54 protein-coding genes and 1 riboswitch (1 of these 55 running past the window's edge) are annotated in these 57,671 nt (G+C 49.3%); of the genes, 21 read left to right on the forward strand and 33 right to left on the reverse strand.

Features of this window, described 5'->3' with window-relative positions; all coding sequences use genetic code 11:
• Positions 1-142: 142 nt before the first annotated feature.
• Positions 143-763 (reverse strand): hypothetical protein, encoded by a 621-nt coding sequence (locus CBE68_RS00005; RefSeq protein WP_143824441.1) that lies wholly within the window; start codon positions 761-763, stop codon positions 143-145.
• Positions 764-988: 225 nt separating this feature from the next.
• On the opposite strand from CBE68_RS00005, the gene CBE68_RS00010 reads away from it, so the two are divergent.
• On the forward strand, positions 989-1,228 hold the full coding sequence (locus tag CBE68_RS00010) for a hypothetical protein (protein WP_087504017.1): 240 nt from the start codon (positions 989-991) through the stop codon (positions 1,226-1,228).
• A gap of 4 nt (positions 1,229-1,232) precedes the next feature.
• Here CBE68_RS00010 and epmA read toward each other — a convergent pair whose 3' ends face one another.
• The 4 genes from epmA to efp all read right to left on the reverse strand — a co-directional run bounded on the left by epmA (position 1,233) and on the right by efp (position 4,927).
• A complete protein-coding gene (gene epmA, locus CBE68_RS00015) occupies positions 1,233-2,213 on the reverse strand; it encodes an elongation factor P--(R)-beta-lysine ligase (protein ID WP_087504018.1) in 981 nt (326 codons plus the stop codon).
• 16 nt (positions 2,214-2,229) lie between these two features.
• Positions 2,230-3,702 carry a glycoside hydrolase family 13 protein gene (locus CBE68_RS00020; RefSeq protein WP_087504019.1) on the reverse strand — a complete coding sequence of 491 codons (1,473 nt, stop codon included), beginning with the start codon at positions 3,700-3,702 and terminating at the stop codon, positions 2,230-2,232.
• A gap of 74 nt (positions 3,703-3,776) precedes the next feature.
• Positions 3,777-4,295 (reverse strand): hypothetical protein, encoded by a 519-nt coding sequence (locus CBE68_RS00025; protein WP_087504020.1) that lies wholly within the window; start codon positions 4,293-4,295, stop codon positions 3,777-3,779.
• Between the two features lie 65 nt (positions 4,296-4,360).
• Entirely contained in the window at positions 4,361-4,927 is a 567-nt protein-coding gene (efp, locus tag CBE68_RS00030) for an elongation factor P (protein WP_087504021.1), read from the reverse strand.
• A gap of 110 nt (positions 4,928-5,037) precedes the next feature.
• On the opposite strand from efp, the gene epmB reads away from it, so the two are divergent.
• Together epmB and CBE68_RS00040 are read left to right on the forward strand one after the other, a co-directional pair.
• Positions 5,038-6,057: an EF-P beta-lysylation protein EpmB gene (gene epmB / locus CBE68_RS00035; protein ID WP_087504022.1), complete on the forward strand. Its 1,020-nt coding sequence runs from the start codon at positions 5,038-5,040 to the stop codon at positions 6,055-6,057.
• Positions 6,054-6,380 carry a hypothetical protein gene (locus CBE68_RS00040; protein ID WP_087504023.1) on the forward strand — a complete coding sequence of 109 codons (327 nt, stop codon included), beginning with the start codon at positions 6,054-6,056 and terminating at the stop codon, positions 6,378-6,380. The genes epmB and CBE68_RS00040 overlap by 4 nt, the downstream gene beginning before the upstream one ends.
• A gap of 15 nt (positions 6,381-6,395) precedes the next feature.
• On the opposite strand, the gene CBE68_RS00045 is transcribed toward CBE68_RS00040, so the two are convergent.
• Positions 6,396-6,818, reverse strand: a complete 423-nt coding sequence (locus CBE68_RS00045; RefSeq protein ID WP_087504024.1) for a hypothetical protein — start codon at positions 6,816-6,818, stop codon at positions 6,396-6,398.
• A gap of 235 nt (positions 6,819-7,053) precedes the next feature.
• Between CBE68_RS00045 and CBE68_RS00050 the strand changes: the two genes are divergently transcribed.
• Genes CBE68_RS00050 through CBE68_RS00060 form a run of 3 tightly spaced genes read left to right on the forward strand, consistent with a single transcriptional unit; the run spans position 7,054 to position 10,254 of the window.
• Positions 7,054-8,241, forward strand: coding sequence for a glycosyl hydrolase (locus CBE68_RS00050; protein ID WP_087504025.1), 1,188 nt, complete (start codon positions 7,054-7,056; stop codon positions 8,239-8,241).
• Between the two features lie 18 nt (positions 8,242-8,259).
• Complete coding sequence (locus CBE68_RS00055; protein ID WP_087504026.1) at positions 8,260-9,246, forward strand: aldose epimerase family protein; 987 nt, start codon at positions 8,260-8,262, stop codon at positions 9,244-9,246.
• 30 nt (positions 9,247-9,276) lie between these two features.
• Positions 9,277-10,254, forward strand: coding sequence for a Gfo/Idh/MocA family protein (locus CBE68_RS00060; protein WP_087504027.1), 978 nt, complete (start codon positions 9,277-9,279; stop codon positions 10,252-10,254).
• Between the two features lie 58 nt (positions 10,255-10,312).
• Here the strand turns inward: CBE68_RS00060 and CBE68_RS00065 are convergent, their stop codons facing one another.
• Both CBE68_RS00065 and CBE68_RS00070 read right to left on the reverse strand, forming a co-directional pair.
• Positions 10,313-11,656 carry an MFS transporter gene (locus tag CBE68_RS00065; protein ID WP_087504364.1) on the reverse strand — a complete coding sequence of 448 codons (1,344 nt, stop codon included), beginning with the start codon at positions 11,654-11,656 and terminating at the stop codon, positions 10,313-10,315.
• A gap of 156 nt (positions 11,657-11,812) precedes the next feature.
• A complete protein-coding gene (locus CBE68_RS00070) occupies positions 11,813-12,877 on the reverse strand; it encodes a LacI family DNA-binding transcriptional regulator (protein WP_087504028.1) in 1,065 nt (354 codons plus the stop codon).
• A gap of 394 nt (positions 12,878-13,271) precedes the next feature.
• Between CBE68_RS00070 and CBE68_RS00075 the strand changes: the two genes are divergently transcribed.
• Positions 13,272-14,138: a substrate-binding periplasmic protein gene (locus CBE68_RS00075; RefSeq protein ID WP_087504029.1), complete on the forward strand. Its 867-nt coding sequence runs from the start codon at positions 13,272-13,274 to the stop codon at positions 14,136-14,138.
• Positions 14,139-14,230: 92 nt separating this feature from the next.
• On the opposite strand, the gene CBE68_RS00080 is transcribed toward CBE68_RS00075, so the two are convergent.
• From CBE68_RS00080 to xylB, 3 genes are all read right to left on the reverse strand, one after another.
• Positions 14,231-16,426, reverse strand: a complete 2,196-nt coding sequence (locus CBE68_RS00080; RefSeq protein ID WP_087504030.1) for a right-handed parallel beta-helix repeat-containing protein — start codon at positions 16,424-16,426, stop codon at positions 14,231-14,233.
• Positions 16,427-16,787: 361 nt separating this feature from the next.
• Positions 16,788-18,107 carry a xylose isomerase gene (xylA, locus tag CBE68_RS00085; RefSeq protein WP_087504031.1) on the reverse strand — a complete coding sequence of 440 codons (1,320 nt, stop codon included), beginning with the start codon at positions 18,105-18,107 and terminating at the stop codon, positions 16,788-16,790.
• Between the two features lie 542 nt (positions 18,108-18,649).
• On the reverse strand, positions 18,650-20,101 hold the full coding sequence (xylB, locus tag CBE68_RS00090) for a xylulokinase (protein ID WP_087504365.1): 1,452 nt from the start codon (positions 20,099-20,101) through the stop codon (positions 18,650-18,652).
• 269 nt (positions 20,102-20,370) lie between these two features.
• Here xylB and CBE68_RS00095 point away from each other — a divergent pair, with 269 nt between their 5' ends.
• Positions 20,371-21,594: a XylR family transcriptional regulator gene (locus CBE68_RS00095; protein WP_087504032.1), complete on the forward strand. Its 1,224-nt coding sequence runs from the start codon at positions 20,371-20,373 to the stop codon at positions 21,592-21,594.
• A gap of 102 nt (positions 21,595-21,696) precedes the next feature.
• Positions 21,697-22,473 (forward strand): hypothetical protein, encoded by a 777-nt coding sequence (locus CBE68_RS00100; protein WP_087504033.1) that lies wholly within the window; start codon positions 21,697-21,699, stop codon positions 22,471-22,473.
• 4 nt (positions 22,474-22,477) lie between these two features.
• Here CBE68_RS00100 and CBE68_RS00105 read toward each other — a convergent pair whose 3' ends face one another.
• Genes CBE68_RS00105 through CBE68_RS00120 form a run of 4 tightly spaced genes read right to left on the reverse strand, consistent with a single transcriptional unit; the run spans position 22,478 to position 26,429 of the window.
• A complete protein-coding gene (locus tag CBE68_RS00105) occupies positions 22,478-23,335 on the reverse strand; it encodes a protein kinase family protein (RefSeq protein WP_158100452.1) in 858 nt (285 codons plus the stop codon).
• Positions 23,319-23,942: a nicotinamide riboside transporter PnuC gene (pnuC, locus tag CBE68_RS00110; protein ID WP_087504035.1), complete on the reverse strand. Its 624-nt coding sequence runs from the start codon at positions 23,940-23,942 to the stop codon at positions 23,319-23,321. Before pnuC ends, CBE68_RS00105 begins: the two co-directional genes overlap by 17 nt.
• Positions 23,939-24,235: a hypothetical protein gene (locus tag CBE68_RS00115; RefSeq protein WP_087504036.1), complete on the reverse strand. Its 297-nt coding sequence runs from the start codon at positions 24,233-24,235 to the stop codon at positions 23,939-23,941. The genes pnuC and CBE68_RS00115 overlap by 4 nt, the downstream gene beginning before the upstream one ends.
• 13 nt (positions 24,236-24,248) lie before the next feature.
• Complete coding sequence (locus CBE68_RS00120) at positions 24,249-26,429, reverse strand: TonB-dependent receptor (protein ID WP_087504037.1); 2,181 nt, start codon at positions 26,427-26,429, stop codon at positions 24,249-24,251.
• A 78-nt stretch (positions 26,430-26,507) separates the two neighbouring features.
• Positions 26,508-26,617: riboswitch (TPP riboswitch) on the reverse strand.
• A gap of 770 nt (positions 26,618-27,387) precedes the next feature.
• Here CBE68_RS00120 and trhA point away from each other — a divergent pair.
• Positions 27,388-28,059, forward strand: coding sequence for a PAQR family membrane homeostasis protein TrhA (gene trhA / locus CBE68_RS00130; protein ID WP_229744585.1), 672 nt, complete (start codon positions 27,388-27,390; stop codon positions 28,057-28,059).
• 15 nt (positions 28,060-28,074) lie between these two features.
• Here trhA and CBE68_RS18830 read toward each other — a convergent pair whose 3' ends face one another.
• Together CBE68_RS18830 and CBE68_RS00135 are read right to left on the reverse strand one after the other, a co-directional pair.
• Entirely contained in the window at positions 28,075-28,251 is a 177-nt protein-coding gene (locus CBE68_RS18830; RefSeq protein ID WP_188708023.1) for a hypothetical protein, read from the reverse strand.
• Position 28,252: 1 nt separating this feature from the next.
• A complete protein-coding gene (locus CBE68_RS00135) occupies positions 28,253-28,510 on the reverse strand; it encodes a hypothetical protein (RefSeq protein WP_087504039.1) in 258 nt (85 codons plus the stop codon).
• A gap of 330 nt (positions 28,511-28,840) precedes the next feature.
• On the opposite strand from CBE68_RS00135, the gene CBE68_RS00140 reads away from it, so the two are divergent.
• The 6 genes from CBE68_RS00140 to CBE68_RS00165 all read left to right on the forward strand — a co-directional run bounded on the left by CBE68_RS00140 (position 28,841) and on the right by CBE68_RS00165 (position 34,715).
• The gene (locus tag CBE68_RS00140) at positions 28,841-30,901 is read left to right on the forward strand and encodes an FAD-dependent oxidoreductase (protein WP_087504040.1); all 2,061 of its coding nucleotides are present in this window, start codon (positions 28,841-28,843) and stop codon (positions 30,899-30,901) included.
• A complete protein-coding gene (locus CBE68_RS00145; RefSeq protein ID WP_229744586.1) occupies positions 30,901-32,256 on the forward strand; it encodes a cytochrome c3 family protein in 1,356 nt (451 codons plus the stop codon). The genes CBE68_RS00140 and CBE68_RS00145 overlap by 1 nt, the downstream gene beginning before the upstream one ends.
• Positions 32,257-32,326: 70 nt before the next feature.
• Positions 32,327-32,899 carry a Tll0287-like domain-containing protein gene (locus CBE68_RS00150; protein WP_087504041.1) on the forward strand — a complete coding sequence of 191 codons (573 nt, stop codon included), beginning with the start codon at positions 32,327-32,329 and terminating at the stop codon, positions 32,897-32,899.
• Between the two features lie 37 nt (positions 32,900-32,936).
• The gene (locus CBE68_RS00155; RefSeq protein ID WP_087504368.1) at positions 32,937-33,281 is read left to right on the forward strand and encodes a c-type cytochrome; all 345 of its coding nucleotides are present in this window, start codon (positions 32,937-32,939) and stop codon (positions 33,279-33,281) included.
• 29 nt (positions 33,282-33,310) lie between these two features.
• Positions 33,311-33,721, forward strand: a complete 411-nt coding sequence (locus CBE68_RS00160; protein ID WP_087504042.1) for a group I truncated hemoglobin — start codon at positions 33,311-33,313, stop codon at positions 33,719-33,721.
• Complete coding sequence (locus CBE68_RS00165; RefSeq protein ID WP_087504043.1) at positions 33,702-34,715, forward strand: 2Fe-2S iron-sulfur cluster-binding protein; 1,014 nt, start codon at positions 33,702-33,704, stop codon at positions 34,713-34,715. The genes CBE68_RS00160 and CBE68_RS00165 overlap by 20 nt, the downstream gene beginning before the upstream one ends.
• Before the next feature lie 25 nt (positions 34,716-34,740).
• On the opposite strand, the gene sseA is transcribed toward CBE68_RS00165, so the two are convergent.
• The 4 genes from sseA to CBE68_RS00185 all read right to left on the reverse strand — a co-directional run bounded on the left by sseA (position 34,741) and on the right by CBE68_RS00185 (position 37,452).
• Complete coding sequence (sseA, locus tag CBE68_RS00170; RefSeq protein WP_087504369.1) at positions 34,741-35,571, reverse strand: 3-mercaptopyruvate sulfurtransferase; 831 nt, start codon at positions 35,569-35,571, stop codon at positions 34,741-34,743.
• Between the two features lie 78 nt (positions 35,572-35,649).
• Entirely contained in the window at positions 35,650-36,474 is an 825-nt protein-coding gene (locus CBE68_RS00175) for a mechanosensitive ion channel family protein (RefSeq protein ID WP_087504044.1), read from the reverse strand.
• 145 nt (positions 36,475-36,619) lie between these two features.
• Complete coding sequence (locus CBE68_RS00180) at positions 36,620-36,946, reverse strand: hypothetical protein (protein WP_087504045.1); 327 nt, start codon at positions 36,944-36,946, stop codon at positions 36,620-36,622.
• A 5-nt stretch (positions 36,947-36,951) separates the two neighbouring features.
• On the reverse strand, positions 36,952-37,452 hold the full coding sequence (locus CBE68_RS00185) for a DUF2059 domain-containing protein (protein WP_158100453.1): 501 nt from the start codon (positions 37,450-37,452) through the stop codon (positions 36,952-36,954).
• Between the two features lie 294 nt (positions 37,453-37,746).
• Here CBE68_RS00185 and CBE68_RS00190 point away from each other — a divergent pair, with 294 nt between their 5' ends.
• The gene (locus CBE68_RS00190) at positions 37,747-38,799 is read left to right on the forward strand and encodes a metal-dependent hydrolase (RefSeq protein WP_087504047.1); all 1,053 of its coding nucleotides are present in this window, start codon (positions 37,747-37,749) and stop codon (positions 38,797-38,799) included.
• Positions 38,800-38,838: 39 nt separating this feature from the next.
• Here CBE68_RS00190 and CBE68_RS00195 read toward each other — a convergent pair whose 3' ends face one another.
• On the reverse strand, positions 38,839-39,657 hold the full coding sequence (locus CBE68_RS00195; RefSeq protein ID WP_087504048.1) for a DUF2145 domain-containing protein: 819 nt from the start codon (positions 39,655-39,657) through the stop codon (positions 38,839-38,841).
• A gap of 4 nt (positions 39,658-39,661) precedes the next feature.
• Positions 39,662-39,982: a hypothetical protein gene (locus CBE68_RS00200; protein ID WP_087504049.1), complete on the reverse strand. Its 321-nt coding sequence runs from the start codon at positions 39,980-39,982 to the stop codon at positions 39,662-39,664.
• Positions 39,983-40,127: 145 nt separating this feature from the next.
• Here CBE68_RS00200 and CBE68_RS00205 point away from each other — a divergent pair, with 145 nt between their 5' ends.
• Positions 40,128-40,862: a helix-turn-helix domain-containing protein gene (locus CBE68_RS00205; protein WP_233143568.1), complete on the forward strand. Its 735-nt coding sequence runs from the start codon at positions 40,128-40,130 to the stop codon at positions 40,860-40,862.
• Here CBE68_RS00205 and CBE68_RS00210 read toward each other — a convergent pair.
• From CBE68_RS00210 to CBE68_RS00225, 4 genes are all read right to left on the reverse strand, one after another.
• Positions 40,838-42,127 (reverse strand): metal-dependent hydrolase family protein, encoded by a 1,290-nt coding sequence (locus CBE68_RS00210; RefSeq protein ID WP_087504051.1) that lies wholly within the window; start codon positions 42,125-42,127, stop codon positions 40,838-40,840. The genes CBE68_RS00205 and CBE68_RS00210 overlap by 25 nt on opposite strands.
• 104 nt (positions 42,128-42,231) lie before the next feature.
• Complete coding sequence (dmeF, locus tag CBE68_RS00215; protein WP_087504052.1) at positions 42,232-43,212, reverse strand: CDF family Co(II)/Ni(II) efflux transporter DmeF; 981 nt, start codon at positions 43,210-43,212, stop codon at positions 42,232-42,234.
• A 106-nt stretch (positions 43,213-43,318) separates the two neighbouring features.
• Positions 43,319-43,567, reverse strand: coding sequence for a nitrate/nitrite transporter NrtS (nrtS, locus tag CBE68_RS00220; protein ID WP_087504370.1), 249 nt, complete (start codon positions 43,565-43,567; stop codon positions 43,319-43,321).
• A gap of 104 nt (positions 43,568-43,671) precedes the next feature.
• Positions 43,672-46,026 (reverse strand): beta-galactosidase, encoded by a 2,355-nt coding sequence (locus CBE68_RS00225; protein ID WP_087504053.1) that lies wholly within the window; start codon positions 46,024-46,026, stop codon positions 43,672-43,674.
• Between the two features lie 259 nt (positions 46,027-46,285).
• On the opposite strand from CBE68_RS00225, the gene CBE68_RS00230 reads away from it, so the two are divergent.
• Together CBE68_RS00230 and CBE68_RS00235 are read left to right on the forward strand one after the other, a co-directional pair.
• A complete protein-coding gene (locus CBE68_RS00230) occupies positions 46,286-47,209 on the forward strand; it encodes a TIGR01212 family radical SAM protein (RefSeq protein ID WP_087504054.1) in 924 nt (307 codons plus the stop codon).
• Between the two features lie 136 nt (positions 47,210-47,345).
• Positions 47,346-48,785: a DEAD/DEAH box helicase gene (locus CBE68_RS00235; RefSeq protein WP_087504055.1), complete on the forward strand. Its 1,440-nt coding sequence runs from the start codon at positions 47,346-47,348 to the stop codon at positions 48,783-48,785.
• Positions 48,786-48,798: 13 nt separating this feature from the next.
• On the opposite strand, the gene CBE68_RS00240 is transcribed toward CBE68_RS00235, so the two are convergent.
• The 5 genes from CBE68_RS00240 to CBE68_RS00260 all read right to left on the reverse strand — a co-directional run bounded on the left by CBE68_RS00240 (position 48,799) and on the right by CBE68_RS00260 (position 54,362).
• Positions 48,799-49,608 (reverse strand): hypothetical protein, encoded by an 810-nt coding sequence (locus CBE68_RS00240; RefSeq protein ID WP_087504056.1) that lies wholly within the window; start codon positions 49,606-49,608, stop codon positions 48,799-48,801.
• 70 nt (positions 49,609-49,678) lie between these two features.
• Entirely contained in the window at positions 49,679-50,398 is a 720-nt protein-coding gene (locus CBE68_RS00245; RefSeq protein ID WP_087504057.1) for a Cache 3/Cache 2 fusion domain-containing protein, read from the reverse strand.
• 126 nt (positions 50,399-50,524) lie between these two features.
• On the reverse strand, positions 50,525-52,549 hold the full coding sequence (locus CBE68_RS00250; RefSeq protein WP_087504058.1) for a methyl-accepting chemotaxis protein: 2,025 nt from the start codon (positions 52,547-52,549) through the stop codon (positions 50,525-50,527).
• 326 nt (positions 52,550-52,875) lie between these two features.
• Positions 52,876-53,829, reverse strand: coding sequence for a response regulator (locus CBE68_RS00255; protein ID WP_087504059.1), 954 nt, complete (start codon positions 53,827-53,829; stop codon positions 52,876-52,878).
• 239 nt (positions 53,830-54,068) lie between these two features.
• Positions 54,069-54,362 carry a hypothetical protein gene (locus tag CBE68_RS00260; RefSeq protein ID WP_087504060.1) on the reverse strand — a complete coding sequence of 98 codons (294 nt, stop codon included), beginning with the start codon at positions 54,360-54,362 and terminating at the stop codon, positions 54,069-54,071.
• A 192-nt stretch (positions 54,363-54,554) separates the two neighbouring features.
• Between CBE68_RS00260 and CBE68_RS00265 the strand changes: the two genes are divergently transcribed.
• Positions 54,555-56,312 (forward strand): sensor domain-containing diguanylate cyclase, encoded by a 1,758-nt coding sequence (locus tag CBE68_RS00265; RefSeq protein WP_087504061.1) that lies wholly within the window; start codon positions 54,555-54,557, stop codon positions 56,310-56,312.
• A 55-nt stretch (positions 56,313-56,367) separates the two neighbouring features.
• Here the strand turns inward: CBE68_RS00265 and groL are convergent, their stop codons facing one another.
• On the reverse strand, positions 56,368-57,671 hold the 3' portion of the coding sequence (groL, locus tag CBE68_RS00270; RefSeq protein WP_087504062.1) for a chaperonin GroEL. It continues 343 nt past the right edge of the window; the window shows 1,304 of its 1,647 coding nt (coding positions 344-1,647); its start codon lies beyond the right edge, outside the window; it ends in the stop codon at positions 56,368-56,370.

The following is a 57,671-nucleotide window of genomic DNA, read 5'->3' on the forward strand; positions in this document are numbered from 1 at the left end:
GCTTCAGTTAAAGTGCTGTGGCAAGGATGGCTCAAATTACAAGCCATCCTTGAAGGGTACGAGCTAGCCAAGTCTCTTGAACTCTAAGATGTGATCAAGAGACAGCCGCTATCTGGTGGCTTTTTTATCTATATTGTTGAAGCTACAAGTTGCTGGCGTGGCCCAGTTGATTCCATGCTTCTTGCAACTGCACGCTGGAATTGCGCAGCGCAGGGTCGCGATGTAAGCCCAGAATTTTTATTAACGAATGGTCAATGCCACCTTGCAGTTGCCCGCCAGTGAACCAAACTTCGGTTTGGCTACCAGTCAACACTCGCTGAGGCAGTCGCCGCATGTAGGTGTGCTTACCTTTTCGCAACCCAACAAATGGCGTGTAGGTATCGATACGACCGGTCGCAACTTCAACCCACTGCAACCGCCGCAACAGAGTTTCTTCGGCATTGATGTCTTTGGTGACATCATTTTGCAACAACGGCATATAACCTAAATTCTGTCGCATCGATTCCAACAGTGAGCAAACTTCCCGTTGCGGTAAAGCCGGAATACTCACCGGCGTCACCCCAAATCGCAGCTGCCAATCGGTTTTGGTGTGTAATTGGGCAATCCGCCCACAAAGCAAGAAAAAGGCGAGCACATCGCCATCGGTCACTGAAAAAGAAAAGCTTATTTGGGGAGAAGAAAGACCGTCCCACTCAACAACTCCGCCATTCCAACATTCAAACAATGTAATCATGGTGTCACCCATATTTCTTGTCAGCTCCATGACAAATTCTCCATCCATGCAAACCTGAAGTACGTCGGCCTTTTAAATGTAGTCAAGTTCTTGCCAAAGACTATAGCGCCCCTACATTTTGTAAGGCAAATGTTACGAAACATGGACAACTTCATATTCTGACAAAAGTCGTAGGAAAAATAGCCAATTTATGCTGTCGTAAAACCTTCACATCCATTTGTTAACGTTGGCCGAGAAAAGTCAGAGGGTAATTAGATGGATACAGCAACACAAGTGGATGTAGAGCGCCGGGGGAGTCATGCCGAGGTGCGCTTAACCAAAGCCCAAGAAGTTAGCTTTGAGGCCATGCATAAACTTGGTTGGGATATCTGGTTTGTCCGCATGACCCAGCGTGGCCCGCTAGCAGTACTGTGCCGCGGCGAAGCATTGTGCACGGTTGACCACTTAGGCAATGCCAGCTTCACACCAACCATCAATTTGCGCAGCAAAGGCTAGCCCGTCAGGCACGATCAACCGGGAAAGCGATGACCTCGGAAATATCGCTTACACCTAGTTTCAGCATTAGTAGTCGGTCAATACCCAAAGCAACACCGGCACATGCCGGCAGTCCAGCATCCAAAGCCGCCAGAAAGCGGTCATCTATTGGCGGTATTGGCAATCCCTGAGCTGCTCGCCAGGCACAGTCTTGCTCAAACCGACGTCGCTGCTCTGAGCCATCTTGCAGTTCTCGGAAACCATTGGCTAACTCAATACCTTTGAAATACAACTCAAAGCGATCTGCGATTCTCGGATCGTCATCATTTAATTGCGCCAAAGCTGCCTGAGAAGCCGGAAAACCAAACACAAAGATCGGTCGAAGCTGGCCAATTTGTGGCTCAATGACGATGCTGAATAGCAATTGCAACAGCGTGTCTTTGTTTGTTTCGCGAGCCGCTAACTCCTGACAACTGGCAGGTGCAACCTGCTGCAACTCAGCAACGCTGGCGGTCAGCGGGTCGATACCTAAGTAATCAATAAACGCCTGCTGATAGCTCATGCTGTCGCAACCATCACATGCCAAAACGAGTTGCATCAATTGACTAATTTCGGCCATCAAATCGCGATGATCAAAATCAGGGCGATACCACTCCAACATAGTAAATTCGGAGTTATGGAAGCGGCCTAGTTCCTCGTTGCGAAACGCTTTGCTGAGCTGATAGATAGCCCCCACGTCGGCACACAACAAACGTTTCATATGGAATTCGGGGGAAGTCGACAAAAACAGAGGCAACTCTGGCGTCTGTCCCGGTGCCACCAAATGAGTGACAAACGGTTGCAAATGAATATCGGTCACCGATGCCTGCGACATGGCCGGGGTATCGACTTCCAACACCTCTCGTTCAGCGAAGAACTGACGGATGGTGGTTAACATATTTGCCCGCGCGATCAGCGCCTCGCGACTGGCAGTCGGGCGCCAGTTTGGTGGTAATAGTGTGTTCATCGTTGATTACTAAGGTTTAGATTCCAGCTACCATGGCGACCGGAGCAGTCGAGCGACTCAGCACCGCATAACGCCGAGGTGGCAACATCACTTGTAAATACCGGCCATGGCTTTGCACTTGTCCTTTTCGCCCGAGAACCAAGTGCCAATTGAGATCGCCATCAATCTTCACAGCTTGCGGCACCTTGCCTCGGTTGATCAGTACTTGTACTTGCTGTTCGGGCAACTCTCGGCGAAAGCCGAGCACATCTTCGGGCAGATCACGATCGAAGCTTAAACGGCCCGTTCGAAGCGGTTGATATTTATGGCGCAGCTGTACCACTGAGCGGACAAAATCAAGCATTGCTTGATCGACGAGCTCAGGTTGGTGCCAAGGGTAAGCGCCGCGGCAGTATGGATCATCCTCGCCCGTCATCGCAATTTCATCACCATAGTAAATACAAGGTGCGCCAGGCATGGTCATCTGAAACAAGAAAGCTTGTTGCAGGGCGTAACGGTCTTCGCGCAATATCCACAGCGGCCGTGCCATGTCGTGACTACCCAGCAAATTGAATTGAACCTGAGTGACCTGCCAGTCTTGCGCCGCAACCATGTCTTCTATTGCTGCCATAAAGCTATTGGTATCAATTGATTGCAACGGCAAATTGTTCTTGTGGTAATCGTCTCGCAGGGCCTGATAGCCAAAATAACTCAGGGTTAAACTACAAAATTCATAGTTCATCGTGGCATCGAACATGTCACCTTGCAGCCAGTGGGTGGCACGTTGCCAAATTTCTCCGCAAATATAAGCGTTTGGGTTGATCGCTTTGACCCGTCGGCGAAACTCGCGCCAAAACTCATCATCGTCAATTTCGCCGGGCACATCCAGACGCCAGCCGTCGATACCAAACTTGAGCCAATATTCAGCAACATCATATATGTACTTGCGAACCCCAGGATTCTGAATATTGAACTTAGGCAATGCCGGAAGTCCCCACCATGATTGGTAGTTGGGTGGATTCGACTCATCCGCATGATAGGGCCGCAACGGCCAGTCATCGATCAAAAACCAATCTAAGTACGGCGAATCTTGGCCGTTTTCCAAGATGTGATGAAATGCCCAAAAGCCCCGACTGGCATGATTAAAGACACCATCGAGCACCACTTTTATGCCACGCACATGGGCTTGGTCGAGAAGTGCTCGCAATGCTTTATTGCCACCGAGCAAAGGGTCGACCTCAAAGTAGTCATAGGTATGGTAGCGATGATTGCTCGCTGAACTGAAAATGGGGTTCAGATAAATAGCATTAACGCCCAGTTCCACGAGGTAGTCTAGGCGGTCACAAATGCCATACAGATCGCCACCTTGATAACCCTGTTCGCCAGGACAAGAACCCCAAGGTTTTAGTTTGATTCCAGCGGGTAAGTGGTCGCCGCCAAAGCGAGCAAAGCGGTCGGGAAATATCTGATAAAAAACGGCGTGTTTAACCCACTCGGGCGTCTCGATCATGGCCTGCCTCGCAATCCGTTAACGGTTGGCACTAGCTTGGCTGGTATAACCAAAGGCAGATAGTTGATGGTGAGCTATCGACCCGCTAGTGCTGTGATTTGTTCAACATAGTCAGCGACGGCAAGTTTGTCAGCCTCGCTCACTGTTGCAAAACGTTCGGCCAGTTGTTGGGTGGTTTGTAAAAGTTGAAGCATGGCTTCTTTTTGTTCGGCGGTCATATTGGGATCGTTTTTTATGTCAGCAATCTCTTTGCTGAAATCCTCTTTGACCGATGCCTGTTGTATCGCCCCGTAAGCCAGCATAATTTGCTCGCCCACTTGCGACCATTGCGGCGCCGAATCAAAACCATACTTGGCTAGTACCGCCAACATGCTCTGATATAGCGCTGTATTGGTGACATCTTGATTGCTACCAGAAAAAAACGTTTGGGCATCCAGCGCAAGCAGTTCATCTTGGTGGTTTGCAGACCATTGTTGGATTGCTTGATAACTCGCCAGCCATTGGCCCACTTGATTTTTTGACAGATCAGCAGCAGACAGCTGAAAACTAACAATGAAAAACAAGGTAGCGACGAACTGAACAAATCTCGACATGCTGTTTCCTTCAATGGCCGGCACAGCGCTCTGGCTCAGAGCGCTGGTTCGATACGAGCTGGTAATTATTTAACCCGAGAAACGTACTCTGCGCTGCGGGTGTCAACTTTGATCACTTCACCAATTTGGATGAACAAAGGCACTCGAACAACAGCGCCAGTGCTCAATGTAGCAGGTTTACCACCTGTACCGGCGGTATCGCCTTTCAAGCCAGGATCGGTTTCAGTCACTTCTAGCTCGACAAAATTTGGTGGTGTCACCGAGATCGGCGAGCCGTTCCACAAGGTTAACGTGCAAACATCTTGCTCAACCAACCACTTTTCATTGTCGCCAATTGCTTTCTCATCGGCAGCCAATTGCTCGAAGGTGTCATTGTTCATAAAGTGCCAGAACTCACCGTCATTGTAGAGGTACGCTAGCTCCACATCCATCACATCGGCCGCTTCCACGGTTTCACCTGACTTAAAGGTTTTTTCCAGCACCTTGCCGGAAATAAGCTTACGAATCTTAACGCGGTTAAACGCCTGACCCTTTCCAGGTTTGACAAATTCATTCTCGATGATGGAGCAAGGTTCGCCATCTAACATTAACTTCATGCCAGAGCGAAACTCATTGGTGCTAAACGTAGCCATGGATACCTCAAATCAGGTTCAAAACGAAAACGCGCCAATCATACAAGAAATCTCGCCGCCTGGCAGCTATTGGCTTGCATTAGTCCCACATCAGTTTTAAGGTTCGCGTCATGAAATTGACCCAAGCCTCAGACATCGCCAATCAACCACCGTGGCAATGGCAATTAAAACACGCGATCAGCAGTCCTGAAGAATTGCTCCAACGGCTAAGTTTGACCGAATCTGAGGTCGGCAGCGGAGCCGCTAGACGACTGTTCCCACTGCGAGTACCGCAAGCATTTGTTGATAAAATGGCCATTGGCGATGGCAATGACCCTTTGTTCAAGCAGATCTGGCCTGCCGATGCCGAATTTCACCAGGTTGATGGCTACCTCACCGACCCGCTGCAAGAGCACGATGCCGCAGTTCCTGGCTTAATTCACAAATACCACAACCGTGTATTGCTGCTGGTCCGTGGCGGTTGTGCTGTTAACTGTCGCTATTGTTTCCGTCGTCACTTTCCTTACGGCGACAACAAACCAACCGAACACCACTGGCAAGACGCTTTGGACTACATCGCTCAGCGGCCAGAGATCAAAGAAGTGATTTTTAGCGGTGGCGATCCACTGATGGCCAATGATCAGCAGCTCAGTGAGTTGATTGGCAGAATTGAGCGCATACCTCACGTGACACGATTGCGCATTCACAGCCGGTTGCCGGTGATGATCCCAGAAAGACTGACAACGGAATTGCTCGCTCGACTCAGCAATTCACGGTTAAAGCCGGTGATCGTTCTGCACATCAATCATGCCAATGAAATCGACCAGCGTTTAACCGATGCCTTAGGGCCATACCAACAGGCAGGTATTTGGCTACTCAATCAGGCCGTGCTGCTGGCTGGGATCAATGACAATGTCGATACATTAACTGAATTGAGCGAAGCCTTGTTTCAGGCAGGTATTCAACCTTACTACCTGCATGCATTTGATCCTGTCGCCAATACCGCCCATTTTGATGTCGCCGATACCCAAGCCAAACAGTTAATGCAGCAACTATTAACACGATTACCCGGCTTCTTGGTCCCCACTCTTGTTCGTGAAATTGCCGGCCAACCGAGTAAAACCCCTCTCGATATTAGGAGCACCCAATGACCTCAACCAACCAACAACAAGTGATTGCTCGTTTGCAGGAGGAGTTAAAAGCTCTGTACCGGAAGTGTGTCGATGCCGACCAAAAGTTGAGCCAGTTTCGGACTCAGGGAATGGGTAAATTCAGCGCATTGTTTGGCACTGACTCACCGTTTGATGTGCAAGCAAAAACGTTCAGCGACTATTTGGCTGAAGCGGCTGCGGACTTAGATAAGTTAACTCAGTTACCTGAGCAACCGGCCCAGCAGTGGCAAGATCACCTCAACCAACTATTAATCAAGTTGCAAGCAATCCACCAACTGCTGGCGCGCTTTAAAGCCATCTAACTGAGTTAGGGGCTGTTAGTGCTGCCAGTTCGTCACATTAAAGGCGTCTGGTAGCCACTCGCGCAACTTACCGGACACATCACCAACAAAACAGACTCGGCTGCGATCTGCGACTTTCGCCAACGCTAACTTAATCTCATCGATCAAGGCTTCGCGGCTATTTGAACTCAACACAAACATCTCAATACCTTCTCGGGTATCGGCATCGATGCGGCTCAGAGCATCCAGCGCTCCAACTCCAACAGGAGTAAGTTCCACTTTATTGTCGACAACATTACCGCCAGACCAGCAGCAATAAAGTTGCTTGTTGTCGAATTTGGTTTCAAACACCATGTACGACACCTGACCTGATTCTGGGTTGTCCATGCCAAGTATGTCCAACACAGCTTCAGTACACTCGGTGCTGGCGGTGTTATCAATCAGCTCACTTGAAATCATAATTTTCTCCGATTGTTGAGGTGTCAAAAAATCACCACAAGCGGAGATAAACAAGATCCATACCAATCTAAATGGTCAATAGAACAGAGTAATAGGTTCTATGCGAATAGTCAGAATCTCGTAGAATAATCGGCTAAAGGCTTGTTAGCTGGCTCTCACTCTCGTTGAACAGCCATTGACAGCTCAAATGATAACGGTAACATTTCGCTGAAATTAGGTTACTTGGTGTCGAATAATGAAGTTTTTAAAAACCATTCTGCTAGCCACTACATCTGGCTTGCTATCGCTTTCAACAATGGCAACTCCTGTCATCGACGGCAAATATACGCCGAAAGATGGTAAAACCCTGATGATCATCGGTCAGGAGCTAAGTGCATTACGTGGCTACCAGCAGAGTAATTGCTGCCCCACCCCAGGCGGAGTCACCACCTATTTAGGAATCTACAAACTAAATGATGACAAGCAAACTTTTGGCGGCATTGGCTTTGACAACGACCTCAAAGAAGACAAGCGCGAAGCTGATTGGGGCGGCGGTCCTTCCAACGCGCTGACAACCATTAAAATGTTCCCTAATTCAGCGTTGGCAATTGGCCTTTCGATGACCGAAGCGGAGCAAGCCAATGGCTTATCCATGTTGGTCGAAGGTAAATTTGATGCCAGCATCAAGAAGCTGGCAACCCTGATCAAAATGCACCCACAACCTGTGTTCTTGCGCATCGGCTATGAGTTTGACGGCGCTTGGAATCAGGGGTACCACGACACCAAAAAGTACATCGCGGCATATCGCTACATTGCCGATATGGTAAGAGCAGAAGGCGCCGATAATGCAGTGATGACATGGCAAGCTTCATCATCGCCAGCAGACGACACGATTGACGGCGGCATCGAAGATATTCGCAACTGGTATCCAGGCGATGACTATGTTGACTGGATGGGCTTGTCTTGGTTCCTGCGCCCCGATCAGCAAGGCGGCAACAAAGACATCCCATCAACCCAAATTAGCTTAGCGGATGAGGTACTTGTGTTTGCCCGCGAGCGGAACAAACCGGTTTTGATTGCCGAAGCATCACCGCAGGGCTATCACATTGGCGATCTATACACAGCCAATATCGGTCCAGTTGTTGATGGTCCTGCAGGTGAGAATCGTCAGGCCATTACTGCGGCACAAATATGGCAACAGTGGTTCGAACCGTTTTTTGATTACGTCCGCAGCAATAATGATGTCATTCGTGGTGTTGCTTACATCAACACGCACTGGGATTCACAGCCAATGTGGGGCACGCCATATAATTCAGGTTTCTGGGGAGATTCTCGCATCGAAGCAAACCCTGAGATCATGAAAAACTGGCAACAAACGATGGCTGAGCCCATGTGGTTACATGGCGGAGAGGCGCTCAAACAACAACTACACTCTGCCAAATAGGTAATCGTCAAGGCGTCTATGGCAATGCAATCCGTGCTACTGGCCAACGAACATTTGCGCGTCATGGTATTGCCGTTAGGCGCCCGCATTCACGGCATCCAAGTCAATCGCGGCGAAGGTGACTGGCAACAAACGGTCGTCGGCTATGACAACCTTACTGATTATCAAGCCGATACCAGCTACCTCGGTTGCACTGCAGGGCGCTATGCCAATCGCATCGCTGGCGCTATGTTCGAGCTTGATGGCCAGAGTTACCAGCTCGAAGCCAATGAGGGTGCAAACCTACTTCATGGCGGTATCAATGGCTTTCACAATCAACAGTGGCGAATCATTCGGCAACATGACACCGAGCTAACGTTGGCGTATCACTCGGCCGATGGCGAAGCCGGATTTCCTGGCAATCTAGATGTCTTGCAAACCATTTCATTAGTCGATAGCGAAGTACATATTAAATACTGGGCTAGTGCTGATAAGCCCACTGTGGTGAACCTAACCAATCATTGCTACTTCAATCTTGCTAAGCACCAAGATACACGCCAACACTGGTTGCAACTGCGAGCCCAACGATTTGTTGAAGTAGCAGATACTGGCATCCCAACCGGCGCCCTGTTGAAGGTTGACGACACGCCATTCGATTTTTCGACATCGACAGAAATTGCTAAACAACTCAGCAGTCACCACCCACAGTTAGCTCAATTCGAAGGCTTCGATCATAATTTCGAAATACACAAAAACAAGCATTCAGCGTTGCAGGACGTTGCAGTGCTCTATGCGCCAGATACCGACTTGTCGCTCGTTGTCGCAACCACTCAACCCGGATTGCAGTTTTACAGCGGTCAGTATCTTAGTGCGCCATTCCAGGCTCACCAAGGGATCTGCTTGGAAGCACAGCAATTCCCCGACGCTCCCAATCAACCTAACTTCCCAATAACTCGAGTCGACCCGCACTCGCCATACCAACATAGCATCGTCTACCGCTTTGCGGTCGGACATGTCATGCTATAAATCGATTTCAACGCACAAGGAATTAATCGCATGACCACACCATTTCGCTGGGGCTTAATCGGCCCGGGCCGCATCGCCCATCGATTCGCCCAAGGATTGCAACATCAAGGCTGTGGTGTGTTGCAGGCTGTCGCTAGTCGCAATGTGCAGCGGGCAAGCGAATTTGCCGAGCAATATCAAGCGCCTCGCTACTATGACAACTACGCCGAATTACTGGCCGATGATGAAATCGATGGTATTTACATTGCTACGCCACATAACTTTCACTTCGATACTGCCAAGGCTTGTTTGGAGGCAGGTAAACCTGTGCTTTGTGAAAAGCCTCTCACGGTCTCTGCAGCCCAGACCGAAACACTGATTGAGCTGGCCCAACGTAACAATACTTTCTTGATGGAAGCATTGTGGACACGAATGCTACCTGTCTATCAGCAAGTGAGAAAATGGCTTAATGCCGAGCTAATCGGAGATGTCCGCTTGGTACAAAGCAATTTTGGCTTTTGCATCGATCGCGATCCAAATGACCGCCTGTTGAATCCAGATTTAGCCGGTGGCGTGCTCCTCGATATGGGCGTTTATAACTTGTCGATGAGCGACTGGGTGTTTGGTCGTGGGCCGGAAAATGCGCAGGCCACAGGTCTTGTAGGTAACACAGGTGTCGACGAGCTGATGGCAGTCAACCTCGACTTTGGCGATCAACAATACGGCCAGTTTGTGTGCAATTTCGTCAGCAAAACCGAAAACCACCTGACCATTTATGGTAGCAAGGGCCACATCAAAGTTGAGCAGATGTTTTGGGATACCACGCAGGCATCAGTAGTGGTGGGAGAACAACAAGTTGATCATTTCGACCAACCATTTGCCGCCAGTGGTTTTGAATATCAAACCATGGAAGCAGAGCGCTGTATTCGTCAGGGATTACTTGAGTCGCCGCAAATACCACATCAAACCACTTTGCGAACCATGAAAGTCATGGACCAACTCAGACAGCAACTCGGTTTGATCGACTAAGCTCAGCGACAGACACTTCTGCCGCGTCCTTGCCGCAGAAGTGTAAAACTCAGGCCTATTAACTAGCTTGCTCTGCCTCGTGCATTTGCTGATGCACTTCGGTCATGCGTTCATCGGTGAGCTGATAGAAACTCATGACTAAATACATCAACGCACCAACAATCACGCCTGAGCCAGCGAAAACAATCATGATGCCAAATAGTGCATCTTCGGTTTGTGCTTGATTAGCAACATAGCCATAGTATGACAGCAGCCAGCCTGTCAGTGCGCCACCTACCGCAAGACCAAGCTTAATCACCAACAGGTGAGCCGAGAACGACATCCCCATGATTTTCTTGCCAGTTTTCAGCGAACCGTAGTCGGCGGTGTCAGCCACCATAGAAAAGTTAACGGGCACCACAATCATCTGGCAGAAACTCGCGCCGACAAATGCGGCGTAAGCTACCCAAGCATATTTACCTGGAATCAAAAACAGTGCCGCATGAGTCAGTAAAATCAATACACAGCCAATGCGAAACAACTTGACCTTACACATCCGCTGGCTGACGAAGTTCGTTGCCAATGCGCCGACTAAGGCTGCGACCATTCCAGATGTCAGGAAGAAGCTGGTCAAATCCTCACGCTCAAGCACGTAGGTCAAGTAATAAGGTGCCGCAGCACTGCGCATCGCCGTCAGAATCAATAAGAAAAATGCCGCGCTAACAACCAACATGAATGGGCCATTGCCACGCAGAGACCAAAGATCTTGTAGCAGGTTGGTTTTACGCTCATTGACCGGTGGCGATACGCGTTCTTTGGTACTGAAGAAACACAACAAGAAGCAGGCCACAGCCAACACCGACAATGTGCCCATGGCATATTGATAACCAATTTCGCGGTTGCTTTCTGCGCCCCCAAAGAATTCAACCAACGGCATAAATGAAGCAGTGACAATCGCGCCACCAGCCATCGCCATGGCAAAGCGATAGGATTGGATCGAGGTACGCTCTTTGACGTTTTCAGTTAACACACCACCAAGTGCCGAGTACGGAATGTTGATGGCTGTGTAAATGGTCATCAACACGGCATAGGTCACATAGGCCCAAACCAGTTTGCCACTATCACCGAGGTCCGGCGTAGTAAATGCCAATACGGCTAACACTGCATAAGGAATACAGGTATATAGAAGGTATGGGCGATAGCGTCCCCAGCGGGTGTTGGTTCGGTCGGCGATACCACCCATGATTGGATCGGTCACCGCATCGAATAAACGAACCACCAACATCAAAGTACCGACCGCAGCAGCAGAAATACCGAACACGTCGGTATAGAAGATCATCATAAAATTGATGACGACCTGAAAAACAATGTTACTGGCGGTATCACCCAAGCCGTAACCGATTTTTTCCTTTAAGCGAATCATAATGAGCTCACCATCTCCTGCGACTAACACTGAAGCAGGAACAAGTATTACCAAATGTTAGCGGTAACACTAGCTGTAAAACGAAGAGCTGTCACCTGATTCCCAGTAAAACTGAGAGGCTTGTCAGAATTGACTAAGCCGATGACAGCTCAATGTTTAGCCAACCGAACGTTGACTGATGGCTTCATTTTTAGTTCGAAGTGACTCGCGGCGCACTAACTCAAAGTCAATTACGTGACGATAGTCCGAACGACGAAGCGTTCGCTCGTTGTTTAGCTTGCCAGAACGAATGAGTTCTATTGCCGCTTCAGCCATTTCAGCAATCGGCTGGCGAATCGTGGTTAGCGGCGGCCACAGGCTGGATGCCAATTCAACGTCATCAAAACCAACAACCGAGACATCCTCCGGAACACTCAAGCCATGGATGTGGGCGGCGGAAGTCACGGCAGCAGCCATATCATCATTACTAGCGAAAATCGCTGTTGGGCGGTTACCTAAGCCGAGCAATTTAGTGGCCGCTTGCAGCCCTGACTTATAGGTGAAGTAGCCCTGTTCGATATACTCAGGTGGACAATTAATGCGGTTGGAGCGCAATGCATCTAAGAAGCCTTGATAACGCAATCGGCTAGCACCCTGGTTGGGGTGACCAATGATAAAAGCAATATCCCGGTGGCCCGCTTGAATTAACTCATTGGTCATTTCGTAGGCCGCTTGATAGTCATCCATGCAAACGTATGGCGACGCTTCCAAATCAACGTCCGGCGCAATTCGAACAAACGGCGTACCGCTTTGCTTCAAGGTATCGAGCACTTCCGGAATGTCGCACAAAGGCGGTAACAGAATGACGCCATCAACGCGGGTAGTATTCACAAAATCACGGGTCATTCGGACCTTATCTTGCAAGCCGCCCTGACATTCATCAACCACCATGTGGTAGCCCGAAGCACGGCAACGCTTAAGTGCTCCCAATAAGAACTGGCTCACATAGCCTTGACTCGGATTGTCGTACAACAAGCCAATAAAGTAGCTTTTCGAGCCAGCCAATTGCCGAGCCGAAATGTTCGGTCGGTAGTTCAGCTCTTGGACGGCGTCCATTACCTTGGTCCGCGTCGAATCGCTCACCTTACTGTCGTGATTAAGAACTCGAGACACTGTCATCTTCGAGACCCCAGCACGCTCTGCAACATGCTGAATAGTAATGTTCTTCTGTTCTGACTTCATAACAACCGATGTCCTTTCGAAATTGCGATTCCGGATCACAGTAATGTTAAGGGTAACATTGGCAATCCTGTAAAATCGATTTCATAGCAAGTATGGGGGCTAGAATAACTCGAAACCCGACCGAATTAACACAACTTTTTAATGGTAAATCGCAATATTTTTACAAATAACCCCTATATTTCGTGCCATTCGAGAGTTTCATCATAATTTTGCATTGAAAAATCGAGCAATCGGTGGATCTGAGAAAGCTGTCGTCCTGAGTAATGTGACGGATTTGCTACACTGGCGCAGGATTGATGGCTTATCCATCAATAACCCGAGAAACCAACGGGCCGATGTTATTCGCTAACATCAATCAACAACATAAGTAACAGAATGAGGCGATGATCGAAGTATGAAGACGTTATCCGCATGGCTGTACAAAGGACTTGTTGTCACTTTAACCCTTGTTGTCGGTACTGCTTATGCCGCAGATACTATTCGCTATTTGCCGGTGAAGGAGCCAAAAGACAAATACCCGTTTGAATTGGTTCAATTTGTGCTCTCGAAACTCAACAAGACTTATGAGTACGAGCCTGTTGAATTCAAGCAAATGTCGGTTAACCGGCAAATCACTGAGCTTAATTCTGGTCAAATATCGTTCGTTAATTTCGCTACCAACGAAGAAATTGAGTCGCAGCTACGGCCGATTCGCATTCCCATACTGAAAGGGTTACTTGGTCACCGGGTGTTTATCATTCGTAACGGCGATCAGCACTTGTTTGCAGACATTGACTCCTTGGCAAAGTTAAAAGGTTTATCCGCCGGCCAAGGGCGATTTTGGTCTGACACCAATGTGCTTAAAAGTGCCGGGTTGCCGACCGTCGATCCGGTCAAGTATTTCAGTCTGTTTCATATGCTCGAAGGGGGCCGCTTTGATTATTTCCCAAGAGCAGTCCATGAGCCATTTTCTGAAATTGCATCGCGCCCCGAGCTCAATTTGGTGGTTGAACCTAAATTGATGCTGGTCTACCCATTGCCAATGTATATCTTTGTATCGAAAAACAATGAGCAACTTGCCCAGGATATAGAGAAAGGGTTTGAAATGGCTATTGCCGATGGTTCATTTGATCAGTGGTTTTTCAAGCACCCACTAATCCAAGACGTATTGGGCAAAGTCAATATTACCGAGCGCACCGTATTGCGCATCGACAATCCACATTTACCAGCCGCTACGCCCCTACATCGCAAAGAATTGTGGTTGGATACCGAGACTTTGTAGCGATAGAAAGAACAACTTCATGCTAGGTAAAGCCCTCTTATTAGAGGGCTTTTTCAGTGAAAGAACTATCAGTATCGTTGCAATGTCGACTATCAGGAGAGCCAAAATTCTGAAGTAACATAGCGCCCAGCGCTATTTTGATAGTTTCGGTCGTACACTCGGTTCGACGAACTTGATGTGAGGGTGAGTTCATTTTTGTAATCAAAGCTGAAGTCATCGGATAAGGAGTAGAGCTGAAACACTTTATCTTCGAAAGAGTCAAAATGGTTTGAATGAACTTGAATATTTCGATACCAAAGAGTCAAGCCAACAACTTTAGAAGCATCCGACAACCCTCTAAAAGTATTACCTTGCAGCAATAAACTGTCGTTGCTGAAGTTATTCGAATTCTGGGCCTCATAGTCATAGATGCTGATAGCGACGCCGCCGGTTATGACGTTGTCTATCAGTTGTGTTACCGCATGGCGCTCTTCTAAAGCATTGCTGGAGCGGATATACAAACTGTTGGCAGCGGATAACTGAATATGATTTCCTTCTAAGCGTAAAAGAGAAACATCTTGCCTTTGCATAACGCTAGAAGAGGAATCTCGCCCGCAGTAAAAGCGATTGTTTCGAACATGAACCTCTGAGGCCTTCAGGTAGTTCCAGTTAAATCCACCCCGAGAAAGCTCCCCATCGAACCCAAACTCATTGTCCTCAATGACGACAGTTTCAGTCATCGCGGGCGCCACTGGATCACCAACTACATATAAGCCGCCATGAAATTTGTTACCTGATATGGTTACACCACCACTTCGACTTCTTAAAGTATCGTCTGGATACCAAACGATCGAAGACCCCATAAGTGATGACGAAATAGGAGACGAGCTGCTACTTATTTCCATATTGTTCGCAACAACAGTGTTGAGAGATTTGTTTAACTTAATAGACGGATAAATGTCTGGTAAAACCGCGGCTTTGTTCGCATCAACTTCGTACTCGGAGATGTAGTAGCTTCTTGAAACCTCGAATACGTTGTTGCTAATTTGATTTCCGACCGGCAGTTCACTTGCTCTCTCGAATATATCAACTCCCTTGAAGTTTGGACTATCTGGTCGAGCGAAGCCTAAATCTTCGATTAGATCTTTCAGGTATACATCGGATTGGTGCAAGCCTTCCTGTTCTTGTATGGCAGCTTGAAAGATATACGGGTAGCTAGGTCCAAACGCTGTGGTCGGCTTCATTCCTGAGATAAAATTATAGCTTGCGGTATTACGGCTTGCTCCTTTGTCAAACTCCACCGCTGTTCCACTGCAGTTGTAAAAACCACAACTGGTAACGATGTTGTCGGTGTTGGATGGGCCAGCAAATTCTATGGCAGAGTAACCCGCATTGCGAAACTGACACCTAGAAATAAAGCAGCCTTTGTTAGCGACATCCTGCTCCCTGTTTTCGCCAAACAAAGAATTTACATAACGCTCGAGTGAGGCTGAATCCAACCAGCTACAGCGCTGACTACTCTCGTGATATGGGAATACAGGCTTACCCAACTGCTCACAACTATCTACATCTATATCATACTCAGTGTTGGTCCATAACACGCTAAACGGCGCTTCAAATCTTATGCAGAAAGGGTTTTGGCTACCATCTCTTCGAGCAGCATCAAAGTCACAGTTTTCAATAGTATGATTGACGTTACCAAAAACATCTCCAATCAACAGTTGTATTCCCAACAAACTACCTTCGAAACTACAGTTAGAAATTTTGCACCTTTGTGATTCTCTCAAAACAATCGCGTTATCAAAGTCGACGAATGAAATGCCTTCAATATGAATATCATAGCTTGCACCCAATACAGAACGATTGGATTCGACACATTGACTGGATAACGAGGGACATTGTTCAATCATATCTGCGCGTGTTTCAAAACGAGTCATCAACAGTCTGTACTGCGCACCTTTAGGCTGCTCGCAGACAAGGATCGACTTTCCTTTCCCTGCTCCACGAAGCTTAAAAGTAGGGGGTAACCTGAATGGGTATTGACCCCGAGAATTGTTTTCTATTTCTCCAATAGTGAGCGTTGCATCAGGCAGTTCAATAATTGGACGGCGTTGAGAAGGGTCAGCCTGCCAGAGTAAATAGGCTTCATCAAAAGCCCGTTGTAAATCCAAAGAATGGTTATTTGATGTAAGGGTCACTCTGATGATATCCGGATGGTCGGCCACTTCAGACGCCAAAGATGGCATGACACATAGCGTTGATGAAGCTGCAAGCAAGCCAGCATTCTTAATAAAATCTCGCCTTTTCATTTAGTTATAATTCCATTTAAGTATTTCAAAAGAACCTAACGGATGAGCAAAGATTATTCAATCCACGAACTTAGGTGTACATCTAAAATCTCTAATAAAGTCTGATTGGACGGGATATGAACTTTTATTCAAGACCTCCTGCTACATCCTTGTTTTGGTAACGTCATCGCAACATTTAACAGTCTCAAATAGGAAAAAAAAGGGGACATCAAAGATGTCCCCAAACTCATCGCGAAACCTAAGTTTCGTCACACAACACGGCTCAAAAAGGCCTCTAATGAAATGAGTCGCAGTGGCACAGCAATCATTTACTGAGGCAAATTTGAAACGCTATGCCGAAGCACAGCGTTGATTCTTCACCTTATTTGCAAAGAACTTTGTTCACTACGTTTTCTAGGTATTCTTGCTTACCAGAAACGTGTGCAGGATCGATTTCGTTGTCGATTGCATATTTAGCAATGCTTTCCAGTGATTGGTCACCAGCAAGGATGCTCTTGCCGAAATCTTGACTCCAACCAGCATAGCGATCCGCAACGTTTGCACCCAATACATCGTTGTCCAACAACTCAGCGGCTTTCTCTAACGAGTAAGCCAGAGTATCCATGGCACCAACGTGGCCGTGGAAGAAGTCTGCTTTATCAACAGATTGGCGACGCAGCTTAGTGTCGAACATACAGCCACCGGTGGTGAAACCACCTGCTTTCAAGATGTCGTACAGAACTGGTGTCCACTCTTCAACGCTGTTAGGGAACTGGTCAGTATCCCAACCCAACTGGTAGTCGCCGCGGTTGGCATCGATAGAGCCGAACAGACCCAAAGAAATTGCAGTGGCAATTTCATGCTGGAATGAATGTGTCGCCAGCGTCGCGTGGTTCACTTCGATGTTAACTTTGATTTCATTTTCCAAGCCAAACTGCTTCAAGAAACCATAGACAGTCGCAGTATCATAATCATACTGGTGCTTAGTTGGTTCAGCAGGCTTAGGCTCAATCAACAGTGTGCCGTCAAAGCCAATCTTGTGCTTGTGCTCAACAACCATCTGCATGAAGCGTCCCAGTTGCTCGCGCTCTTGACGCAAATCAGTATTCAGCAGCGTTTCGTAACCTTCACGACCGCCCCAAAGCACGTAGTTTTCACCGCCCAAATCTTTGGTGGCATTCATCGCAGTGAAGACTTGAGTCGCAGCATAGGCGAAGACTTCTGGATTCGGGTTAGACGCAGCACCGCTCATGTAACGTGGATGAGAGAAAGCATTAGCTGTACCCCACATCAACTTCATGCCAGTTTCTTCTTGTTTCTTGGCCAAGTAGTCCATCATCACGCCCATGTTGGCGATGTATTCTTTGATAGAGTTGCCAGCTGGCGTCACGTCGACATCGTGGAATGAGTAGTAAGGCACGCCCAGTTTAGTGAAGAATTCGAAAGCCACGTCTGCTTTTGCTTTGGCCATTTCCATTTCATCACCAGGTTGCAACCATGGGCGATCGAAAGTGCCAGCACCAAAAATATCGAAGCCGTTCCAGCAGAAGTTGTGCCAGTAACAAGCGGCAAAGCGCAGGTGCTCTTTCATTGTGCGGCCAGCAACGACTTTGTTCTCGTCGTAGAAGCGGAACGCTAGTGGGTTTTCAGTCTCAGGACCTTCGTATTGGATTTTGCCAATACCTTCAAAATATTCGCTCATGATTAACTCCAGGTGATTTGGGTCCAAAGTCTTTGGACGCGATTCGTGAGGCTATATTGGTTTGCCGGGCTGGTTCTCGCAATTACGTTATTTGAGCGTATTGTTGTGTAATTTTTTATTTCTGTGCTGAGTTCACAAAAATTCGCACAAAGCCACTTGTGGTGGGCGTTTCATGGCTGTTACCAATGATGAATATTCGTAAAAACCAGCCAAAAAAGTTGGTAAATAACATAAATCAACAAGCCGGAATAACGGATTTTGTTCGTCGCTTTGGCCACTCACCTGAAAAGCCCCGTGAACTGTTTGGAAGCTAGCTATCGGCGAGTATCGGTGCGTCAGCCAGCATGGAAGCTGGCTGCCGAGCGCCCCATGGATGGGCTTGCAGCGTCAGCGATAATTGCTGATGGCTGGCTTCTTCTAAAAGTAAGGCGAATTAGTTGGTTCTAGCTTAGATTCTTAACTCATTGTCGAGCGTTGGCTTCACTATCAAGATCAAAAAGCCCAGCGCAACGCTGGGCTTTGCAAGTGTTAGCAAACCGCAATTAGAACAAATCAGATGTGCGCTCGTAGAGCTTGCGGAATGTTTCACGACGTTCTTGATACACTGCCACTTGCTCCGCTTCTGGAGTATGGGTTTCCACCAACTCAGGCACCGGGCAAATCTCAGCCATATCCAACTCTGGGTTCATCGCCAAGCGAGCTAAGCGGGCTGCTCCCAGCGCGGGGCCCACATCACCACCTTGGCGATAGACCAGCGTTTGATTAAGAATATTGGCCAGCATTTGACGCCAGTTTTGGTTACGAGCACCACCACCAATCAAGCTGACTTCGTCAGGCTTCACACCAGAGGCATGCAAAGCATCAAAGCCATCAGCAAAGGCAAAACCTACGCCTTCCAACACGGCACGAGCCATCGCCGCGCGGTCAGTTTCATGGGTTAAACCGAAGAACATACCTTTGGCATTCGGATTGTTATGCGGAGTCCGTTCACCAGACAAATACGGTAAGAAGTACGGATCGTCTTTCTGTGGGGTGAAACGCGAAACTTCCTCAAACATTTCCGGCACACCAGTTTTACCAGTCACGCTGTCTAACCAAGCGTTACATGCGGCAGCACTCAAATGCACAGACATCAAGTGCCAGGTATCAGGCAATGCGTGACAGAAAGCATGCACCGCAGAGTCGGGGTTGGCGTTGAAGCCATCGCTAACGGCGAAGTACACACCGGAAGTACCTAACGACAACATGGCTTGACCTGGTTTGGTCAAACCGACGCCAACGGCACCAGCAGCATTATCACCACCACCAGCAATCACTGCGATCTTGCCCAAGCCCCAGCGTTCTGCAAGCTCTTCAGATAGGTAGCCGGTGACTTCACTGCCTTCGAACAACTGTGGCATTTGCTCGCGAGTCAAACCACAAGCGCTGAGCATTGGTTCACTCCAATCGCGCTTGCCAACATCCATCCAGCTAGTGCCAGCAGAGTCGGACATGTCAGAGGCGAAATCACCAGTCAGTTTGAAGCGCAGATAATCTTTCGGCAGCAAGACCTTGCTAATTTTTTCGAAAACATCAGCTTCGTGGCGCTTGACCCACAGTAGCTTCGGCGCAGTAAAGCCTGGCATGACAATGTTACCGGTGATATCGCGAGCTGCTGGAACTTGTTGTTCGATCAACTCACACTCTTCAGCACAACGGCCATCATTCCATAAAATCGCAGGGCGTAGCACTTCGCCATCTTTATCCAACAGCGTCGCACCATGCATTTGGCCACTCATGCCTATCGCGGTCACTTGGCTCAAATGGCCACCAGCTTTGAGCGAATCAACGGCTTGCACCGTGGCATCCCACCAATCTTTTGGATCTTGTTCGGACCACAATGGATAAGGGCGAGAGATCGGCAACGCCACGGTTTCGGACGCCACCACCTGATCTTGGTCGCTCAGAACGACCACTTTTACCCCGGACGTACCGAGGTCAATACCAATGTACATGCTGTTCTCCTTTGAGAAATCTGTTCGCTCAGTTAGTTCGCAGCGCATTAGTATTGGCAGACCACCAACCTAAGACCCAACTGCGGTTTTATGGTTGGCAATCGTGGTCGGCAATAGCTTTTTAATCAATGATGAAATTTATTAGTCCCTATTCTCGTTTTTGGTCATTGTGAATTGTCTCACATTGATTTCGAGGCTAGCGTAAAGGTATATGTGCCCGTTAACATCAGGGCTGTTACCTTGCCTGTAGTAACTCGAAGAGGTTTGAAGTGTTCTCCAAGCGATATGGCATTACGTTGCTTTTCAACGCCAACAAAGTCTATGACCGCCAAGTCATTGAAGGCATTGGTGAGTATTTGCAAGCATCACAAGTCGACTGGGACATCTTTTTTGAAGATGACTTTCGTTGTCGAATCGATCGTATTCGCGACTGGATGGGGGACGGCATCATTGCTGACTACGATGATCCAGAAATCGTTGCCGCCACCAAGGACTTGGATATTCCGGTTATTGGTGTTGGCGGTTCTTATCATGATCCCAACAAGTACCCTGATGTTCCCTATGTCGCCACTGACAATGCCGGTTTGGTGAAAGCAGCCTACGAGCACTTGCGTGAAAAAGGTATTGAGCAGTTTGCTTTTTATGGCTTGCCCGAATCACCTCAGATGCGCTGGGCTCACGAGCGTGAGCTAGCATTCAAAGACTTGGTAAAGGCAGATGGCTATAAAGGTGAAGTTTATCGCGGCACGTTGACCACGCCAGAAAACTGGCGTTATGCCATGAATCGCTTGGCCGATTGGCTGCAACGACTGCCTCATCCAATCGGCATTATCGGCGTCACCGATGCCCGCGCTCGTCATTTGCTGCAGGTATGTGAGCGCTTAGGCATCATCGTCCCCGACAAAGTCGCTGTCATCGGTATTGATAACGAAGACTTGGCGCGCTACCTCACTCGGGTGCCACTTAGCTCGGTCAACCAAGGTTGCAAAAACATGGGCTATGAGGCGGCCAAATTGCTACATCGGCAACTACGAGATAAACCTGTTAAGCAGCAGCGGATCTTGATCCCGCCACAAAGCGTGGTCGAACGCCAATCAACCGACTTCAAAGCACTGAAAGATGCCTATGTCATTCAGGCCATGCACTTCATTCGCCACAACGCTTGTAAAGGAATCAAAGTCGATCAGGTGCTCGATTTTGTTGGAGTTTCTCGTTCCAACTTAGAAAAGCGCTTTCGTGATGAACGAGGCCACTCGATTCACACCGAGATTCATGAATCGAAGCTGCAACGAGCGCAACAGCTATTGCGAAACTCTGAACTACCAACGATAGAAATTGCCAATCTATGTGGCTATCCGTCGCTACAGTACATGTATGCGGTGTTTAAGAAAGACTTGGGTCAAACACCGAAGGAATACCGCAACAATCGCGGTGATGGCAGCTTAGATCCCGATGATACCCAGGACGACGTGATACTCAACGATGATGACTAGATCAAGCTGAACCTGCGCTGAATCAAACGGTTAATCAGATTGAACAAAGATTAAACTAGGTCTAACCTCTAGCTATCAAACTGTAAGGTTAAGGGGTCCAGAATGTTAAAGCAGGTTCGTACGATTGTTGTTGCTGGTGTATTGTCGCTGACGTCATTTGCAGCCCTAAGCGCATCCATCACGCTTAAAGACGGCCGCGTGATTGAAGGTAATGTGGTGTCACAGCAGGGCGATGAGTTGGTGATCGACAGCAATGGCATTGAAATTAAACTACCTAAGTCACAAGTCCAAAGCATCGACATGACAGGCTCTGCCAGTACTCCTGCTGCCGCCCCTGCACAACCTGCTCAACAGCCAGCCGCTGCTCCTGCACCTCAAGCCCAGCAGCAGCCTGCTGTCGTTCCAGCGGGAACGTCGTTTACCATTCGCACCACGCAAACACTGTCAACCCGCCAGAATGGCAGTGGTCAGCGCTTCAGCGGAGTTTTGGAAGCAGACTTAGTCGCGAGCAACGGTACCGTGATGGCACCACGCGGTGCCCAAGTTTATGGTCGTGTTGTTGGCTCGCAAAACTCAGGACGGATGACAGGCACCGCAGCCATGTCGTTGGAAATCACTGAAATCATGGTAAATAACCAAATGAAAGCGGTAGTCACCCAAACTGTCAATGCGACTTCAGGACAAAGTGAAGGCCGCCGAACACTGGGCCGCACAGCTGGCGCAGCAGCAATTGGTGGCTTGATTGATGGCAGTGACGGAGCAAAAACCGGTGCTAAAGTCGGCTTAGGAGCCTCGATATTGACCCGAGGTAACGCCGTTGAGATCCCCAATGGCACCTTGATGGACTTCCAACTGCGGGCACCATTCCAAGGTCTGTAATACATTAACCCCTTGTTAGCAGCCGAACTAACTCTCGCGTTGGTTCGGCTGCTTCATTTGGCATCACCGCCCAATACCAGCAATAGCACATCACCCGATACAAACAACGCGCATCGCCCAGCTGGGCATCTGCCACTTTAACGCCATATAACTGCTCGATCGCTGCTTGCAGCTTGGGCCAGTCCGTCGTTGACACTAAACCACTCAGTTGCAAGCTCGCTAGCTCCAACGGCATTTCGCTCAGCGCTAGGTACTCAAAGTCCACCAAGTATGCTCGCTCAGATGTCATCAACACATTGCCTCGATGCCAATCGAGAAAAGATGGAATGACTGGCCAATAGTACTGATGTAGTTGCGCGAGCGCTTGCTTGCCGAGCTCAACCACTGATTCAAGCTCGATATTGAGCGGCGCAACTTGATCGGTGGACAGCGACGCCATGGCCTGCCGCGCCTGCTGGACATAAATATCGAAGCGCTGCTGTTGATTCATCATCCGAGTGACCGGCAATGCTGCAACGAGGTCAATCATCTCCATAATTTGTGGTAACGAAGGCTGCTCCATCGGTACATCTTCAACGTACCGAGAGATGAAATATCGCTGCTTCTCATCAATAAACAAAAGCTCTGGAGTAAGCCCTTGCTCACTTGCAACCATCAGGTTACTAAGTTCATGGCTGCGCTCAATCCACGGCTTACGCAACGGCCGATAGATTCTCAGAAACAAAGCTGAGCGATCTGCCAATTGCAGATGAAAACTATGATGACTTAAACCTTGTTGTAACTGCCGACAACTGCGCAGTGGGCCTAGATTAGCCTCCGCCGCGCAGTCTGCTGGCGTTAGTTGTTCAAGCAAACTGGGCACGCGCTGGTTGCCATAAACGAGTACGCCATAGCCAATAGCTGACCGCAGCTAGTACCACGTAGCCAACAAACAACATGCTAGTCAGTACCAAACCTTTATCCAGATAGAGATAGATAGAAGCAATATCAATCACCACCCAATACAACCAGTTTTCCAACACTTTGTAAGCCAGCATGAAAGTGGTCACCACAGCGAAGCAGGTGGTAGCTGAATCAAGATATGGCATCGCCGCGTGGGTATGAGTCGCCATCAGATAGCCGGCAATGACGGCAACGATGGCGGTGATGATAATCACCAGAGCATGACGTTTAAGGGGCCAACTGTGGACCTCAACTCCTTCATTCTCTTGTTTGCCACCCCAACGCCATTGCCAATAGCCATAAACCGCCATGACCATGTAAAACACATTGAGTACTGATTCCATCAACAACGCAACGTGCCAAAACAACAAGGTGTAAATCAAGGTGCTGGCAAAGGCTGCGGGCCAGCACCAAAGGCTGGCTCGCATGGCTAAGAGCAAATAAGCAATGGCCAGTACCACGGCAATAGCCTCCCAACCAGTCATCACTGACAGCTCGCCCCAAGCGGTACTCAGCGCATCATTCATCCGTGTGCTCCAGATGAGGCTTGGCCTTTGCCAAAGTTATCCTGATAGTCAAGATCACGCTCGCCCGGCAAGAACTTACAAACGAATACCGCTTGGCCAAATCGCTCATGCGCCGCCTTCATTTCCGTACTCAGCATGACCATCACTTCATCATGGGGGCCACAAATTTGAGTCGCCAAGGCGTTGGTTGTGCGTTTGATATTGGGATAGCTTGCCAAACGCTCAATAAACCAAGTGATGGGGGTAATGAAATCATCCTTCAGCGGATACATCGAAATATCAACGGTCAACATGAGCAAACTCCAGTTAGTCGAGGTCAACAGTCAAAGTCAAACCGACCTGACGCGGATCGCCGTAGCGTACGTATTGCTTCGCTACCCAATCGAGATCAGGCTCATTACCGAAGTAGAAACCGCGTACGCCGTATTCTTCGTCTGTTAGGTTACGGCCCCACAACGCGACACTCCAATGATCGGCTTCATAACCAACGCGGGCGTTGAAAAGGATGTAATCATCGCTTTTTGAGTCGTGCGAGTCGGAGTAGTAAAACTCCCCTTTGCCATTGGCATTGACGTTGGCGAACCAGCCGTGCTCAGTCAAGTATGTTGCGCCGAGGCTATAGGTGGTTTTCGGGGCATGAGCCAAATCACGGTTGCTTAAATCGATGGTTTCGTCGGCATCGACTTGGTATTCATAATCATCGTACTCAGCATCGAGTAATCCCAAGCTACCATAAAGCGTCAGGCCATCAGTGGCTTGCCAATTCACATCCCATTCCAAACCGTAGCTAGTGGAGCTGGTGGCATTGGTAGTAAACAACCAAAAATCACCCGAACCCGGCTCTTGCCGCGAGCCCTCAACCTGTTGGTCTTGGCGGTCCATGTAGAACACTGCCAAGTTACTGATCAGGCTGTTGTTCAATAGCAGGCTTTTGACACCAATTTCGTAGTTGTACAAGGTCTCTTTGTCGAACTCTTTCTCATCAGCTAAATCATCCGGCAGCGCCATGTTAAAACCACCAGCTTTATAGCCACGGGCAACTTTAGCGTAGCCCTGATGTTGTGGCGAAAAGTCTTTGTGCAAAGCAATATGACCACCCCACATGGTCTCAGACGGGTCAAAATCTTCGCCAGCAGAATCACTGTAATCAGCATCGCGATGTTCAATACGAGCACCAAGTGACAACTGATAGCCGTCACCCAAATCGCTGTCGAGCTGGGCAAAAGCAGCCAGATTAGTCGCTTCATATTCGGAATCAAACAACTCGCGCCATGCTGGGCCGCCGTTATATTGCTGATCAACCGTTAGGTCATTGGACTCGTCAAGGTTCATGGCATAAACACCCACCAGCCAATGACTGGTATCGGCAAAGATACGCCCTTGTTCAGTGGAAGTGAGGCGAATTTCTTGAGTCAAAGTTTCGCGATTACCGTCTTTGTCCCACCAGTAGTCATAAACACAGGGTTCAGTGCCGACGACATTCCAGTTTTCATCGTAAGCCGTGCACTTTTTGCTGGCCCAGTAATCAGGGTTCGCCCAGTCGCCATCATAGGCATGTCGGTGATCACTATCGGCATAACTCGTGATGCTAGTAACGTCAAACGCATCGGCATGACGGAAGGTCATTTTTAACGAAGCAGCTGTCGTGGTCTGGGAATCTTCACCAGGCTTGTCGGACAGGGTATCAAAGCCGTTATTGTCCAAGGTCCAAGCGTCATAACCATTGTCAAAGTCGGCATGGAGGACGGTTAGGTCAATGGTTGTATCCTGATCCGTCAACCAGCGCAGCTTCGCTCTAGCTGTGAGTTCGTCGCGCTCGTTGGTGTCGTCTTTTCCTAGATACTTGTTGTCGCGATAGCCATTTTGCTGCAGTTGCTGCAGTACGACACGATATTGCACTGAGCCGCTATCATTGATGGCGCCAGCACTATAGCCAGCAAACTCTTTCAAATCATCATCACCAACGGTGAGCTTACCACCGTGTTCGGCGACGTCAGTTGGATCTTTGGTTTTAACGTAAATCAAGCCAGCCAAAGCGTTGGCACCATATTTGGTACCCTGCGGTCCGCGCAGCACCTCAACCTGTTCGACATCGAACATGCTGGCGGTCATACCTAAGCCCGATAAATCAATGTCATCAACAATAAATCCAACAGATGAATTTGGCGCACCTTGATATTCGGCTTGCTCACCAACACCACGGATCTGGAAATAGCGCGGTCGCGATGTGCCGCCAGCCCAGTTGAGGTTGGCAATGCTATTGAGCACATCTTCAAAGTGATGGGAACCTTCATCTTCCAATTGAATGGAGTCAATCACGCTGATGCTACCGGGGAGTTGCTCGACAGCGCTGCCTCGAAAGTCAGAATGGACAACGATTCGCTCGGTGGGATCTTGAGAATCAGCGTGAGCAGCAGGCAACGAACAAGCTGCCGCAAGAGCTAGCACTAGGGTTTTCGTTTTGAATTGGTTATCGCAGTGTGTCATAGGATCTCATTATGGTTATCGAGATCCGGTAGGGAGCTGAGTTTTTACAGCCTGCAGTAAGAACGTGTGGCAACAAGTCGTTCGAGTCACAGCCATTCCTCCGCCGGTACCAACCGGATCAGGTTCAAAGGGTCCATCAGGTGATGTCTCAGTTGCGGTATTTCACCACAACGCCCCTTGGCTTTATTCAGTATACGCCCTTACGTAAGCGGAAGCGATTTTAGTCACTGATGTTAAAAAGAATTGGTCTTGCTTACCTAAATGGATAGCGAAGCCAGTCACCAGCAATTATCGCTGACGCTGCAAGCCCATCGGTGCCTAGCTTTTAGACTACCCGGTGGACTTGCAAAGAGAGCGGTTAAAGCAACGAATGCAAGCTTCTGCCGCAGGGAAGCGGCCGTAGAGCCTCCATGGAAGGATTTACGGCGTCTTGTTTTCGTTGCTTTGGCTGCTCCACAGCAAGCGAAGAATCTTAGTTGGAACTAACTAATTCACCCTGTTTGCCTTAATGGAGAGCCAAGCCAGTCATCAGCAATTATCGCTGACGCTGCAAGCCCTTCCATGGGGCGCTCGGCAGCCAGCATCCCTGCTGGCTGACGCACCGATACTCGCCGATGCCTAGCTGCCAAACAGTTCACAGGGCTTTTCAAGAGAGTTGCCAAGGCGGCGAACAAAACCCGGAAAGACCTAAGCAGGGTGGATTAGCTGATTCTGACGAAGACCTTCCGCAGCAAGGATGCTGCGGCAGAGTCTACATGGGACAACTTTCTAAAGTTGTCGCGTAGGCAGGAAGCCAGAGCAGGTCTTTGCAAAGGGCAGGAGCCCGTCAGCAAAGTATTCACGACGAGTCTGAGTTGGAATCGGCTAATTCGCCTTGTATGCCCAAATGGGTAGCGAAGCTTTGCAAAAACAAAATTTCAGCGTACACTTGTTCGCTCAATTAATGAGGAACTCCATCGTGTCCGATAACACTGCCTACTCAACTGCTGAAGAATGGCTTAATAGCCTGACTCACCTCATTGGCTTTGGGCTAAGCATTGCTGCGCTGGTGTTGATGGTCATGGTATCGGCCGAGCAACAAGATATCTGGCGTATTGTCGCCAGCAGCATCTATGGTGCCTCGTTAATCATCTTGTTTGCGGCATCCAGTTGCTACCATGCAGTCCCTTGGCCACGAATTAAAAAGCACCTCAAAGCATTCGATCATTGCGCCATTTATTTACTAATCGCCGGATCTTACACACCATTTATGCTCATTAGCATGCGAGGAGCGTTGGGTTGGTCCATTTTTGCTTCCGTGTGGGCCATGGCGATTATTGGCATCACCCTAAAACTCGGATGGCCAGATCGCTTCAAAGCGCTGCGGGTGATCAGTTACTTAGTCATGGGATGGCTTGTGGTGATAGCACTAAAGCCACTGTCCCAAGCTCTGGGCGAGCAAGGTATGTGGTGGTTAGCGGCGGGCGGCATTTGCTACAGCGTCGGCGTTGTATTCTATCTGCTGAAAAAGCTGCCGTTTACCCACGCTATCTGGCATGTCTTTGTTGTTGCCGGCGGATTATGTCACTTCTTTTCCGTCTGGTGGCATGTGCTGCCAATGCCCGAACTCAACGAACTAGCCGGGCTTTAGCGGCATTGACGATGGTTACTTCATCATCATGTAAATCAACTGGATGATGAGAGAAATGAACACCAGCGGCATAATCCACTTACTCATCGAACGGGCTTGTTCCATCGACTTTTCCTTGCTGGTGCGCTCAGTCAGCTTAATGACAATAAACAGACCAACAGCCAGTAACGCCAAAATAGTCAATAATGCCATCCTATTCCTCCAACCAAGGTACTTCAGGTAATTGCTTTAAGCTGTTGCTATAACGCGCTAAATCAAAACTGCCGTTATGCTCAACAATCGCGGTAAATTCCACGCTCAGTGCGCAGCAGATGAGCTCCAAGGCTTGCTCTCTGCTATGCCCTGTCATCATCAACCGCATCAGGGTTTCCTTGACGAGCAACGGCTCTCCATCTGCGATTTGATTCTCTGCGACTTCCAGTAAATCAGCGGCATTAAATTCAGTTGTCATGGTTTGCTAATTAGATTCGATTGGTACTGGCAGTTTGAGCAATTTAACTGCTGGATGCCAGTGTTATACCCAACCACCGATAGATTCATTGCACCATGAAAGATCAAAACAGTCGTCAATGCGATTCGGTGGTTTGCACCGAATGATCGCACCAAAGAAGTGCTTCGCCCTATTATTGCCTCACAAATACAACATTAAGCCGTACCAAAATGATCCTGCAACAACCTCGCAACATACTGATTCAGCTCGATTTAAACTAATATTTAACAAATGGGCATAGAGCCTGCATTGCTGGTTCCATAACAAAAAAGACCAGACCGAGAAGAAGTAATGACCGACGTTGCCAGCCCAAAAGCAGCGCATTTAGCGACTCCGGATCACCCTAAAGCTGGTTCGGTAGAGACCAAAGAAGCCATTGGCGTTTATGACCCAATGTCGGCTCAGATGGCTCGTCGTGTGTTGGTTATTGGTTCTGGGCCTGCCGGTGTTCGTTTCGCTCATGAAATGCTCAAACGCGAGCCCAATGCCGAATTGACACTGTTCGGTAACGAGCCTTATGCCCCTTACAACCGGGTGTTGCTATCAGCATTGCTGTCCGGCGATGCCAGTTATCACGACATTCAAACCAGCTTGCCCGATCAGGAAAAGCACGTTGGCTTTAGGCAACTGGTCGCAACCATCACTCACATCGATCCAGAGCAAAAAGTCGTTACCGACAACCAGGGCGTTCGCTACAACTATGATCAATTGGTCATCGCGACAGGCTCTCGCCCTCACATCCCCAACATTCCCGGTGTGCAGCAAGCTGGGGTGTACACCTTCCGCAATCTAAAAGATGCCGAAGCCTTGTCTGCGCGAGTTTCGCGCTGTCGCCACGTCGTCGTCGTTGGTGGCGGTTTGTTGGGGCTCGAAGCCGCTCGTGGCATGCTCAAGTTCAATACCAAGGTGACGCTGGTGCAGCAGGCTACGCGCCTGATGAACCGCCAGCTTGATGATACTGCCGCGCAGCAACTCAGACGAAAAGTTGAAGATCTCGGCATTAATGTGGTCACCGAGTCTGGTGTGCGAGTCATTCACGGCGAAGAAGGTCGCGTCGTCGGCGTCACCACTCGCACGGGCGAACAAATCGACTGTGACACCGTTCTACTCTGTACCGGCGTGTCACCAAACACTCGCCTAGCGATTCACGCTAATTTGAAGGTTGCCCGCGCCATTGTGGTGAATGACCAACTCCAAACCAGCAATCCCAATATCTACGCCATTGGCGAATGTAGCGAACATCAAGGCCAAGTTTATGGCCTCGTTAACCCAGGCTTTGAGCAAGCTGCAATTGCTGCTGATGTTATTAGCGGCGGCGCGTCAGCTTATCTTGGCTCACTAGAAGTCAGCCGTTTGAAGGTAGTCGGCGAACAAGTTTGCTCAATGGGCGAGGTGGCGGAATTGCCGTCTCGGCCGTTCTTGTCTGAGCTGGTATATCGCAACAAATCGCAAGGCATTTATCGCAAACTGGTGATCGACAAAGGCAAGCTCATTGGCGCCATTGGTATTGGAGAGTGGCCGGAATCACGCCGTATTCAAGAAGCATTTAAGCAACAACGCACAATTAGCAAGTGGCAACAGTTGTGGTTCCGACTTGGCGGCAAACTTTGGTCGGAGTCCGATACCGATGATGTCAAAGCTTGGCCAGCCGATGCCATGGTGTGCCAGTGCAACGGCATTACACAAGGCCAATTAGTCGAAGCGGTGGCCAATGGTGCCGATTCAATTGGTGCACTGCAGGCGACAACTTCTGCTGGCACCGTCTGTGGTTCATGTAAACCATTACTGAGTCAGCTGATCGGCAGCAATGAGCCTGCCGCCAAAGAAAAGGGCTGGCAAACCCTCATGGTGATGTCATTGATCGCCGTGTTGGTTGTATTCGCCATGTCATTGATGCCTGCTTTAACGGTTGCCGACTCGGTGCTTGAACGAGGCTGGTTTGAAGGGATCTGGAACGACAAATTCTGGAAGCAAGTGACCGGCTTTACCCTCCTTGGTTTGTCGGTTATTGGTCTGCTGATGTCACTGCGCAAGCGATTGGGCTGGACCAAAATGGGCGACTTTGCCTATTGGCGTTTACTGCATGGTGTGCTCGGTGCTGCCTGCGCCGGATTGCTGATAGCTCATACTGGCTTTCATCTCGGCGCCAACCTTAATCAGCTATTGATGCTCAATTTCCTAGCGGTGCTGGTATTTGGTGCCAGTGCCGGTGCAGTGGTGGCAATCAGTCATCAGTTCAATCCAATGAAAAGTGCAGCAATTCGTAAGTTCTGGACCTGGCTCCACACTCTAGTGACCTGGCCATTACCGATTCTGCTGAGCATTCACATTTTAACGGTGTATTACTTCTGATGAGCATGAAAAAGTTACTCTGGCCATTGTGGATTTTACTCACCCTGCTCATCGGTGGGTACTACAGCTATGTGCTGTTCGCCAGCGAGGACAAAGCGGCCTTGCTCATCGGAGAGGCGACCCATGGTCACTACCAGATCGAGTTGGAGTGCGACAGCTGCCATACCGATGCCTTTGGCGGCACCGAAGTATTACAAGACGCTTGTACCAGCTGTCACGCCGCGGAGCTGGAAGATGCTCATGACTCCCATCCGAAAAAGAAATTTACCGATCCGCGTGAAGCGTATCGTTTGGAAATCATTGACGCGCGCTATTGTGTCAGTTGCCACACCGAACACCAATCTGAGCAGACTCGCGCCATGGGGGTCACCTTGCCAGATGATTACTGTTGGCATTGCCACCAGGAAGTGGGTGAAGAACGAGAGAGTCACAAAGATCTAGCGTTCGATAGCTGTGCATCAGCCGGTTGTCATAACTTCCACGACAACCGCGCCCTGTTCGAAGACTTTTTGGTTAACAACGCCAATCAGCCGTGGCTATTAAAACAAGGTGAGCAATTGCCATCATTGGACATTCGCAATGCCGCCAAGCTCTACGCCAATAAAGAAGTGGCCATCGATCCGCAGCAAGATGCCAAACATATGGCCAATCACCCAACCGAAACAGAACACTGGCAAGACACCGCCCACGCTAATGCGGGTATTAGCTGCACCGGTTGTCATTCACCCAATGAGACGGCTCAGCAAGGCGATGATGATTGGATCAGCAAGCCCGGTATTGAAGTGTGCGCATCATGTCACCAAGCAGAATTTGATGGCTTTAGTGCCGGTAAACACGGCATGCGCTTGGCTGCTGGAGCGGCAACTGCAATCAGCCCAGCTGATGTCCAGTCTGACTTAGCCTTTGACCAAGACAATCTGCACTTGCAGCAAGGTTGTAACAGCTGTCACCAGCCACACCAATATGATACTGAATTCGCCGCCACCGACGCGTGTTTGACTTGTCACCAAGATGAGCACTCGCTGGCCTTTGAAGCCTCACCTCACGGTCAGCTTTGGCAGCAGGCTTCTGCCGGCGACATGCCGGTCGAGCAAGCGGTCAGCTGCGCCAGCTGTCACATGCCTCGCGTCGCCAAGAAAAAGCGCGGCGAGCAAGTGGTCAGCGTGCAGCACAACCAGAACTATTACCTACGACCTAACGAGAAAATGATTCGTCCGGTATGCATGCAATGTCACTCGCTTGAGTTTTCCATTGATGCCTTGGCGGACCCCGATTTAATCAGAACTAACTTCGCTGATAAACCTGGCATTCACATTAAATCCATCGACTGGGCGCTGAAACGAGCAGAAAGATAACAGCCATAAAACCAGTTAATTAAACGCTTATTCAACTTATTTGAACTACGTATATTAAAAGGGCAGAGAGATGATCAAAAAAGTAATCGCAACAGCAGCCGTTGCTGCAACCGCCGCTACCTTGATCGGCTGTGGCGAAGAGAAAGCCGCAGGTATTGATCCAAAGATCTACACCGATTCATTGTTTGCAGTGATGAAAGCTGACCGCACCAACTACACCAAGCTCATCATCAAGCGCTTGGGTCCAGCCGGTGCTGGCGCCATCAAACCAGACGAGCACTGGAAAGAATATGACAACGGTGCCTTGCTGCCAGCACAGATGTTCCGTGCCGGTGCCGAAGCAGTTGCGGAAATGACCGACGACTTCACTTATTCGTTGCAATCTATTTGGCCGATTAACGCCCAAAATGCTCCGAAATCACCAGTCGAAAAAGAAGGCCTAGAGTACATTGCCGCTAATCCTGGTGAGAACTTCTATGGCACCGAAACTCTGGGTGATGTCACCTACTTTACTGCGGTCTACCCAGACGTTGCAGTATCGGATGCTTGTACTTCATGTCACAACGATCACAAAGACTCGCCACGTACCGACTTTAAAGTTGGTGAAGTAATGGGCGGCGTTGTGATTCGTGTGCCGTTGTAAGCCACCAAACCCATCACGCAAACATGGAGGCAAGACTATGAATCATACCCATAGCCGCAGCCATCAGTTTGCTCTCAGTGCCACTGTGATCTCAGCAGTGGCGCTGATGGCAGCCTGCTCGGAACAACCTCCGGAGCCATCAGCCGGTGAATTGGTATACAAGGGAACCTGCAAGGTTTGTCATGCTCAAGGCATCAACGGCGCACCGATTGTAGGGAACAGCAAAATGTGGGGGCCGCGCATTGAGCAAGGCATTCCAACATTGGTAGAGCACGCCTCAAACGGCTACGGCTTAATGCCAGCCAAGGGCGGTAATACCGACTTAACCACCGAACAAATTACTGCAGCGGTGGAATACATGGTCTCTCAAGCCAAAAAGTAGAGCACCAAAGTAACAACAAGGAATTGATTATGTTTGGATTATTCAAGAAAAAAGAGAAAGCAGCACCTTCTCCTGAAGAAAAGGCAGCGTCGGTATTCGATAAATTGGGCGGTGCTCCAGCAATTGATGCGGCGGTCGATATTTTTTATCGTAAGGTATTAGCCGATGATCGAATCAGCCACTTTTTCGATACCATCGATATGGAAGCTCAGCACGTTAAACAAAAAGCCTTTCTGACCATGGCTTTTGGCGGCCCCAACAACTATAGCGGTAAAGACATGCGCGAAGCTCACAAGCACATGAACTTGACCGAAGAGCACTTCAATGCAGTTGCTGAAAACTTAGTTGGCACCTTGCAAGAGTTGGGCGTTAGTCAGGAAGACATTGATAGCGTGGTTACTATTGCCGTTAGTGTTAAAGATGATGTCCTCAACAAATAATTGGTTGGCAAAGCTCTTTGCTAAGAAGAGCGCCAACACCATTCGATTTGCCGATAGTGAAGTCGCATTGCAGGACGGCGAATCTGTGCTGGATGGCCTGCTCCGAGCCGGTCATTCAGTGCCTTACGGCTGCCGAGGTGGTAGCTGTCAAAGTTGTATGATGCAATGTACCGGCGGCACCGTTCCGTCCGCATCACAACAAGGTCTAACTGCCGCCCAGCAAGAGCTTGGATACTTTCTGGCATGTAGCTGTCACCCCAGTGAGTCGATGTCAGTGGCACTCAAGCCGGCAGCAGAAAAAATCATTGCGCCGGTGATCGACAAATCACAGCTAACAGCGAATGTCGTTCGATTGCGCATCAAAGCACAACTCGATTATCGCGCAGGCCAATTCATCAACCTCTTTCGCAATGGCGCAGTATCGCGCAGCTATTCCCTAGCCAGCGTTATTGGCGTTGACGATTACATTGAATTACACATCAAACGGGTCGAAGGCGGCAAGCTCAGCCCTTGGGCCTACGATGATCTGTGTGTTGGCGATGAAGTGGCCATTGAAGGGCCGAATGGCCAGTGTTTTTATACGCCAAGCGATGCTGACCAGCCGCTGCTACTAGCCGGTTTGGGCACAGGGCTAGCGCCCTTGTATGGCATCGTTCGTGATGCCCTAGTAAATCACCAGCACCAAGGGCAGATCCAGTTGGTCGTTGGCGGCAAGCACAGCGAGCAGCTGTATTTGTTCGACGAATTGAAAGCCCTGAGTGATAGCCACCCTAACCTAAACGTTTCTTTCGTCGCTCAGCAAAGTACCAATGCTGCAGTCACCGAAGCCGATATTTATCAGTACTGTAAAGAGTTGGTACCCGACGGCAAAGGCTACAAGGTGTTTCTCTGTGGCGCGGAGTCGTTCGTCAAAAAGATGAAAAAACAGTGCTTCTTGGCAGGAACTAACATGGCCGACATCGCCGCCGATGCCTTTGTTGCTAGCGGTAGCTAACTCCAAGCGCTAATCAGCGTTGCTATTATTCGATAGGGAGCTGCTCATCAGCTCCCCATTGTGCCCATGAACCATCATACAAAGACAAATTCTGATAGCCCACTTGCGCGGCTGCTAGCAGCACAATACAAGCGGTGATCCCAGAACCACAAGAAGCAATCATCGGCTGTTGTTTGCTGTTTAGTTGAGCATCGAAAGTCGCTTCCAATTCGGCCGCAGACTTCATCTGCCGCTCGCGTATTAGTTCGGCAAAATGAATATTCACTGAGCCGGGAATATGGCCGGAGCGTAATCCGGGCCGAGGTTCAGCCGCTGAGCCGTGATATCGCCCAGCAGAGCGGGCATCAACCACCATTGAATCACTGTCTGCCAGTTGCGCCAACACTGTTGCCGCATCGCAAACGAGCTGAGGCTGATACTTAGCTTGCAGCGTGCCTTGATTAGAGTCAGCCACATAATCGAGTACCGTCGCGCGGTTCTCTGCGAGCCACTTGGGTAAGCCTCCGTCAAGCACATAAACTCGCTCCACGCCCATTGCTCTGAGCAACCACCAGGCCCTAGGCGCACTGTAAATGCCTTGATTGTCATACACCACCACCGTTGAATCGGCGTGTAACCCGACTCGCTTGGCAAATGCATTGAACTGGGCTGGCGTAGGTAACGCATGAAGTTGAGAAGAGCTGAGATCGCACAACTCCTGTTCCACATCCAGCTTGAAACTATTTGGGATCAGCGGCTGCTGATCGTATGCAATGGCTTCAATGCCAATAACAGTGGCCATACTGGCATCGAACACCAGCAAATCGGTGTCGTCTAGATGTTCACTGAGCCATTCGGTAGTCACCAGTGATGACATGTTGGCCTCCTTGCTCACTTTGATGATTAGAGCCTGTTGATCTTTGCTGCAAAAACACACAGCAAAGATCAACAGGCTCTAGTTATTTGTTGCTTGGTGCACCACCCGCTGCGGGAATGGGATTTCAATTTTCGCCTGATTGATGGCGTCGAGTACCGCTTTGTTGATGGCGTATTTGCGCTCAAAAAAGTTCAGACTTGGTACCCAAACCCGATAGCCAATGACGATGGCACTATCATCGAAGCGGTCGATCCCTGCTGCTACTTTGACGTCTGGCAAATCATCGCAGGCGCTTTGAATGGCTCCGGTAACGGTGGCAATCGCCAGATCCATATCACTTTGATACGCGACACCGACTTCCGCTTCAATAACCCGACTCGCATCTGAGTTATGGACAATCTCACCGACGATATGTTTGTTGGGGATCATGATCGCTTCGCCATCTTCGTTTTCCAGCAAGGTATGAGCGAGCTTAATGTCTTTTACTACACCATAGACACCCTGAACTCGAATCGTATTACCAATGGCGAACAAGCGCGTGAGGATAATAGTGAGGCCGGCAGCATAGTTTGACAGTAAGCCTTGAAAGGCCAAGCCAGCGCCCAGCGAAGCCGCGCCAATTGCAGCGACAAACGGCGTAATAGCAATGCCGAGCTGATTGAGCACCATCACCAACACCATCACCACGACAATAATCTTCACCAGATTACTGAGGAAATTGGCGAGGGTGACATCAACATGATGACGCAGGCAGAGGTTGTTGACCCACTTGGCAATGGCTCCTGCGATCCACATACCAATGAGCAGTAAAACGATAGCGCCGAGTAGTTGGAAGCTGTAATTCACCAGAAAATCGACGATCAGATCGTAATATTTTTGTACTTCAGCAATATTCTCGTCCACGACATATCTCCATGATGCACAATTCGCTTGTTAAGTTAATCCAGACGTTGTTTGTATGACAGTACGTCAGGTCGAATTTACCGAAGTTTGGCCAACTCTCTAAACGCTTCTGTTTTAGCGTATCCCTATATTCCCGCTATCGATCTCAAGTTAAGTTAAGCCACACATAGAAAACATAAGCTCCAGCAAAGAGATAGACGATAGAAAAAAGGCCATTAATTCCCCACATAGCGAACCAAAATTTACCTTTAAAGTATGTTCTTTGACGCACCGCGGGCCAAAGTAAAGCGATAGAAGAAGGTATCAATACGATTGCTGCACATTTGAACATCCCCACCGCAAGCAGTATGACCAACCCTGCGGCAGCGCCTGCTGCATCTGATGTTTCTGGGCCAACATCAGACAAAACAAACCAGCAAATCGCTATTCCGCCCAGCGTAGAAAGAAAACCGAGCATCTGAATAGAGCGCATAGATGTCACCCATCAGCTTGCTTGCTATTAGCTAAGTCTTTTTGTAGTTCCTGAGCTAATTGTTTCAGCTTTGGCATGAAACTCATCATCAGCTGCTGCGAAATAGCGGCCGAATCTTGCATGATCAACGGCATCTTTTTCACCATACTTTGGCCAATTTCAGATTCATAGAATGTAATCAATCCTTGAATCTCATCTTCAGTAAAGCGATTCGCGTAGATCTCAATCATGGGCGCTTTTAACTTGTCCCAGTTCATCTCTTGTTTTAACAGCACAGCTAATTTACGCATGTATTCATCGAAAGCCGGTTGTTGTTCCGCAGTCAAGTTCAGTTGCTTCGACATGCCACTAAATATATTGGTCATTTGCGCATGCATGGCGTCCATCATTTTGGGCACTTCCGTCAGAGCCATCAGTCGCTCAACCGATTCGGCAGAGGCTTTCTCGCTTGCCTGTACCCCGAAAGAGAACAACATGGTGAATAACAAAATTATCGATTTTTTCATTTCCATTCCTTGAGAAGATAGATGCCACGGCAATCAATGAGGCAGTGGTAAACATGCTGAACTAACCAATATAGACGTATTACGCCTACGGGTTTGCGTGTCATATCATAAACATAAACACCAAAGAAGACCTGCATGTTTTGCCCAAAGCGACACCTAAAAGCGAAACACAACGCTGGCGTCAGACGCACTCTCGACAACAGGGTTTGGCGGTTCAATTGGGAATTTATGCCGACTACAATGGTCTATGGCTTAGGCTCAGTCGATTTTTAGTTTTGTGATAGGGATAAAACATTGGATTCAGTCACTCAAATTGCCCTTGGCGCCGCGGTAGGCGGACTGGTTGCTCACAAACAATTAGGCTGGCGGGCATACCTGATTGGCGCAGGACTCGGCACCCTGCCCGATTTAGACGTGCTGATCCAATATGACAATGCCGTTGATAATGTCACCCGCCATCGTGGTTTTAGCCACTCATTGTTTGTGCTGACCGCTATCACACCGATACTCGCCTGGCTTTGTCAGCGCTGGGCGACATGGCGCCAACATTCGCTCAGTTGGCCTCGGATTATGCTGCTTATCTGGCTAGGGCTTGTCACCCATCCATTGCTCGATTCGTTTACCAGTTATGGCACCCAGCTGTGGTGGCCGCTAGCGCCGCCGCCGACTTCTTGGTCCAGTATATTTATCATTGATCCGCTCTATACCTTGCCGCTGTTAATCGGTGCAATCGTCGCTATGTCGCAACACCAGCGACAAGCGCCTGAGCGCGGTTATCGTAGCAATGTTGTCGGCTTAGCCGTTGCCACAAGTTACTTAGCGCTCGGGCTTGGCTTGTCAACATACGTCGAGCGGCAAGCCGAGTTAGCGCTGCAAGAGCAGCAAATAGCAGGCGATGTTTTTGTCAGCCCCACGCCTTTTAATATCGCTTTGTGGCGCATCGTTGCGGTCGATAATGACTATTGGTATAGCGCCTATGTCAGCGTGTTTGATGCTGATAAATCCCTCGACTTGCAACGCCAGCAGGCTTTGAATCACAGCAAAGGCTCCGATATGGCAGACGTTCAGCGCCTGGCTTGGTTTACCGGCGGTTTTTATCAGATTTCGGCGATCAACAATCAAATGGTGGTAACCGACCTGCGTTTGGGAGTTGAGCCTGTGATGCCGTTTCAATTTGTTGTTGCCGAGCGCCAATCAGAGCAGCAAGAGTGGCAGCCGGTGCGTTCTGAACAACTGCCACAGAATCGCCCGCGTAAAGACCAGTTGCACTGGCTGTGGTTACGCTTAAACAGTAAAACGCATCTGTCACCGAGTGACTTTAACGAACTGCAGACGGCCGCTCAGTAAATCAGGGGCTGAGGCCCCCGAGATATGATTTCAAATCACCTAGATCAATGGAGCATCCAGTAGTGGTTGGGTTGTGCCTTGTTCTGTCATGATCACCGCCTGCTGAGCCAGACCGTAATCAAGCAAGTATTGACCAATGGTTGAAAAAGTAGCGGTAGCGACTTGATCACCGTGGTCACTGGTTTCGACATCTGCCATCAACCAAGAGCCCAGCATTAACTTAAACCGGCTAGCAGCAACAGCCTGAGGTTGAAAGTGAGCCTTTGCGTTGGCTTTTAGTTGTCCACGGTCCTCAGTTTGGTAAATCGCTGCATTCAACAGATCGAGTGTATGCTCAGTGCAGTTTTGGTATGTCAGGTCGAATGGATTGGCAATCACCGAATAACTTGGATTGTGCAGTTGTTGGTTAGCACCGCTAGCAATCAAATTCACCAATCGTTTTTGTAACGCAGGCTTGGGAATAATGATACCGGCTTCTAATGATTGCACGCCCCAAAAGAAATCAACCGGGTAGTCGATCACCAGCTTGCTGCGCTCGGGGCTATCAGCATACTGATAGAGATTGTGAATGGCATAGCCCGGTAGTTTTTCGCCACTGGCAGTTTCAATCATCGAGTACACGGCAATCGCCGTATGGGTAAACCGAATACCTTCCGGCAAATCCTCTGCGGGACGCCCAACCCGAGCAATGATAAATGCGTGAGCACCTTGGCCGGCAGCATATTGCTCCACCTGCTTAGCAAACGTGGCAATTTGCTGTGGCTCAAATTGCGCTTGGCGATTTTGTTCACTGCCAGCCCAAGCGGGTAGCCGGGCTGCAACAATCAAGGTACAAAAAACAGCAAGTAACCGTTTCATACCGTTACTCCTCTAACATCGTCATATTAGGTGCGGCATCGGCAGTGATGGTTTTATCGCTCACGGGTAATGGTTGTGGCTGCCCAGAGGCAAACCCTACCATTTCATTGCCTACGGTCTTGGATAGCTGGCCAACACCACCGACCATCAACATCGGCACCGCAACTGCGCCGCTGGCAACTTGACTACCGCCGACCGCACTGTGGCCAGCCGCGAGTACCGAGTGTTTACTTCCCTCACTCAAGTTTTGCCCTGAATCGTTCGCCGTTGCAGAGAAAGCAGCGATCATTAATGTTGTTGCGATGAGGGTATTTAGTGACTTCATGTCCAAGTTCCTTTGTTATCGTTTGGTCGAGAACTAATCTAGCCAAGGGGATTCACTAAATAAACCCACATGTGATATGTATAGAAATACACACCCAAAAGTATACAAATAATAAACTATGACACCTTCAAGTCAGATTGGTGAGATGACAACTGTGCTCAAGCAGCTGTTCAAGGAAAAAGGATTAACCTACCGCCAAATCGCAGCACGGCTCGATATGAGCGAGGCTAACGTTAAGCGAATTTTCGCTACCCAAAGCTTTACCCTCGAGCGTTTGGAATCTATGTGTCACTTGCTGAATTTATCGCTAGCCGATCTATTCGCACTCACCGATAAGAATCGCCAGCGAATCTCACAATTAACCGAACAACAAGAGTTAGAGTTGGTATCGGATACCAAGCTTTTTCTGGTGGCAGTCTGTGTTCGCGATCATTGGCGATTCGAGGAGATCACCGCGACCTATCAAATAGAAACGCTGGAGTGTGTTCGCTTGATGGCGAGGCTGGATCGGCTGAAAATGATTCAGCTATTACCCAACAATGATTACAAGTTGTTGGTGGCGCAAGATTTTAGATGGCGGGCAAATGGCCCCCTAGAGCAATTCATTAGCCGTGAAGTGATACATCAGTTTCTAGCCAGCAGGTTCAGCGAGCCCGAATGCTTTCGATTTTACTTTCGCGGCAGCTTTTCGTCTTCTTCGATTAACCTGCTGCAGCGCAAACTGCAGCAGTTAACGAAAGAAGCCGCCTGGCTCAAAGAAGAAGATGCCAAACTGCCATTGACGGAACGCCAGCCGATGGGGCTATTAATGGCAATGCGGCCTTGGGAGTTATCAAGCTTTAAACAGCTCCGGCGTCATTCCAAGCCTTCCGACTTATAAACGACACCGTCTTTCATCACAAAAGAGATGTTTTCGAGTATTTTGATTTGTTCCAGCGGATTGCCATCGACTGCCACCAGATCGGCCAGCTTACCTGCTTCCACCGAGCCTAATTGATCATCGATTCGAAGTAGCTTGGCAGCATTGAGTGTTGCGCTCTCAATCGCCGCCATGGCTGGCATGCCTGCTTCCACCATGTAGCTAAACTCGCGCGCATTTAGGCCATGGGGGAATACCCCGGCATCGGTGCCATAGGCAATCTTAATCTTGTTGCGATAGGCTTTGGCAAAAGTTTGTTGTATTTGCGGGCCGACGGCCGCCGCTTTCGGTTGCACAATTGCCGGATAGTAACCGTCAATCGCGGCTTTATCTGCCACCCATTTACCAGCTGTGATAGTAGGCACATACCAAGTACCATGCTTGCGCATTAGCTTCATGGCTTCTTTGTCCATATAAGTACCGTGCTCAACGGAATCGACCCCAGCCCGAATCGCTCGCTTCATGCCTTCGGCACCGTGAGCATGCACCGCAACAACAAAGTTATAGTCTTTCGCTGCCGCCATAATGGCTTCCAACTCAGCATCGGTAAACTGTGGATTTTCACCACTTTTTGCCAAACTCAGCACGCCGCCGGTGACGGTCAACTTAATCACATCCACGCCGTTTTTATAATGCTGACGAATGGCTTTGTAGGCGTCATCAGGCCCGTTGATCACCCCCTGCTTGGGTCCGGGATCACCCTGCAACGCGAAGTTGCGACCATTAGTTGGATCGGCATGACCACCGGTGGTCGCAATACTTTTCCCCGCGGTGTAAACCCGAGGCCCAACAACCCAACCTTTATTGATGGCATCGCGCAGGCTGGTAGTGAGGCCCGGCGAAAAATCGCCTAAATCACGCACCGTGGTAAAGCCTGCCATCAAGGTATCTTTGGCATAGCCGACTGAGCGATAGGCGTAGTCAGGCGGATTCATGACAAATTGTTCACGGTAGAAGGAAGGACTGATAATGCCCGACAAGTGGGTATGCATGTCCATCAGGCCTGGCAATACCGTTTTGTTTTTTAAATCGAGTAGTTGTTCATCGTCGGTCGGGCTCAGATAACCGCGCTCAACAGCGCTGATGCGATTGCCCTCAATACGAATCGACACCTCTTGCTGAGGTCGGTCACCGGTGCCATCAATGAGCGTTCCAGCATGAATCAGATAGTTGTCTGCCAACGCTACGTTCGTCAGTAGTGCCAACACCATTGCAAGCCTATGCATAACTGCGTTCCGTCTGTCAGAAAGTCCTCTGTCAGACTAGCGTTAAACATCGATGATGGACAAGCTTAGTGATGATGACGGCTACTGTTCTGCGCAGTAACTCGCTAAATCATTGTTTCGTAGAGTTGTTGGCGGCTATCACCAAGACAGCGATTGACTTCAATAGAAACGTGAACCAAAGCCGGATGTTTCGGCAAGCGGTCTTTGTAAACCTGCGGCGGGAGAGGATCATGAACGACAATGGCGAGTACCAGTGCATAGCGATTGGGGCCAATCAACCACAAGTGGAGATCTGCCACTCGAGCATCATCCACTTCTTCGATGCCTTGGCGAATTTGCTCTCGCAACAATTTATCGCCTTGGCAATCGAGTAATACCGAGCTAGTGGCGCGAATCAAACCAATCGACCACCAAGCTACTAACAGGGCACCGATAATGCCCATCACTGGATCCATCCAAATCAAGCCGAACCATTTGGCGGCAAACAGCGCGACGATTGCCAAAATAGAGGTCAGCGCATCGGCCATCACGTGGAGATATGCTGATTTTAGATTGTGGTCGTGCTTGTGGCTGTGATCGTCATGATGGTGATCGTGATGATCATGGCCGTGATGGTGGTGGTCATGACCATCTTTACCCAAGATCCACACACACAACCCGTTGACCAGTAAGCCCACCACCGCCACAACGATCGCCTCGTTAAAGTGGATCTCAGTCGGGTTAATAATCCGGTCGACACTTTCCCAAGCCATCATGAGGGCAAAAATAGCCAGTAAAATAGCGCTAGCAAAACCACCCAGAGCATTGACTTTGCCGGTGCCAAAAGAGAAGCGGGTATCGGAGGCGTGACGCCGAGCATAAATATAGGCAAATGCGGTAATAGAAAGCGCAGCAGCATGGGAGCCCATGTGCAGACCATCAGCAAGCAAGGCCATGGAGCCGAACAAAATGCCAGTGGAAATTTCGACCACCATCATCACGGCAGTAATGGCAATGACGATCAAAGTCCTTGTTTCACCCGTCCGCTTCTTCTGTTGGTCGAAGCTATGGTCATGAAGCCAAGGGCTCAGATCTTCTGTATGCATGGGCTGACTATCCACTCGGTGACACAAAAACCGAAAACGTGCCACAAAAATATAACTATTGATAAGGGGATATTAATCCAGGATCAGTATGTGACCAAGATCTAATTTACTTGGAAATGAAACGATTTGATTTTTCTTCTGCCGCCAACACCGCTTTTGCGGCGGAATAACTGGAGACACAATAAGGGACCAAGTAAGTCAGCAGCACCTGCCATAACTGGCCTAAGTAGACATGACCACTCAAAATTGACGGCCCATGATTAATCACAACCAGCAACGAACCAACAACTAACGACACTTTCACCGCTGTAGACACAATCGAGGGCCGCATGGCCGTCACCACAAGTTTGACCATTTTCATGCTCCACGAACCCAATCAGACTCGGGCTATTAAAGCACGAAATAGCGGCACGAAGTGAATAACACCGCCAACCTCAAAGTTGGCGATGTTGGTTGCGACTACTTTAACTCACCGAAACGTTGTTGATACAAGGTTTCATTGACAGCGCGAGCAGCATCAACCAGAGGCTTGTAAGGCGTATCGGTGACACTGACAAATCCAACGTTGTAGTTTTCGCCATCATAAGCTCTGCCACTAACTGGTGAGTCGGTGTACTGGAACCAATGGGCGCCAACGAAGTAAGGATTGTCAATTACGGTGTTCATGTAATCGGCGAACATTTGGCCGCGATCATGTTGTGACCAGGCGTGAACCAGCCCAGGATTAAACACCCCTGCATCCATTCCACCCATATGAAACTCACCAATAATGCTCGGCATATCGAGCTCATCAAGGAAGGTCCAGTGATCCGGGTGGAGCACTTCTTTGTAGTAGTTGTAGCTCATCACATCAACGTGCTTAGCGGCTGCACGACGGATTTCAGGTGTCATTCCCCAATCAGCAAACCGAACACCCATGTACATGTGATTCGGCATATAATCGGCCAATGTATCAGCCACCACAGCGAAGTAAGCACTTGCATAGTGTTCAAGCATCAGGCTGAAGTCCTGTTCCTGAGCAGCATTAAACTCGGTCAATTCAACACCATTCGCAAAATCATCCCAAGATGCTAGGTTGATTTGCCAGCTGCCATTGAGCTGTGAAATGGCGCCATATTTATTCTTCATCAATTTGACGAATTCGGCTTTGGTCGGACTCTCATCAGCGGCACGCGACAGGGTGTTAATCACGATGCCGAACTGGCTGTCGACCGATCCCATCGCGCCCCAACTCTTTTCATTGTCGATAAAAACACCTACACACCAAGGATTGTTTTGCACTTCAGCCGCAACGACTTCGATGGTCGCCTTCGCTCGCTCAGCAAACAATGGGTCAAACGGGTCAGGCAGCGGGCTCCAATAGTCATTGCCACTGCTCACTGTTTTGAAATCACCAATAATCCAACCATTGGCAAAGTAAGGGATCTTGTTGAGTTGATAGAAACTTGGATCTATCCAGTTACCAAATGAGGTAAAACCCCAATCGAGCATGCGATTGACGGTGACTTCGCGCCAATCATCCATAAATGACTCAGGACTGGTTTCACCGTATTTACGTTCCAAGTTCGCCCGATAGAAGCTATAGGTTTCGCCTTTTTCCACCGCCCCAGAGTGCACCGAGCGACGATAGCCAAAATGATCGCCAAGCGGGTCATCGTAGCTTGGCAGCGATTCAAACATTTGGCTTCTGATGGCCGAACTCTCATAACGCGTATGACGAATGGCTGGCGGCACCGGGTTAAGGCCGAGTGAATCCTCCGGTGTAACCCCTTGAGCGTCTTCGATGCTGCTTCGATCAAAGTCATAACCGGTAATGGTGGAGGTATTGGCCAGTCGCACATTGGCAATGCCTGTGGAGAAGAATAAATGGCCGTCTGGATCAACCAGCGCCCACTTATCGCCGACCTTTTCGGTACGGAAGTAGCCTGTCGCTTTTAGCTTAGGGCCCGCAGCCCAGCCGCCAAAACGAGAACGACCTTCAAGCGGCGTGGTCCGTAAAGCAGCACGCTCCGCTTGGGCTAACTCGACTAACTGGGCATCGCTATGGATCTTGCCATCAAATTCGCGCTTAGCGTTCTGGCCATAACGGTCGATGATGCCAACCAGATAGTCAGGATCTGCTTGTGGAGTCAGAAGCACTTCAATATCGTCAATCAACAACTGGCGATCACCCGGAATCCCTTGCACCCAAAATCGAACTTCAGTGATTTGTGACAAATCGAGTTGCTTCTGGCCCCAACGCCAGATAAACGCGACGTCGTCACTGGGCCAACTTGGCGGATTAGAGCGAATGCCCGATTCAGTAGCCAAGTCTTGACCTTGCAACTCGATGTAATAGCGACCATCTGATTGCGCTGGAATAGCAATGCTGCGGGTATGAACGCCACCATTGGCATCGCGCACTTGGCCAAAGATATGAACACTACGCGATTGCGGATTGGCAATATGCATGTACAGTGCGCGATTAGCTTCGCCAGACCAGTCTTGTGGTTGTTTCGGTAACCAGCTAAACCCAGCTTCTTTATGCATGGCCGATTGCAGGGTGATCGCTAGCTGGCGATTGTTTGTTTGCTGTTGATCGGTTGTCAGCTCGGCATCAGCATAATTCAATTGCCAGTTTGAACTCAGATCAGAAGCATTAAAATCATCAACAGTAACCACCAAATTGCTCACTTCAACGTCGGCATTGTTGGTCGGTTGGAAGGACTTAGGTTCCGGCGCACAGCCACTTAGTAGCAGTGCTGCAATGACACTTGATGATACTGCCGTTCGGCAGTACAGGTTGCTCAGTCGGCCTATCTGGGGTAAATCCATATGTCAGTACTCTCCACACAAATTGATTACTGTTAACAATCAAACAAAAACAACATAGTGTCGAAATAACTGAACCAATCAAGTCAATCGAGCCATTTGGGCCGATTGGTCATGCCATTTTTTGATATAGCCAACACTTTTTAACCGAGCAAGAATTAATCAGGCGAGGAATTATCATGGCTTGAAGTTATGCCGCCAATCGATTGCGACTTGATCCACAACAAGCACACTTTGGTCACTCTCCATACAATGCCGCCCCATGCAAGCAGACCAGTACTACTTCACCTTTGGCCGTTACCTGAAACAAACTTGGGGCCGCAAGATCCGTAAGCTTTCGCTTCACGGCAGTTTTACTTGCCCCAATCGCGATGGCACTTTGGGCCGTGGCGGCTGTACGTTTTGCAACGTCTCATCATTTGTTGATGAGCAAGCTAATGGCCAAAAAATATCGGTGCAATTGGATCAACGTCGCCGCGAACTAACCCGCAAAGCCGATGCCTATTTAGCCTATTTTCAGGCCTACACCAGCACCTATGGTGAAGTTGAGCAACTGCGTCGCCTCTACAACGCCGCGCTGCAAGAGCAGGATGTTATTGGCCTGAGCGTAGGTACTCGCCCTGATTGCGTACCCGACGAAGTGTTACAACTATTGGCCAGCTATCAACAACAGGGTCAAGAAGTGTGGTTGGAATTGGGCTTGCAAACTGCCCATGCCAAGACGTTAAAACGAATTAATCGCGGTCATGATTTCAGCGCCTACGCCGATGCCGTGAAACGAGCCAGAAGTGTCGGGTTAAAAGTGTGCTGTCATTTGATTATGGGGCTTCCCGGGGAAACTCAAAGTCATGCCGAACAAAGCCTTGAGCAGGTACTGGAAGCTGGCGTTGATGGTTTGAAACTGCACCCGCTGCATATTGTCACCGGCAGCACCATGGCGAAAGCTTGGCAAGCTGGTCGACAACCGGTGATTGATCTCGAAGAATATGCCAATACCGCCGCGCAACTCATCCGTATGACACCAGCTGAGGTGGTGTTTCATCGTATCAGCGCTCACGCCCGACCACCGACATTGCTGGCGCCGGATTGGTGTCAGGACAAATGGCTGGCACCACGCCATATTCTCCAGCACCTCAGTGAGCAAGGTGCTCAGGGCAGCCTGACCAGCAGACCTTATCAACCTTAATACGGGTCTAGGTTAGCTAAATTAGCACTTAGCAAGCACTTACTGTATCCTTCCCGGCCCCATATTGGGCACTACACTAATCCCTGTAGACATTCCGTGCAGACACAAAGCTGCCAACCACAAGTGAGCCGTTATCATGCATTTTAGCGAACTGGAACTTCATCAAGCGCTGTTGGACGCGGTGGCCGAAGCTGGCTACGAAACGCCGTCGCCGATTCAGGCGCAAGCAATTCCAGCGGTATTAGCAGGCCACGATGTGATGGCGGCAGCCCAAACCGGTACCGGCAAAACCGCCGGCTTTACCTTGCCGATTTTGCACAACCTGGCCAAAGGTCAGCGTGCCAAACCCAATCATATTCGCGCCTTGGTCTTGACGCCAACCCGCGAACTGGCTGCGCAAGTAAGCGACAGCGTCACTACCTATGGTAAAAAGCTGCCACTATCGAACACTGAAGTGTTTGGCGGCGTGGGCATTAATCCGCAGATGATGCGACTGCGCAAAGGCATTGATGTACTGGTTGCTACACCGGGGCGGCTGCTCGATTTGTATCAGCAAAATGCGCTGAAGTTCAGCCAATTGGAAGTGCTAGTGCTTGATGAGGCCGACCGCATGCTCGATATGGGCTTCATTCATGACATCAAAAAGATCCTCGCGCTGCTACCGGCGAAACGACAAAACTTACTGTTTTCGGCCACCTTCTCTGACGACATCCGCCAGCTAGCCAAAGGCTTGGTGAGAAATCCAGTGGAAATTTCAGTCACGCCAAGGAACAGCACAGCAACAACGGTTGAGCAATGGCTACACCCGGTCGATAAAAGCAAGAAGTCAGCGGTTCTTTCAAAGCTCATCAAGTCCAACAACTGGCAGCAAGTACTGATCTTCACTCGCACCAAACATGGAGCCAATCGCCTGACTCGCCATTTGGAAGGTCGTGGTATTGAAGCTGCAGCGATTCATGGCAATAAAAGCCAAGGGGCCCGGACCAAAGCCTTGGCCGATTTTAAATCCGGCGCTATCCGTGCCCTGGTGGCCACCGACATTGCCGCTCGCGGATTAGATATCGATCAGCTACCACAAGTGGTGAACTTCGACTTACCCAACGTCGCCGAAGATTATGTTCACCGTATTGGTCGAACGGGCCGTGCCGGCGCCAACGGCCAAGCGGTATCATTAGTGTGTGCCGACGAGTTTAAACAATTAAGTGACATTGAACAGCTCACCCAAAAGCTGATTGAACGCAAGCCACTAGCAGAATTCGAGCCAGTGCACCCGCTACCAGAATCGAAACTAAAGCCACCGAAGAAGCCGAAAAAACCGAAGAAACCGAAAGCCAATAAAACTGGCGACAGCCATCAGCCGAGCCAAGGTGAACGCCACACACCATCTCGCTCCGGCAACGGCCCCAGCGGCAACAGTAGCAAAGGTAAAAGCGGTAGAGGTCAAGGCGGCAAAGCTGGCAATGATAAGGGCAACAGCAAGAACCGGCCGAATGGCAATCGTCGGCGCGCAGGCACCAGCGATGGCAATCAACCGCGTCGGCCCCGTCGCCGCCCTAACAAAGCTGCTGCCCAGTAGTTTTCGCTTCGCCTTACTCAGTAATTTCGCCATTGTCTAACGCGCGCAGACACAACTGGTTAATCTCATCGGCAATGGCATTGTTAATCACATGATTGGTTTGCAAATAACTCAACACGGCCAACGCTGATTGGGCATTCGACTGATAACCTTGAATCATACTGGGCAACCAATGCGCCGATTGCCGGTGGCGCATCTCAAATCTGCGTTCGATGCTAAAGGCATCTCGCTCACTCAAAGCGCCGGATTGAGGTTCCGAATCATGGCGCTCGACTAAATCAAGAACCCGATCGACGGCATAATGCTGAATGAATCGCATCGCCGACAAAGTCTCCCCCCGGAGGTCCCGCTGCATACCAACCAGCAAGTTAGTCAGAGCTTCACCAATCAGCCACTCATCAGAGGCATTGCTCGGCAAAGCCCCCGACTTATCGGGCTTTGGACTGAGTTGTTCAGTATCAACTTCTGGTCGCGCCCAAATCACTTGGCCTGCGGCAAAGGTAATGTCTGCCAACTCTGCCATCTCGAACACGGCAAATTCGCAAAACACGCCATCATCATAAAGCGCCTTGCAACCGTCGGCAGTATTGAAAAAGCTGTAGGCCAATGGCGCAGGCCCAGATAGCCAACTCATGTCATCTAACAAGGTGCGTTTGCCGCCCGGCGCCGCGATGACAAAAAAGTCCAAGTCAGAAAATTGATCGAGCCGCTGCCGCTCGATGCCCACCGAGCCGAGCCCCAACAATGCGATGGCGTCAGATCGTTGTTGTAACGAGTCAGCGAGCTGCTGTAAACGCTGCAGTAATGCGGTCACGCTTGTCATGGCGACATTCCCAAAGGTAATGATTGAGCGAGTTATCGAATAAAGATAAAGGAAGGAAACAGAATTGCGATTACATGAGTCGCAAAATATCGGTTTTTTTGTGCTCTTCGATTTGTCCTAGGCCCATATCTTCAAGCGGGGCAAAAATATCCTTCACCACAGATGCCATTGGCAAACCAGCAAAAATCACGGCGTAGACTTCACCATTTTTCATCAGCGGAAAGTAACAGGCAATATAGCTGTGACCAAACAAGGTTACCCGGTTAGAGAACTCGTTACCGGCTATCAAGTTACGATAGCCGGCATGTTGATGGCCCAAAAAAGAGCCAACGGCTCTGGAACCATCATCTCGACTAAGAGTGGTCGCAACACGGACAAAGTCACGACCTTCCCGCACAAACACGGTAGCGTGGCTACCAGTTTTCTCTAAGAAACGGTCGACCATTTCCAAGTTGGCACTGACTGGGACACCGTTGACTAGGAGCTGATTCACCTCGACGCCATCAACCAGTTCTCGGCGTTGAGTCGCAGACAAATTCACCAACTCGTGCTCTCGCCACCCTTGCAGCTGCTGGCGGACCATATCGAGTGTGGCATCATACTCTACCGCCTGATTCAGCTGTTGCTGTGGCTCCACGGGACAAGCGGCACCGGCTTCAGTGCGACTATTTGGTTGATAGAGTTGGCTGAACACCATGGCGGTAGTGGCTGCAGTAAACAGCATAATTAGCGACAAAATCGCTAACTTTAATTGCTGAACACTGGATAGCTGCAGTATTTGCTGAACCATGACTCGCCACTAGCTCCATTAAACCTTTCGGCACCAATGGCGACTATGCTAGCGAGTCACAGCCACAGTTTTTTTGCTTTAAAACAACAAAAATGCAACAAGCCTGCAGCGACATTAACATTTAACCTATGAGAAAAACGCCACTTGTTGATTGAGCGAGCGCGCTTCAGCGGACACCGACTGGGCATGACCAACTGTTTGCTCAGAACCGGCAAGGTTTTTAGCACTAAGTTCACGTACCTGAGTGACCCCTGCGGCTAACTCATGACTCACCTGGGCTTGTTGCTCGGCCGTAGCGGCAATGCTTTGGGTCATTTCAGAAATGCGACAAATCTGTTGACTCAGTTGTGCTATTGCCTTGCCAGTGCCGCTGGCGGTAGCAGTTACTTTCTCGCCCTTCAATCGACTCGCCTCCATCATGGTGACGGCATTGTCACTGGTCATTTGCAATTGCTCGACGCTCGAGATCACTTCTTGGACTGAGTTTTGGGTTCGATGAGCCAGTTGCCTGACTTCATCGGCCACCACGGCGAAACCGCGGCCATGTTCGCCAGCTCGGGCAGCCTCAATGGCCGCATTGAGCGCCAACAGGTTGGTTTGCTCTGCGATGTCATCAATCAGCTTGGTGACATCTTGAATGCGAGCGCTAAAACCGGCGACAGCCTGAATGGCCTTGGACGAGCTGGTCAGGTCGTCGCCCAACTCGGTCATTTCATTGACCATGTGACCGATGGCATCGGCGCTTTCGGTGGTTTCCAATTCAGCGCCTTGAACTTGAGAGGCAATGGATTCGGCCTGCTCAGCGACAGAGCTAGCTGATGCTGAGACTTCCTCAATCGCAGTGGCAAGCTGGTTGGTTTGCAAATCTAACTCGGCCAATTGCGAACGGCTGTCGCCGGCGACATTCTCCAAATGCTGAGCGGTATCTTCGAGTTGACCTCCTGAGTTACGCAACTGTTTCACCATATCTAGCAAGTTGCTGCCCATACTCGCTAAACCACCAGCCAAATGATGAATTTCATTTCGCGAGTTGTGTTCAACATCAGCAATCTTTTGGCTGATATTACCGCGACCAAAATCTCCCACTTTAGCGGTCAACACTTCAAGCGGTGATAAGGTACGATTGAGAATCAAGGTCAACAATCCCACGGTTCCGAGTACGGCAAACAATGCAATGAGTGCAATATTGACCAACAATACTTTACTCTGAGCGGTGATCTCATCAACAAACGTGCCCCCCAGTAGCACCCAATTCCAGCGTTCAATGTGGGCAAAGGTTACGGCTTTTTGAGCTTCAACACCTTGATAGCGCCAAGGGTACTGAATCACTCCCTCGCTCTGACCAAGCAAATTGGCAAAAGGAAGCGAGTTATCGCTCGCCTTGAGCGCCAGCATACTGGTTCCTACCAACTGACTTTGTGGGTGGAACAATATGTCGCCGTCAGCATTGTCGGCTACCATGCTATAACCCGTTTTCCCCCAAACGACTTGCTCCAACGAGGCAAAAATATCATCCATGATTGCTTTCAATGGCATCCCTGCAAAAGCAATCGCGTACACTCGACCGTTGTCGAGCAGCGGCAAGTAGTAAGCTAAATAACGCTCGCCAAACAGATTGACGCTATTACTAAAAGCTTTTCCTGCAACTAGTTGATGATAGCCAGGATGACTGGTGCCCAATAGCGTGCCCGTCGCTCGGTTGCCATCACTCTTCTTCAGCGATGTAGCCACCCGCAGAAAATCATTGCCCTGCCGAACAAAGATGGTAGCGTGACTACCAGTGCGTCGATGAAATTGATCAACTAGCACAGGCATAGCGCTGACCGGCTGTTCATCGAGCATCAACTGTGGCACCGAAAAGCCATTGAGTTGCTCAGTTTGAGACGACAGCTGCAAACTCTTGAGGCGATAGTCACGCCATAGATGAACTTGGTTTTTGACCACCTCGAGCGTTGATTGGTAACGACCCTCGATCGATTGCGCCAACGCATTCACCTGGCTTTGCTGAGCGGCCAACAGGTTATCAAGCAAAAGTTTGGCGGCTTGCTGGTAAACCAGCCATGCAGTCAGAACGAACGCTGACAGAATTAACAAGATAGTCGCCAGTTGGATCTGCCGACCAATTCGCATCCTACGAAACAAAGAAATCATCCTAAGTACTACTCCACTCTATCAATCTGATGCTCACCTCAATCAGCGAGCTTGAGCGGATGCTACAACAGAAAACTCTTCAAATATTGCGCCAGAACAAAATCGGAAACAAAACGGTTACATTTATGACAAAAATATTTCAACGCTCCCAGATTAAAACTATTTTCCTTAAAATTCATTAAGTTAACCAAGTATTGCAAAATCCATTATGAATCAAACACTTATTTCACGGAGCAAAATAACGCCACGGCCAGCTCTGGCAGACAATAAAAAAGCGTATCGCCAACCATGTCAGCGATACGCTTCAATTCGGCAACCGAGGGGCCTTAAACGACCAAATAGGAGGCTAGCACTTGTTTACCCGAGTCGGCATTCAGCGGCTTAAAAACAAACCCATGAGCACCTAATGTTTTGCAGCGCTCAATGGTATTGCTATCGGTAACCGACGATAACATCACGATCGGGGTAGCGGCATCGAGTTCACGCATCTGAGCGAGAGCATCATCACCATTGAGCCGTTTCATCACCACATCCATGAACACAAAGTCGGGTTTATGCGTCTTCATGGTTTCAATCGCACTATCACCGTCATCAGCAGTAATAATATTGGTGTAGCCCATTTCAGTGAGCAATCGATGCATCGCCCGACGGATAAGTGAACTGTCATCGACACTCATGATCAAGGCATCTTTGGGTACCGGCGTACCTTCAGTTGGGGGCGGGATCAGGTAGGCATCACTGATGTTGTCAACCGGAGCAAGTTCAGCATCTTGGTTGGCGTCGCGCACCAACAAATTGAAGTAGTAGCGCCCGGCATCTTCAATGTGCACAGGCACGGTGACAATTTCTTTCACCCCAAGTAAGTAAGGACCCATATCCTGTAGATCCAATGCAACATGCGGGCTGGCAAATTCAAAACCGAGGTTATGCTTCTGCAGCATGTGCGTGGCACGGCCAACAATGGTATTGCCCCACTCCGCTAAAGCGGCAATTAAATCTTCATCGAGTTCACCATTGATATTGCACTCACCAACTAGCGCTTGCTGCACCGCTTGGCCGACTGCGACTGCCGTTTCTTCGTAGTGATGCATCAATACAACGCCATCAAGCTGCCCCGTCATATCTGAACAAACGGCATAGCCTTTGAAGCGAAAATCCTCAACCTGATCAATAAAAGGGTCACCGGCATACCCATCCAAACCGGTCATCGCTTTTAAACTGGCAAGGGATTCTTGAATAAACGGATGCAAAATGACTTTGTGGAGCGTTTCAACGGACATAGCAACTCACCAAGTGTTGGTACAACGGCTTGCACAATTTAGGCAAACAACTTCGGAGAAGCCTAACTTATTGAATAGATTAGCAAGGGGCAATTTGAGTATTGTAACAGTGAGAGATGTTCTACAATTTTTCCATTGGCTGACGTCAAACGGCACAACCTATGCCAAGGTCAAAGCCTCTGCTATCCAACCGCTCTGACCTTGTTATTCAGCAGCAACTCAGGCGCTAGATCGATGCATTAACCATCTTGTTGCTTGTTGAGCACTTCAATTTGGTCGGCCAACTCAATCGATTCATCTAATAACTGAGGTTTGGCACCTTCAATCCAGTCTCCCTTGCTGGCTTTGATTTTCTGCAAGTTAATAGCCAATTGCTCGATGATCTGCTCCATTTGCTGTTGCTGCTCAAGCTGTTGCACTTGCTGTTGGTCCACGTGCTGACCCCAAAACCAATGGGTAATCGCCCATCCTAAAATCAGACCAAACAGAACCATGACAGTTGCAGATGCGTAATTCGGTTTACGACGTTCCATACTGTACTCCTCGATTCATTGGTGATCCTCACTATTAACTTTGGCTGCTAGTCGCCAAATCTGCAAAGTAATTGCGCCGCATCTGCGGACTTTCTCAAGCTTTTCAGTATGAAAACGTTGCTCATTTTTATTCGAGCATTTGTCATTATTAGCTTATAGTTGAGTTGGTTTTGAGAACAAATAGCGAGACGAATGCGATCGATCAGATACTGGCCGTTGTGGCTGTTGTTGTGTTGTTTTGTCTGTGTCGGCGAACCGATCCAATTGTCACAGTCCGTCATCAAGCAGGGCTTAACTGAACATGCCGAAATGCTCGAGGATCCGACGGGCACCTTAACCTTCCACGATATTCTACTCCCCCGCCATCAGCAAAAATTCAGTTCATTCAGGCCTGCAGACATCAATCGCGGTATCACCAGTAATCATTACTGGCTCAAGTTTAATATTCGCAACGATAGCAACTCACCAATGGTCTGGCTGCTGACGCCAGAGACCAGCTACGTGGATGATCTGGATTTATACGTCGAACAAAGGGGTAGTTGGACACACCAATTTCGTTCCGATCAGCAACCTTTTTCAATGCGAGACTTGAGCTATCGATTGTTGAATTTTCGGGTCAGCATTGGCGCCCAAGAGCAGCAGCAGGTGTATTTAAAAATTAGCAATCGCACCTTAGAAACCGTCAGTATTCAGGCCTATGTGTCTGAACACGGCGCCTTCGCTGATTATCTCATCAAAGAGAACCTGCTGTTTGGCGTCTACTATGGTTTGTTTTTCGGCATGGCGATTTTCGCCTTTTCGCTATGGCTCTACTCTGGGATCAGGACTAGCCCTTACTACGGCTACTTCTTTATTTACTTGAGCTGGACCATGTTAATGTGGGGCTCACTGAACGGCTTTAACTTCCAGTTTTTGTGGCCGAATCACCCTTGGTTATTCAATCAAAGTTTTCATCTAATTTACTTGTTGGTGGCTATTTTTGCCTTCCAGTTCAGTCGCCATCTTCTCGGTACCAAAACTCTTATTCCGAAGATTGACAAGTTATTGCTGGCGTTGATTACGGTTTATTCCATCGCTTTCGTGCTGCGCTTATTCGGTGAGTATGATTTGGTCCTGTACGTATCATTTTTCAGCCTCCTGAGCATGGCAATCAATCCCATTATTGGTTGGCTTTGCTACCGCAAAGGCAACCGCTACGTCATCTTTTACATTGCAGCTTGGGTGCCATACTCACTCAGCCTGATTATTAGCTTAGTGTCGGCATCCAGCGGAGGCTGGTCGCAATTTGGCATGAGCACCCTGCACCTCACTCAAGTAGCGGTATTATTCGAGTGCATCATGCTGATTTTGGCAATGCTAACCAAGATGCGCCATTCGTCGCACCAACTTCAGGCCGAAGCCGAATTGTCGATGGTCGATCCGCTCACTCGCCTGAAGAACCGCCGCTTCATCGAACAATGCACCGAAGAACTCAAACACGCCAAAGAGCAAGAAGTGGAGCTTTGGGTATTACTCATTGATCTCGATTTTTTCAAACGAGTCAATGATGAGTATGGTCATGCAGTAGGTGATCAAATACTGGTGGAATTGGCACAGATTCTAAAAAATGAATGCCGTTCGGTCGATGTTGCTGCTCGTTGGGGCGGTGAAGAATTCATCATCATCTCGACCGTCGTTAATCATCAGATGGCGCGCATAGTGGCAGAAAGGATTAGACGAGTATTCGCCAGTAGTGGCACTCAACTGGGCGGTAAAGTTATCCCACACACCCTGAGTATTGGCCTAGCGCAATGGCATATCGATCAGAATCAAAAGTTTGAAGAGTGCCTGAAGCAGGCTGATCAAGCCTTATATCAAGCGAAACAAAATGGCCGCGATCAAGTGGTGAGTTACCGCGAATCTGACTTGTACACAGAACGACTCCGCCAACAAAGAGCTCCCAAACAGTGACAAAAAAGCCCCGCGTGTGCGGGGCTTCTTATTAGCTTGGTGAGCTAGGCGATGATTACATCATGCCGCCCATGCCACCCATACCGCCCATGCCGCCCATGTCAGGTGCAGCTGGTGCAGCGTCTTGCGGGATTTCAGCAACCATTGCTTCGGTAGTGATCATCAGGCCACCGATAGAAGCAGCGAACTGCAGTGCCGAACGAGTGACCTTGGTTGGATCCAGAATACCCATTTCCAACATGTCGCCGTAAACTTCAGCGCCAGCGTTGAAGCCGTAATTGCCTTCACCGTTCTTCACTTCGTTGGCAACAACAGAGGCTTCGAGGCCAGAGTTGGTAACGATTTGACGCAACGGCGCTTCCATCGCGCGCAAGGCGATTTGGATGCCGTGGTTTTGGTCTTCGTTGTCGCCTTTGAGCTCAGCAATCTTGCTAGCAACGCGAACCAGAGCTGTACCACCACCAGGAACCACGCCTTCTTCTACCGCTGCGCGAGTAGCGTGCAGGGCGTCTTCAACACGTGCTTTCTTCTCTTTCATTTCGATTTCAGTGGCAGCGCCAACCTTAATCACAGCAACACCGCCTGCTAGTTTAGCAACGCGCTCTTGCAGTTTTTCACGGTCGTAGTCAGAAGATGCATCTTCGATTTGCTGACGAATTTGCGCTACGCGACCTTCAATCGCTTCAACTTCACCTTCACCGTCGATGATGGTGGTGTTGTCTTTGTCGATAACAACGCGCTTCGCAGTACCCAAATCTTCCAGAGTCGCCTTTTCCAGCTCCAGACCGATTTCTTCAGAAATCACAGTACCGCCAGTTAGAATCGCGATGTCTTGCAGCATGGCTTTACGGCGATCACCGAAACCAGGCGCTTTAACACCAGCAACTTTAACGATGCCGCGCATGTTGTTGACAACCAAAGTTGCCAGCGCTTCGCCTTCTAGGTCTTCAGCAATGATCAGCAGTGGCTTACCAGTTTTTGCTAGGCCTTCAAGCAATGGCAGCAATTCGCGGATGTTAGAGATCTTCTTATCAACCAACAGGATGAATGGGCTTTCTAGCTCAACCGTGCCGTTTTCTTGGTTGTTGATGAAGTATGGCGACAGGTAACCGCGGTCAAACTGCATACCTTCAACCACGTCCAGTTCGTTTTCCAGACCTTGGCCTTCTTCAACGGTGATCACGCCTTCTTTGCCAACTTTATCCATCGCAGTGGCGATGATCTCGCCAACGATGGCGTCAGAGTTAGCAGAGATGGTGCCCACTTGAGCAATTGATTTGTTGTCGGCACATGGCACAGAGATCGCAGCCAATTCTTCAACCGCAACAGTCACTGCTTTGTCGATACCGCGCTTCAGGT

The organism is Neiella marina (assembly GCF_002165625.1).
GTDB classification, from domain to species: domain Bacteria; phylum Pseudomonadota; class Gammaproteobacteria; order Enterobacterales; family Neiellaceae; genus Neiella; species Neiella marina.

What these genes read in the sequence shown, in the direction of transcription:
- efp (WP_087504021.1), bottom strand. Translation starts at nt 4,927, where the DNA reads ATGGCTACGTTTAGCACCAATGAGTTTCGCTCTGGCATGAAGTTAATG.
- CBE68_RS00045 (WP_087504024.1), bottom strand. Translation starts at nt 6,818, where the DNA reads ATGATTTCAAGTGAGCTGATTGATAACACCGCCAGCACCGAGTGTACT.
- CBE68_RS00155 (WP_087504368.1), top strand. Translation starts at nt 32,937, where the DNA reads ATGAATCATACCCATAGCCGCAGCCATCAGTTTGCTCTCAGTGCCACT.
- CBE68_RS00210 (WP_087504051.1), bottom strand. Translation starts at nt 42,127, where the DNA reads ATGCATAGGCTTGCAATGGTGTTGGCACTACTGACGAACGTAGCGTTG.
- CBE68_RS00140 (WP_087504040.1), top strand. Translation starts at nt 28,841, where the DNA reads ATGACCGACGTTGCCAGCCCAAAAGCAGCGCATTTAGCGACTCCGGAT.
- CBE68_RS00020 (WP_087504019.1), bottom strand. Translation starts at nt 3,702, where the DNA reads ATGATCGAGACGCCCGAGTGGGTTAAACACGCCGTTTTTTATCAGATA.
- CBE68_RS00185 (WP_158100453.1), bottom strand. Translation starts at nt 37,452, where the DNA reads ATGAAAAAATCGATAATTTTGTTATTCACCATGTTGTTCTCTTTCGGG.
- CBE68_RS00005 (WP_143824441.1), bottom strand. Translation starts at nt 763, where the DNA reads ATGGAGCTGACAAGAAATATGGGTGACACCATGATTACATTGTTTGAA.
- CBE68_RS00205 (WP_233143568.1), top strand. Translation starts at nt 40,128, where the DNA reads ATGACAACTGTGCTCAAGCAGCTGTTCAAGGAAAAAGGATTAACCTAC.
- CBE68_RS00225 (WP_087504053.1), bottom strand. Translation starts at nt 46,026, where the DNA reads ATGGATTTACCCCAGATAGGCCGACTGAGCAACCTGTACTGCCGAACG.
- CBE68_RS00195 (WP_087504048.1), bottom strand. Translation starts at nt 39,657, where the DNA reads ATGAAACGGTTACTTGCTGTTTTTTGTACCTTGATTGTTGCAGCCCGG.
- CBE68_RS00050 (WP_087504025.1), top strand. Translation starts at nt 7,054, where the DNA reads ATGAAGTTTTTAAAAACCATTCTGCTAGCCACTACATCTGGCTTGCTA.
- dmeF (WP_087504052.1), bottom strand. Translation starts at nt 43,212, where the DNA reads ATGCATACAGAAGATCTGAGCCCTTGGCTTCATGACCATAGCTTCGAC.
- CBE68_RS00245 (WP_087504057.1), bottom strand. Translation starts at nt 50,398, where the DNA reads ATGGTTCAGCAAATACTGCAGCTATCCAGTGTTCAGCAATTAAAGTTA.
- CBE68_RS00135 (WP_087504039.1), bottom strand. Translation starts at nt 28,510, where the DNA reads ATGACAACTGAATTTAATGCCGCTGATTTACTGGAAGTCGCAGAGAAT.
- CBE68_RS00250 (WP_087504058.1), bottom strand. Translation starts at nt 52,549, where the DNA reads ATGATTTCTTTGTTTCGTAGGATGCGAATTGGTCGGCAGATCCAACTG.
- CBE68_RS00070 (WP_087504028.1), bottom strand. Translation starts at nt 12,877, where the DNA reads ATGAAGTCAGAACAGAAGAACATTACTATTCAGCATGTTGCAGAGCGT.
- CBE68_RS00060 (WP_087504027.1), top strand. Translation starts at nt 9,277, where the DNA reads ATGACCACACCATTTCGCTGGGGCTTAATCGGCCCGGGCCGCATCGCC.
- xylA (WP_087504031.1), bottom strand. Translation starts at nt 18,107, where the DNA reads ATGAGCGAATATTTTGAAGGTATTGGCAAAATCCAATACGAAGGTCCT.
- CBE68_RS00180 (WP_087504045.1), bottom strand. Translation starts at nt 36,946, where the DNA reads ATGCGCTCTATTCAGATGCTCGGTTTTCTTTCTACGCTGGGCGGAATA.
- CBE68_RS00055 (WP_087504026.1), top strand. Translation starts at nt 8,260, where the DNA reads ATGGCAATGCAATCCGTGCTACTGGCCAACGAACATTTGCGCGTCATG.
- CBE68_RS00230 (WP_087504054.1), top strand. Translation starts at nt 46,286, where the DNA reads ATGCAAGCAGACCAGTACTACTTCACCTTTGGCCGTTACCTGAAACAA.
- CBE68_RS00165 (WP_087504043.1), top strand. Translation starts at nt 33,702, where the DNA reads ATGATGTCCTCAACAAATAATTGGTTGGCAAAGCTCTTTGCTAAGAAG.
- CBE68_RS00115 (WP_087504036.1), bottom strand. Translation starts at nt 24,235, where the DNA reads ATGTTGACCGTTGATATTTCGATGTATCCGCTGAAGGATGATTTCATT.
- CBE68_RS00265 (WP_087504061.1), top strand. Translation starts at nt 54,555, where the DNA reads ATGCGATCGATCAGATACTGGCCGTTGTGGCTGTTGTTGTGTTGTTTT.
- epmA (WP_087504018.1), bottom strand. Translation starts at nt 2,213, where the DNA reads ATGAACACACTATTACCACCAAACTGGCGCCCGACTGCCAGTCGCGAG.
- xylB (WP_087504365.1), bottom strand. Translation starts at nt 20,101, where the DNA reads ATGTACATTGGTATTGACCTCGGTACGTCCGGGGTAAAAGTGGTCGTT.
- CBE68_RS00240 (WP_087504056.1), bottom strand. Translation starts at nt 49,608, where the DNA reads ATGACAAGCGTGACCGCATTACTGCAGCGTTTACAGCAGCTCGCTGAC.
- CBE68_RS00100 (WP_087504033.1), top strand. Translation starts at nt 21,697, where the DNA reads ATGTTAAAGCAGGTTCGTACGATTGTTGTTGCTGGTGTATTGTCGCTG.
- CBE68_RS00260 (WP_087504060.1), bottom strand. Translation starts at nt 54,362, where the DNA reads ATGGAACGTCGTAAACCGAATTACGCATCTGCAACTGTCATGGTTCTG.
- CBE68_RS00120 (WP_087504037.1), bottom strand. Translation starts at nt 26,429, where the DNA reads ATGACACACTGCGATAACCAATTCAAAACGAAAACCCTAGTGCTAGCT.
- CBE68_RS00255 (WP_087504059.1), bottom strand. Translation starts at nt 53,829, where the DNA reads ATGTCCGTTGAAACGCTCCACAAAGTCATTTTGCATCCGTTTATTCAA.
- CBE68_RS00040 (WP_087504023.1), top strand. Translation starts at nt 6,054, where the DNA reads ATGACCTCAACCAACCAACAACAAGTGATTGCTCGTTTGCAGGAGGAG.
- CBE68_RS00235 (WP_087504055.1), top strand. Translation starts at nt 47,346, where the DNA reads ATGCATTTTAGCGAACTGGAACTTCATCAAGCGCTGTTGGACGCGGTG.
- CBE68_RS00145 (WP_229744586.1), top strand. Translation starts at nt 30,901, where the DNA reads ATGAGCATGAAAAAGTTACTCTGGCCATTGTGGATTTTACTCACCCTG.
- sseA (WP_087504369.1), bottom strand. Translation starts at nt 35,571, where the DNA reads ATGTCATCACTGGTGACTACCGAATGGCTCAGTGAACATCTAGACGAC.
- CBE68_RS00080 (WP_087504030.1), bottom strand. Translation starts at nt 16,426, where the DNA reads ATGAAAAGGCGAGATTTTATTAAGAATGCTGGCTTGCTTGCAGCTTCA.
- CBE68_RS18830 (WP_188708023.1), bottom strand. Translation starts at nt 28,251, where the DNA reads ATGGCATTATTGACTATTTTGGCGTTACTGGCTGTTGGTCTGTTTATT.
- pnuC (WP_087504035.1), bottom strand. Translation starts at nt 23,942, where the DNA reads ATGAATGATGCGCTGAGTACCGCTTGGGGCGAGCTGTCAGTGATGACT.
- epmB (WP_087504022.1), top strand. Translation starts at nt 5,038, where the DNA reads ATGAAATTGACCCAAGCCTCAGACATCGCCAATCAACCACCGTGGCAA.
- CBE68_RS00075 (WP_087504029.1), top strand. Translation starts at nt 13,272, where the DNA reads ATGAAGACGTTATCCGCATGGCTGTACAAAGGACTTGTTGTCACTTTA.
- CBE68_RS00025 (WP_087504020.1), bottom strand. Translation starts at nt 4,295, where the DNA reads ATGTCGAGATTTGTTCAGTTCGTCGCTACCTTGTTTTTCATTGTTAGT.
- CBE68_RS00200 (WP_087504049.1), bottom strand. Translation starts at nt 39,982, where the DNA reads ATGAAGTCACTAAATACCCTCATCGCAACAACATTAATGATCGCTGCT.
- nrtS (WP_087504370.1), bottom strand. Translation starts at nt 43,567, where the DNA reads ATGGTCAAACTTGTGGTGACGGCCATGCGGCCCTCGATTGTGTCTACA.
- CBE68_RS00150 (WP_087504041.1), top strand. Translation starts at nt 32,327, where the DNA reads ATGATCAAAAAAGTAATCGCAACAGCAGCCGTTGCTGCAACCGCCGCT.
- CBE68_RS00065 (WP_087504364.1), bottom strand. Translation starts at nt 11,656, where the DNA reads ATGATTCGCTTAAAGGAAAAAATCGGTTACGGCTTGGGTGATACCGCC.
- CBE68_RS00160 (WP_087504042.1), top strand. Translation starts at nt 33,311, where the DNA reads ATGTTTGGATTATTCAAGAAAAAAGAGAAAGCAGCACCTTCTCCTGAA.
- CBE68_RS00010 (WP_087504017.1), top strand. Translation starts at nt 989, where the DNA reads ATGGATACAGCAACACAAGTGGATGTAGAGCGCCGGGGGAGTCATGCC.